The sequence below is a fragment of the Patulibacter minatonensis DSM 18081 genome (assembly GCF_000519325.1).
GTDB lineage: Bacteria > Actinomycetota > Thermoleophilia > Solirubrobacterales > Solirubrobacteraceae > Patulibacter > Patulibacter minatonensis.
Map to the genome: position 1 here is coordinate 4,790,079 of NZ_KI912613.1, position 57,671 is coordinate 4,847,749.

Annotated in this window: 39 protein-coding genes (2 of these 39 cut by a window edge); 10 read left to right on the forward strand and 29 right to left on the reverse strand. The window is 74.7% G+C overall.

Annotation, left to right across the window (positions count from 1 at the left end; translation table 11 throughout):
- The 8 genes from PATMI_RS0122610 to PATMI_RS32585 all read right to left on the reverse strand — a co-directional run.
- Window positions 1-610: the 5' portion of an ABC transporter ATP-binding protein gene (locus PATMI_RS0122610; RefSeq protein WP_026912549.1), read on the reverse strand. It extends 245 nt beyond the left edge of the window; only the first 610 of its 855 coding nucleotides appear in the window; the start codon lies at window positions 608-610; its stop codon lies off the left edge, out of view.
- 58 nt (window positions 611-668) lie between these two features.
- Complete coding sequence (locus PATMI_RS0122615; RefSeq protein ID WP_084270417.1) at window positions 669-1,748, reverse strand: FecCD family ABC transporter permease; 1,080 nt, start codon at window positions 1,746-1,748, stop codon at window positions 669-671.
- A gap of 5 nt (window positions 1,749-1,753) precedes the next feature.
- A complete protein-coding gene (locus PATMI_RS0122620; RefSeq protein WP_026912551.1) occupies window positions 1,754-2,815 on the reverse strand; it encodes an iron chelate uptake ABC transporter family permease subunit in 1,062 nt (353 codons plus the stop codon).
- Window positions 2,816-2,924: 109 nt separating this feature from the next.
- Entirely contained in the window at window positions 2,925-3,587 is a 663-nt protein-coding gene (locus tag PATMI_RS35335; protein ID WP_026912552.1) for a GNAT family N-acetyltransferase, read from the reverse strand.
- A gap of 28 nt (window positions 3,588-3,615) precedes the next feature.
- Complete coding sequence (locus PATMI_RS32575) at window positions 3,616-4,920, reverse strand: lysine N(6)-hydroxylase/L-ornithine N(5)-oxygenase family protein (protein ID WP_036726288.1); 1,305 nt, start codon at window positions 4,918-4,920, stop codon at window positions 3,616-3,618.
- Window positions 4,917-5,165: an MbtH family protein gene (locus PATMI_RS0122635; RefSeq protein WP_026912553.1), complete on the reverse strand. Its 249-nt coding sequence runs from the start codon at window positions 5,163-5,165 to the stop codon at window positions 4,917-4,919. Before PATMI_RS0122635 ends, PATMI_RS32575 begins: the two co-directional genes overlap by 4 nt.
- A 165-nt stretch (window positions 5,166-5,330) precedes the next feature.
- A complete protein-coding gene (locus PATMI_RS32580) occupies window positions 5,331-20,006 on the reverse strand; it encodes a non-ribosomal peptide synthetase (RefSeq protein ID WP_051472173.1) in 14,676 nt (4,891 codons plus the stop codon).
- Between the two features lie 18 nt (window positions 20,007-20,024).
- Entirely contained in the window at window positions 20,025-21,086 is a 1,062-nt protein-coding gene (locus PATMI_RS32585; protein WP_084270179.1) for an iron-siderophore ABC transporter substrate-binding protein, read from the reverse strand.
- A gap of 193 nt (window positions 21,087-21,279) precedes the next feature.
- Between PATMI_RS32585 and PATMI_RS0122650 the strand changes: the two genes are divergently transcribed.
- Window positions 21,280-23,022, forward strand: coding sequence for an ABC transporter transmembrane domain-containing protein (locus PATMI_RS0122650; protein WP_026912554.1), 1,743 nt, complete (start codon window positions 21,280-21,282; stop codon window positions 23,020-23,022).
- Complete coding sequence (locus PATMI_RS32590; RefSeq protein ID WP_036726292.1) at window positions 23,019-24,800, forward strand: ABC transporter ATP-binding protein; 1,782 nt, start codon at window positions 23,019-23,021, stop codon at window positions 24,798-24,800. Before PATMI_RS0122650 ends, PATMI_RS32590 begins: the two co-directional genes overlap by 4 nt.
- A gap of 121 nt (window positions 24,801-24,921) precedes the next feature.
- Here PATMI_RS32590 and PATMI_RS0122660 read toward each other — a convergent pair whose 3' ends face one another.
- Window positions 24,922-25,416, reverse strand: a complete 495-nt coding sequence (locus PATMI_RS0122660) for an SIP domain-containing protein (RefSeq protein ID WP_026912555.1) — start codon at window positions 25,414-25,416, stop codon at window positions 24,922-24,924.
- Window positions 25,413-26,234 carry a siderophore-interacting protein gene (locus PATMI_RS32595; protein ID WP_051472174.1) on the reverse strand — a complete coding sequence of 274 codons (822 nt, stop codon included), beginning with the start codon at window positions 26,232-26,234 and terminating at the stop codon, window positions 25,413-25,415. The genes PATMI_RS0122660 and PATMI_RS32595 overlap by 4 nt, the downstream gene beginning before the upstream one ends.
- An 85-nt stretch (window positions 26,235-26,319) precedes the next feature.
- On the opposite strand from PATMI_RS32595, the gene PATMI_RS38035 reads away from it, so the two are divergent.
- Window positions 26,320-26,652: an AbrB family transcriptional regulator gene (locus tag PATMI_RS38035; RefSeq protein WP_051472175.1), complete on the forward strand. Its 333-nt coding sequence runs from the start codon at window positions 26,320-26,322 to the stop codon at window positions 26,650-26,652.
- Window positions 26,649-27,392: an AbrB family transcriptional regulator gene (locus PATMI_RS32600; protein WP_051472176.1), complete on the forward strand. Its 744-nt coding sequence runs from the start codon at window positions 26,649-26,651 to the stop codon at window positions 27,390-27,392. The genes PATMI_RS38035 and PATMI_RS32600 overlap by 4 nt, the downstream gene beginning before the upstream one ends.
- A gap of 1 nt (window position 27,393) precedes the next feature.
- On the opposite strand, the gene polA is transcribed toward PATMI_RS32600, so the two are convergent.
- Window positions 27,394-30,189: a DNA polymerase I gene (gene polA / locus PATMI_RS0122675; RefSeq protein ID WP_026912556.1), complete on the reverse strand. Its 2,796-nt coding sequence runs from the start codon at window positions 30,187-30,189 to the stop codon at window positions 27,394-27,396.
- A 249-nt stretch (window positions 30,190-30,438) separates the two neighbouring features.
- Here polA and PATMI_RS0122680 point away from each other — a divergent pair, with 249 nt between their 5' ends.
- Entirely contained in the window at window positions 30,439-31,851 is a 1,413-nt protein-coding gene (locus PATMI_RS0122680; protein ID WP_026912557.1) for an NAD-dependent malic enzyme, read from the forward strand.
- Between the two features lie 297 nt (window positions 31,852-32,148).
- A complete protein-coding gene (locus PATMI_RS0122685; RefSeq protein WP_026912558.1) occupies window positions 32,149-33,075 on the forward strand; it encodes a TIGR01777 family oxidoreductase in 927 nt (308 codons plus the stop codon).
- A 325-nt stretch (window positions 33,076-33,400) separates the two neighbouring features.
- Here PATMI_RS0122685 and PATMI_RS0122690 read toward each other — a convergent pair whose 3' ends face one another.
- The 10 genes from PATMI_RS0122690 to PATMI_RS38420 form a co-directional block, all read right to left on the reverse strand.
- Window positions 33,401-34,618 (reverse strand): hypothetical protein, encoded by a 1,218-nt coding sequence (locus tag PATMI_RS0122690; protein WP_026912559.1) that lies wholly within the window; start codon window positions 34,616-34,618, stop codon window positions 33,401-33,403.
- Between the two features lie 4 nt (window positions 34,619-34,622).
- Window positions 34,623-34,805, reverse strand: a complete 183-nt coding sequence (locus PATMI_RS0122695; protein ID WP_026912560.1) for a hypothetical protein — start codon at window positions 34,803-34,805, stop codon at window positions 34,623-34,625.
- Window positions 34,806-34,856: 51 nt separating this feature from the next.
- Window positions 34,857-35,705, reverse strand: coding sequence for a tryptophan synthase subunit alpha (gene trpA / locus PATMI_RS0122700; RefSeq protein ID WP_051472178.1), 849 nt, complete (start codon window positions 35,703-35,705; stop codon window positions 34,857-34,859).
- Entirely contained in the window at window positions 35,702-37,012 is a 1,311-nt protein-coding gene (trpB, locus tag PATMI_RS32605; RefSeq protein ID WP_084270183.1) for a tryptophan synthase subunit beta, read from the reverse strand. The genes trpA and trpB overlap by 4 nt, the downstream gene beginning before the upstream one ends.
- Window positions 37,009-37,800, reverse strand: coding sequence for a phosphoribosylanthranilate isomerase (locus tag PATMI_RS32610; RefSeq protein ID WP_051472179.1), 792 nt, complete (start codon window positions 37,798-37,800; stop codon window positions 37,009-37,011). Before PATMI_RS32610 ends, trpB begins: the two co-directional genes overlap by 4 nt.
- Before the next feature lie 216 nt (window positions 37,801-38,016).
- On the reverse strand, window positions 38,017-38,805 hold the full coding sequence (trpC, locus tag PATMI_RS0122715; protein ID WP_026912562.1) for an indole-3-glycerol phosphate synthase TrpC: 789 nt from the start codon (window positions 38,803-38,805) through the stop codon (window positions 38,017-38,019).
- Window positions 38,802-39,854 carry an anthranilate phosphoribosyltransferase gene (gene trpD / locus PATMI_RS0122720; protein WP_036726294.1) on the reverse strand — a complete coding sequence of 351 codons (1,053 nt, stop codon included), beginning with the start codon at window positions 39,852-39,854 and terminating at the stop codon, window positions 38,802-38,804. The genes trpC and trpD overlap by 4 nt, the downstream gene beginning before the upstream one ends.
- Before the next feature lie 45 nt (window positions 39,855-39,899).
- Entirely contained in the window at window positions 39,900-41,093 is a 1,194-nt protein-coding gene (locus PATMI_RS0122725) for a M20 metallopeptidase family protein (protein ID WP_026912564.1), read from the reverse strand.
- An 876-nt stretch (window positions 41,094-41,969) separates the two neighbouring features.
- The gene (locus PATMI_RS0122730; protein ID WP_026912565.1) at window positions 41,970-42,548 is read right to left on the reverse strand and encodes an anthranilate synthase component II; all 579 of its coding nucleotides are present in this window, start codon (window positions 42,546-42,548) and stop codon (window positions 41,970-41,972) included.
- 1 nt (window position 42,549) lies between these two features.
- Window positions 42,550-44,232 (reverse strand): anthranilate synthase component I family protein, encoded by a 1,683-nt coding sequence (locus tag PATMI_RS38420; RefSeq protein ID WP_026912566.1) that lies wholly within the window; start codon window positions 44,230-44,232, stop codon window positions 42,550-42,552.
- Between the two features lie 237 nt (window positions 44,233-44,469).
- On the opposite strand from PATMI_RS38420, the gene PATMI_RS0122740 reads away from it, so the two are divergent.
- The gene (locus tag PATMI_RS0122740) at window positions 44,470-45,909 is read left to right on the forward strand and encodes a hypothetical protein (RefSeq protein WP_026912567.1); all 1,440 of its coding nucleotides are present in this window, start codon (window positions 44,470-44,472) and stop codon (window positions 45,907-45,909) included.
- A 62-nt stretch (window positions 45,910-45,971) separates the two neighbouring features.
- Here PATMI_RS0122740 and hisIE read toward each other — a convergent pair whose 3' ends face one another.
- A complete protein-coding gene (gene hisIE, locus PATMI_RS0122745) occupies window positions 45,972-46,643 on the reverse strand; it encodes a bifunctional phosphoribosyl-AMP cyclohydrolase/phosphoribosyl-ATP diphosphatase HisIE (protein ID WP_211241776.1) in 672 nt (223 codons plus the stop codon).
- 734 nt (window positions 46,644-47,377) lie between these two features.
- Between hisIE and PATMI_RS0122750 the strand changes: the two genes are divergently transcribed.
- Complete coding sequence (locus tag PATMI_RS0122750) at window positions 47,378-49,513, forward strand: hypothetical protein (RefSeq protein ID WP_026912569.1); 2,136 nt, start codon at window positions 47,378-47,380, stop codon at window positions 49,511-49,513.
- 34 nt (window positions 49,514-49,547) lie between these two features.
- Here PATMI_RS0122750 and PATMI_RS0122755 read toward each other — a convergent pair whose 3' ends face one another.
- From PATMI_RS0122755 to PATMI_RS0122770, 4 genes are read right to left on the reverse strand one after another with little or no spacing between them, the layout of a single operon-like run.
- Complete coding sequence (locus PATMI_RS0122755; protein ID WP_026912570.1) at window positions 49,548-49,982, reverse strand: hypothetical protein; 435 nt, start codon at window positions 49,980-49,982, stop codon at window positions 49,548-49,550.
- 2 nt (window positions 49,983-49,984) lie between these two features.
- Window positions 49,985-50,962, reverse strand: a complete 978-nt coding sequence (era, locus tag PATMI_RS0122760; RefSeq protein WP_051472180.1) for a GTPase Era — start codon at window positions 50,960-50,962, stop codon at window positions 49,985-49,987.
- A complete protein-coding gene (gene ybeY / locus PATMI_RS32615) occupies window positions 50,959-51,549 on the reverse strand; it encodes an rRNA maturation RNase YbeY (RefSeq protein WP_245604257.1) in 591 nt (196 codons plus the stop codon). The genes era and ybeY overlap by 4 nt, the downstream gene beginning before the upstream one ends.
- The gene (locus tag PATMI_RS0122770; protein ID WP_026912572.1) at window positions 51,546-52,526 is read right to left on the reverse strand and encodes a PhoH family protein; all 981 of its coding nucleotides are present in this window, start codon (window positions 52,524-52,526) and stop codon (window positions 51,546-51,548) included. The genes ybeY and PATMI_RS0122770 overlap by 4 nt, the downstream gene beginning before the upstream one ends.
- 318 nt (window positions 52,527-52,844) lie before the next feature.
- Here PATMI_RS0122770 and PATMI_RS0122775 point away from each other — a divergent pair, with 318 nt between their 5' ends.
- The gene (locus PATMI_RS0122775) at window positions 52,845-53,735 is read left to right on the forward strand and encodes an SMP-30/gluconolactonase/LRE family protein (RefSeq protein ID WP_026912573.1); all 891 of its coding nucleotides are present in this window, start codon (window positions 52,845-52,847) and stop codon (window positions 53,733-53,735) included.
- A 485-nt stretch (window positions 53,736-54,220) separates the two neighbouring features.
- Here the strand turns inward: PATMI_RS0122775 and PATMI_RS0122780 are convergent, their stop codons facing one another.
- The 3 genes from PATMI_RS0122780 to hrcA all read right to left on the reverse strand — a co-directional run bounded on the left by PATMI_RS0122780 (window position 54,221) and on the right by hrcA (window position 57,568).
- Window positions 54,221-55,222 carry a 50S ribosomal protein L11 methyltransferase gene (locus tag PATMI_RS0122780; RefSeq protein ID WP_026912574.1) on the reverse strand — a complete coding sequence of 334 codons (1,002 nt, stop codon included), beginning with the start codon at window positions 55,220-55,222 and terminating at the stop codon, window positions 54,221-54,223.
- A gap of 172 nt (window positions 55,223-55,394) precedes the next feature.
- Window positions 55,395-56,546: a molecular chaperone DnaJ gene (gene dnaJ, locus PATMI_RS0122785; RefSeq protein WP_026912575.1), complete on the reverse strand. Its 1,152-nt coding sequence runs from the start codon at window positions 56,544-56,546 to the stop codon at window positions 55,395-55,397.
- On the reverse strand, window positions 56,543-57,568 hold the full coding sequence (gene hrcA, locus PATMI_RS0122790; protein ID WP_026912576.1) for a heat-inducible transcriptional repressor HrcA: 1,026 nt from the start codon (window positions 57,566-57,568) through the stop codon (window positions 56,543-56,545). The genes dnaJ and hrcA overlap by 4 nt, the downstream gene beginning before the upstream one ends.
- An 89-nt stretch (window positions 57,569-57,657) precedes the next feature.
- Between hrcA and PATMI_RS0122795 the strand changes: the two genes are divergently transcribed.
- Window positions 57,658-57,671, forward strand: partial view of a hypothetical protein gene (locus tag PATMI_RS0122795; protein WP_026912577.1) — the 5' portion only. 694 nt of this gene lie beyond the right edge of the window; 14 of the gene's 708 nt are visible here — the first part of the coding sequence; its start codon is at window positions 57,658-57,660; its stop codon lies off the right edge, out of view.

Consider the following 57,671-nt stretch of genomic DNA (forward strand, 5'->3'; position numbering starts at 1 on the left):
CCGCGACGAGCGTGCGGCCCTGGTCCTGGTGGAGCTCCGCGCAGAGGTCGAGGACCTCGATCTGGTGCGCGATGTCGAGGAACGTCGTCGGCTCGTCGAGCAGGACGATCGGGGTCTCCTGCGCGAGCACCATCGCCAGCCACACGCGCTGGCGCTGGCCGCCGGAGAGCTCGTCGACCGCCCGCGACGCGAGCTCCGTCACGTCGGTGGAGGCCATCGCCGCCGCGACGGCGCGCTCGTCCTCGCGGGACCACTGGCGCAGCAGGCCCTGGTGCGGGTAGCGGCCGCGCGCGACGAGGTCGGCGACGGTGATCGCGTCCGGGGCGATCGAGCTCTGCGGCAGCAGCCCGAGCCGGCGCGCGACCTCCTTGCTCGGGAGGCTCTGGATCGGGCCGCCGTCGAGGAGGACGGTGCCGACCGACGGCTTCAGCATCCGTGCCAGCGCGCGCAGGAGCGTCGACTTGCCGCAGGCGTTCGGGCCGACGATGACCGTGAACGACCCGTCCGGGATCTCGACGGTGAGGTCGTGGGAGACCGCACGGGCGTCGTAGCCCAGCGAGAGCTCCTCCCCGCGCAGCCGCACGCCGCCGTCCGTCGCCGTGTCCGTCATGCCGTGTCCCGTCGTCGAAGTCCCATGCCCGTCCACCGTGTCGTCGGTCCGTCGGCGCTCATGCCCTGCCGCCCCGCCACTCGTTCGCCAGCAACCAGATCAGGTAGGCGCCACCGAGGACGCCCGTGACGACGCCGACCGCGAGCTGCTGGTCGGGGAAGAGCCGCTGGGCGGCGAAGTCGGAGACGAGCAGCAGGAGCGCGCCCGTCATCGCGGCGGCCCCCACCCCCGGTCCCGTCGCCGCCGTCAGGCGCCGCGCGATCTGCGGCGCCGAGAGCGCGACGAAGAGCACCGGGCCGGTGGCGGACGTCGCCACCGCGGTGAGGACGACGGCCAACAGCAGGAGCACGTTGCGCGCCCATCCGACCCGCACGCCGAGCGCGACGGCGGCGTCGTCGCCCATCTCGAGCATCCGCAGCTCGCGGGCCATGAGGAAGAAGATCGGCAGGACGACGGCGAGCGCGATCCCGACCGGGACCACCTGCTCCCAGCCGCGGCCGTTCAGCGTGCCGGTGATCCAGACGTTGGCCTGGGCGGCCTCCTCGAGCTTCGCCCGGGTCTGGAGGTAGTCGATGACCGCGATCATCACGAAGCTGACGCCGACGCCGACGAGGATCAGGCGGTAGCCCTGGATCCCCTCTCCCCCGCGGTACGCGAGCAGCCAGATCACCGCGGCGGTCCCGAGGCCGCCGAGGAGCGCCCCGACGGCGACCGCGCCCGATCCGCCGTCGAACACGACGATCTGCAGCACCGCCCCGGCGGAGGCGCCGGACGTGAAGCCGATGATGTCGGGACTGCCGAGCGGGTTGCGCGTGACGCTCTGGAAGACCGCGCCGGCGGCGCCGAGCGCCGCGCCGACGAGGATCGCCGTGATCGCCCGCGGCAGGCGGATCGTCTCGATGATGAAGCGCTGGGCGTCGTCGCCGCCGCCGAAGAGGGCGCTGACGACCTCCCCCGGCGACATCTTGTAGGTGCCGGTCCCGACTGCCAGCACGAAGACCGCGACGGTCAGGACGAGGAGGATCCCGACGACGACGAGGACCCGCGGGGCGACGCGCAGCGTGATCCCGACGCCGGGGACCCGGACGATCTGCCCGAGCCCCGTCCGCACCTGGTCCGGCGCGGGCTTCTTGACCATCGTGCTCACAGCTGGGCGATGCGCCGGCGGCGCACGATCGCGATGAACACGGGGGCGCCGATGACGGCGGTCACGATCGCGACCTGGAGCTCCCCGGGGCGCGTGACGATGCGACCGATGACGTCCGCGACCAGGAGCAGGATCGGGGCCAGGACGACGGAGTACGGCAGCACCCAGCGCTGGTCGGGCCCGGCGATCGCGCGGGCGACGTGCGGGATCGTCAGGCCGATGAACGTGATCGGCCCGACGGCGGCGGTGGCCGCGCCACAGAGCAGCGTGATCGCGACGGCCCCGAGCGCGCGGGTGCGGGCGACGTTGGCGCCGAGGGCGCGGCTCATCTCGTCGCCGAGCGCCAGGGTGTTCAGCGGCCGGGCCAGCGCGAGGGTCATGACGAGCCCGACCACGATGAACGGCGTGATCTGCCGCACGAGCGACGCGTCGTGGCCCGAGAGCGCCCCGACCTGCCAGTAGCGGTACTGGTTGAAGACCTGGGGCTTCAGCGTGGTGATCCCCTGCACGACCGCGTAGAGCGCGAACGTCAGCGCGATCCCGGCGAGCGCCAGGCGGACGGGCGTGGCGCCGCTGCGACCACGGGAGGCGACCCCGTAGACGATCACCGTCGCCAGGCCGGCGCCGAGGAACGCGAACCAGACCTGCACGGCGGGCTCGACGTAGCCGAAGATCGCCACGGCGACCACGACCGCGGTCGCCGCCCCGGCGTTGACGCCGAGGATCCCGGGGTCCGCGAGCGGGTTGCGGGTCAGCGCCTGCATCAGCGCCCCCGCGGCGCCCAGCGCCCCACCGACGAGCAGCGCGAGCAGGGTCCGCGGGATCCGCTGGTCCTGCACGATGATCGCGTCGTACGACCCGTCCGGGCTGAAGACCAGGCTCCAGACGCGGTCCAGCGGCAGCGACCGCGCGCCGACGCTGATGCTGACCGCGACCATCACGAGCAGCAGCGCCACGCAGCCGAGCAGGCCGAGGGTGAGGAGCGAGCCGCGACGGCGGGTGCCCGCCGGGGCGGCGGGCTGGACCGTCGGCGCGCTCGTGGTGACGCTGGCGCTCACGTGCGAAGGGGACCCTAACAGCGTGTCCTTCGCGTGCGCCGTCCGCTCCCGGCCGCGGCCACGGACCGGGTCCCGTCGGCGGCGCGACCCGCGACGGTCGCCGGGTCGATCACCGTGGACGGTGACGCGGCGCCGCCGCGCCCACGGCGGGGAGCCGGCCGCCGGCCGAGCGCTGCAGGGCGTCCCACCGCCGGTGCGCGCCCTCCGCCGCCGCGAGCTCGCGCGGCCAGCGCAGCGCGACGTCGTCCCGGCCCCAGGCCACCAGGGCGGCCCGCTTGCGCCCGCCGAAGTCGAACTCCTCGAGCACCCGCCCGCCGTTGCGGGCGCAGAAGCCCAGCATCCGGCCGTTGCGGACGTCCGGCTCGCAGAGGACCCGCTCGACGCCGGGCTCCGCGAACAGCCCGCAGACCGTGGCGGCGACCAGGCGGTCCGCCGCGCCCGTGCCCTGCCGGCCGCGCTCGCCGATCAGGACGTGCCAGCCGCGGTCGCCCTCGTCGACGCGGACGTGGTCGGCGAGCGCGTCGTCCGCGGCGCGGTACGTCTCGACGTACCCGAACGCGCCCAGGTCGTCGGCGACGAGCCAGGAGCGCTGGTGGTCGGCGGCGAGCGCGCCCTTGAGGTACGGGCCCACCGCCGGCACCGCCCACCACGGGCGCACGTGCTCCGCGCCGAACCAGCCGCCGAGCAGCGGACCGTCGCGGTCGGCGTCGACGGGCACGAACGCGGCGTCCCCCGGCGGGAGCGGCGCGTCGTGCGTGATCGGGGTCTCCACGGGGTCCATGCTCGGCGATCCGCCGGGGTCAGGCCGCGACGCCGACCTTCGCGTCCGCGGTGCGGCGGGCCTTCGTCGCGTCGAAGACCTGCCCCGCGCGGACCGCGACCATCGACAGCAGCGTCGACGTCAGCCCGAACGCGTGCTCGGCGGCGCCCTGCAGGAAGATCGCGGCGTCGGCGTCGTCGTGCAGCGCGAGGCGGTTGTCGCCGAGGACCTCCGTCAACCCGTCGGCGTCGCGCCGGCAGAGCTCGCCGGCGGTCCCGAGGAGCCCGATCGGGTCGATCGGGCGGTAGCCGGTCGCGTAGACGACGGCGTCGCACGTGAGCACCGACCGGTCGCCCGTCGCCAGCGCCACCACCGAGGCATCGACCGCGCCGTCGGCCGGGGTCAGCGTCTCGATCCGCGACGTGCCGAGCATCCGCAGGCGCTCGTTGCCGAGGACGCGCTCGCGGTAGTGCTCGCGGTACAGGCTCTCGATCAGCTCGCCGTCGACCACCGAGTAGTTCGTGCTGCGGTGGTACGCGATCAGGGAGTCCTTGACCTCCGGCGGGGCGCCGTGGAACAGCGCCGCGGCGTCGGGGTCGAAGATCCGGTTGGCGAACGCGGAGTCGTCGGCCGGGGTGTAGCCGAACTTCGAGAACACGCCGCAGACCTCGGCGTCCTCGAACTCGCGGTGCAGGTGCGCGACGGCCTCCGCCGCGCTCTGCCCGGCGCCGACGACGGCGAAGCGCTCCGGGGTCGCCCCGGCGGCCTTCAGCTCGTCGATGCGGTGCAGGAGCTCGCTGGTGTGCCAGACGTGCGGGCCGCACTCGACGCCCTCGGGCACGACGGGCGTGAGGCCGGCGGCGAGCACGACGTTCCGGGCGCGGGTGACGATGCGGTCGCCCGTCCGGTCCTCGGCGACGACGTCGAACGCGACGACGCGGTCGTCCTCCTCGACGGGCACGACGTCGACGACCTCGTGGCCGTACGTGACGAGGTCGTCGACCCGCGCGGCGGCCCACTCGAGGTACGCGTGGAACTCGATCCGCAGCGGATAGAGCGTCTTGTAGTTGATGAAGTCGACGAGCCGGCCCTCTTGGTGGAGGAACGAGACGAAGCTGAAGTCCGACGACGGGTTGCGCATCGTCGCCAGGTCCTTGAGGAACGAGACCTGCATCGTGGCGTCGTCGATCAGCATGCCCCGGTGCCAGGCGAACTCGGGCTTGCGCTCGAAGAACTGCGCGCTGGTGTCGCCGTCCTCGTGGATGGCGATGGCCAGCGCGAGGTTCGAGGGGCCGAACCCGATGCCGGCGGTCTCGACGTCGGGCATGCGCCGGGTGCCGCTCATGCGACCGACCCCTTCAGCGCGCGCCGGTCCTCGTCCGCGGCCTCCATCGCCGTCCGCAGGCTCGCGGGGCGCATGTCGGTCCAGTGCTCCTCGACGTACGCGAGCGCCGCGGCGCGGTCGGCGCCCTCGAGCACCGTCCGCCAGCCCTCCGGCACGGCGGCGAAGGCGGGCCAGATCGAGTGCTGGTCCTCGTGGTTGACGAGCACGTGGAACGTGCCCTGCTCGTCGTCGAACGGATTAGCCATGGAGGGCTCCTTCGGCTTGCTGGGGATGCGGAGGAAGGGCCGTCGGGGACGGTCCCCCCACGGCTCCGGGGACGGGTCCCGCCGCCCGGTGCCGTGAAGATTTGGTAACCCTAATACTACCGGGTCGGGTGGGCGTTCCGGTGACTCGCCCGTGACGCTCGGCTCTCATCGGCGATCGGCCTCCGGGAGCGCGCCCGGGGCCACGCCCGCGGCCCGGACGATGCCGCGGAGCGCCGCGAACCAGAGCGTGCACAGCAGGCCGACCTCGCCGTCGGCGAAGAGCCCGGGCGTCCAGTCCCACGAGGCGTGCAGCACCGCGCCGTCCGGGCCGTCGATCGCCATGGCGTCGAGCACCAGCGGGTACGGGACGGGCATCGCGGGGTCGCTGCCGCCGTCCAGCGGGTTCCGGCCCGGGGCCGTCCGCCAGTCGCCGTCCGCCCCGCCGCCGTACTGCCCGAGGTAGTTGAATTGCAGCTCGGGTGTCGGCGTGCCCGCCAGCCCGGCCCGGTCCTCGGGGTCGAGGTGGCGCAGCACGCCGTACCCGAGGCCGCCGTCGGCGATCGCGCAGAGCCGGTCGCCGGACGCCCGCACGAGGTCCCCCACGGCGCCGGGGTCGCCCGACGCGACGGCGTCGAAGCGGTCGGCCGCCACGTCGAGGTGGAGCGGGAAGACCGACGTGAACCAGCCGACGGTGCGGCCGAGGTCGGCGTCGAAGGCGTGCTCCTCGCGCCCGTGGCCCTCGAGGGCGACCGTGGTGCCGTCGCCGGCGTCCCGGCCGGCGCGCCGGCGCCACTCGGCCGCGGCGACGCCGAGCCCCGCCAGGAGCACGGCGCTGACGGTGGCGCCCAGGGCCGCCGGGGCGGCGCCGAGGAGCGGGGCCGTCCAGTCGGCCTCGAGGTCGTCGGCGTGCTCGCGGACCGTCGCGACGACGTCCCGTGCGGGGTCGGGGTCCTCGCGGACGAACCGGCCGGGTCGCCGGGCGGCGAGCGCCTTCCAGTACGGGGCCTCGGCGCCGTAGCCGTGCGCGGCGCCGGCGCCCGAGAGGGCTTCGGCCCAGCGGCGGAACGACGTGGCGACGGGCTCCAGCGCGATCTCCTCCCCCGCGGCGAGCTGGGCCCACGCGGTCGCGACGTCCTCGCCGAGGATGCGCCACGAGACGCCGTCGACGACGAGGTGGTGCGCGACGAGGACGAGCCGGCCGGGGGCGTCGTCGTCGGGCCGGACCAGCGCGGCCCGCAACATCGTGCCGGCCTCCGGGGCGAGCCCGTCGACGGCGCGCTGCTGCTCGCCGGTGGTGCGGTCCTCGAGCTCGGCCGCCGGGACGGTCGCGGAGCGGAGCACGTCCGCGGCGTCGACCGCGCCGGGCTCCGGGACGTCGAACCGCCAGCCGTCCGGGTCGCGGACGAGCCGGGCGCGGAGGAGGTCGTGGTGGTCGAGGAGGGCCTGCACGATCCGGCGGACCTCCTCCTCGCCGGCGTCGTGCGGCGTCTGCACGATCGTGGACTGGTGGAACGCGTCGACGGGGCCGCCGAGCTCCTCGAGCCAGCGCACGATCGGGGTGGCGGGGACGCTGCCGGTGCCCGGGTCGGAGACGACGGCGCCGGTGGCCGCGGAGGACCGGGCGGCGATCGCCTCGACGGTGCGGCCGAGGACGACGTCGCGCGGCCGGAACAGCACGCCGTTCCGGCGGGCGTGGCTGGTCAGGGCGATCGAGACGATGCTGTCGCCGCCGAGCGCGAAGAAGTCGTCGTCGAGCCCGACCGCGTCCTCGTCGAGTCCGAGCACCGCGGCGAAGGCCTGGAGGACGACCCGCTGGAACGGGGTCTCCGGCGCGCGGCGGGGACCGTCCGACGCGAACGACGGTGCCGGCAGCGCGCGGACGTCGAGCTTGCCGTTGACCGTCAGCGGCAGCGCTTCGACGACCACCAGGGCGGCCGGGATCATGTAGCCGGGGAGCCGGTCCTTCAGGGATTCGGTGATCGCGGCGCGAATCGCGTCGGACGTGTCCGCGTCGGAGGCGGCGCCGGCCGGCACGACGTACCCGACGAGCCGCTTGACCGGACCCGACTGGTCCACGACGACCGCCGCCGCACTGACACCCTCGACGGCCTCGATCGCCGCGACGACCTCGCCCAGCTCGATCCGGTACCCGCGGATCTTGACCTGGTCGTCCGTGCGCCCGAGGAAGTCGATGTTGCCGTCGGCGCGCTCACGGACGAGGTCGCCCGTGCGGTACATCCGGCCGCCCGGCTCGACCGCGAACGGGTCGGCCACGAACCGCTCGGCCGTCAGGTCGAAGCGGTCGTGGTAGCCGCGGGCGAGTCCGGCGCCCGCGATGTACAGCTCCCCCGCGGAGCCCTGCGGCACAGGGCGCAGCGCGGCGTCGAGCACGTACGCGCGGGTGTTGAAGATCGCCCGGCCGACGGTCGGGGTCGCCGAGTCCGCGGTGCCGCCACCGAGGGTGTTGATCGTGTACTCGGTCGGGCCGTAGAGGTTGTAGCCCAGGACGCCGTCCGTCTCGGCGAGGTCCGTCCAGACCGAATCGGAGACCGCCTCGCCGCCCAGCAGCACCAGCGCCGGGCGGTGGCCCGCCGCGCGGCCCGCGGTCGCGTCGTCCGCGGTCTCGAGGACGACGTCGCCGGCCCCCCGGGTGTCGCCCCCGCCCTGCAGCAGGCCCTCGTCGATCAGCGACCGCGCGTACGTCGGCGTCACGTTCACGACGTCGATCCGCTCCCGGTCGCAGTACGCCACCAGCGCCGTCGCATCACGACGCAGCTCCTCGTCGCACACGTGCACCTCGTGCCCCTCGACGAGCCACAGGAGCTCCTCCCACGACATGTCGAAGGAGAACGACACGGTGTGGGCGACGCGCATCCGCCGGTCGCCGGCGTCGCGCACGACCGGGCCGAAGATCTCGTCCCGGTGGTTGAAGTGCATGTTCGTCAGGCCGCGGTACGGCGTCACGACGCCCTTCGGGCGACCCGTCGAACCGGACGTGAAGATGAGGTACGCCGGGTGGTCCAGGCGGGCTGGCGTGCCGACGGTGAAGCCGGGGCGCTCCTCGTCCGCGAGGTCCGTCCCGGCGACCGCGGCGAGCTCGTCGGTCACGTGGTCCGCGTCGAGGCTGACGAGCGCGGCGTCGCCGACGATCGCGGGCGTCGCGGCGACGACGGCGGCGGTCGAGAGCACGCACACGGGCGCGGCCTCCTGCACCATCAGCGCCAGGCGGTCCGCCGGGTGGTCGAGATCGAGCGGCAGGTACGCCGCGCCGGTCTTCAGCACCGCGAACAGCGCGGCGACCATGTCCAGCGACCGCGGCAGCGCCAGCCCGACGACCTTCTCGGGACCGGCGCCCCGCGCCAGCATCACCCGCGCCAGGCGGTTGGTCCGGTCGTTCAGCTCCGCGTACGACCACCGTTCGCCCGACACCGACACCAGGGCGGTCTCGTCCGGGGTCGCCTCGACCTGGAGCTCCAGGAGCTCGGCGACCGTGAGCTCGGACTCGTCGCGTGCCGACGCGTCCCAGCCGGCGCGCAGGGCGTCCAGCTCGTCGGCGTCGGTGATCGAGAGCGCGCCGATCGTCGTGTCCGGGTCCTCCGTCGTCTGCCGCAGCAGCAGCAGGAACGTGTCGAGCAGGCGGCGCGCGCGGGCGGCCGGGATGCGGCGGTCGTCGTACTGCAGGCGCAGCGCGAGCCCGTCGCCGGGGAACACCTGGAGCGAGGCCGCGAAGTGGGTGCGGGCCTCGACCGACTCGCGGACCCCGGCGATGCGCGGGGCGTCGCGGTCGTCGTCCCCGCCGCCGGGCGGGAAGTTCTCGAACACGAACAGCGTGTCGAAGAGCTCGCGCTCGCCGGACAGCGCCTGGATCTCGGTCGACCCGAGCCACTGGTGGCCGAGCAGGTCGGCCTGCTCGGCCTGCAGGCGCGCGAACGCGGCGCCGACGGGCTCGGCGTCGGACCAGCGCACGCGGACGGGGACGGTGTTGATGAAGAGCCCGACCTGCTCCTCGATGCCGGGAACCTCGGCGTCACGGCCGGAGACGACGGCGCCGAAGACGACGTCGCTGCGGCCGGTGGCGACGCCGAGCGCCAACGCCCAGAAGCCCTGGACGACGGGGTTCAGTGTCAGGCCGTGCCGGCGCCCGGCGGCGCGCAGGCGCTCCTCGTCGGCGGCCGCGACCGTGGCCTCGACCACCTCGGGGGCGACGGGCTCCGCGGTCTCCGCGAGCGCCTCGCCGACGAACGTGGGCGACCCGACGTCGGCGAGCGCGTCCGTCCACGCGGCCGTCGTCTCCGCGCGGTCGCGGTCGGCGAGCCAGCCCAGGTAGGTGCGGTACGAGGACACCGGCCGCAGGTCGCGGCCGCTGCCCGCGGCGTCGTAGAGCCCGAGCAGGTCGTCGAAGAGCACCGGGACCGACCAACCGTCGGCGACGAGGTGGTGGAGCGTCAGGACGAGCGCGTGCTGCCGCTCGCCGGTGCGCACGCAGGCGGCGCGGAGCAGCGGCGGGGCGTCGAGCACGAACGCGCTCGCTCGCTCGTCCCGGGCGACGCGATCGACGGCGTCGTCGGCGGTGCCGGTCGCCGGGCCGTTCGCGGGTCCGTCGCCGGACGGCACGTCCTCCCAGCGCAGGGGCACCCGGACGCGCCGGGCGACGGGCTGGACGAGGACGCCGTCGGCGGTCTGCCGGAACCCGGCGCGCAGGGCGGCGTGCCGGGCGGCGAGGGCCTGCAGCGCGTCGTCGAGGCGGTCCCGGGCGACGGCGCCGTCGAGGTCGACGACGTACTGGACGACGTAGCCGTCGGGGTCCTCGGGACGGTGCTCGTGGTAGCGGGAGTGGAAGTACATCCCCTGCTGCAGCGGCGTCAGGGACCAGACGTCGTCGAGGTCGTCGAACGTCGCCCGGAGCTCGTCGACGTCGTCCTGGGTGAGCGTCGCGAGCGGGAAGTCGGACCGAGACCTCCCCCACGCGCCGGCCTCCGGGGCGTGGGCGGCGAGGGCGCGGAGCGCGGCGATCCAGCGCTCGCCGATCGCCGCCGCGTCGGCGTCCGTCAGGACCCCTGCGGGCCAGGTCAGCTCGGCGCTCAGCGCGGGGCCGTCGGCGGTGTCGCTGACCCCGGCGTTGATCTCGAGCGCGTGGCCCGCGGCGGCCGAGGCGCTGGCGCGCTCGCCGAGCTCGGGCGCCTCGGCGGCGAGGTCCCAGTCGCGGGCGGAAGCGTCGTCGGACGCGGCGAAGCGGCCGAGGTAGTTGAAGAGGACCTGCGGGTCCGGGGCGTCCGCGAGCTCGGGGACGACGTCGGGGCGGAGCCACCGGAGGAGCCCGTGGCCGACGCCGCCGTGGGGCACGGCGGCGAGCTGGTCCTTGACCGCCTTGACGGCGGAGCGCATCGCGTCGCCGCCGGCGACGAACGCGTCCCAGGCGTGCGGCCCGGGGTCGACGCGGACCGGGGCGATGCTCGTGAACCAGCCGACGGTGCGGGCGAGGTCGAGGTCGCCGGCGATGCCGGGCTCGCGACCGTGGCCCTCGAGGGCGACGAGCAGCGCGGAGCGGTCGGGGTCGTCGTGGCCGACCGCGACGGCCAGCGCGGTCAGGAGCACGTCGTTGACCGTGCCGTGGAACGCGGCGGGGACGGGGCCGAGGATCCGGGTGGTCTCGGCGCCGCCGAGCGCGACGCGCAGCGACCGGGACGTCCCGACGGTGTCGGTCGTCGGGTCCAGCGCGCGTCCGCCGATGCGGAGCGCGCCGTCCTGGTCGGCGACGGTGGTGCGCCAGCGGTCCTGCTCGGCCTCCGGCACGTCGCCGGTGTCGCGCAGGGCCTCGGCCCAGCGCCGGAACGACGTCCCGACCGGGTCCAGGGCGATCGGCTCGCCCGCCGACAGCTGGTCCCACGCGGTCCGGAGGTCCTCGCCGAGGATGCGCCACGAGACCCCGTCGACGACGAGGTGGTGGGCGACGAGCACGAGCCGGCCGGGGCCCTCGGCGCCGGTCAGGAGGACGGCCTGCAGCATCGTGCCGGCGTCGGGGTCCAGGCGCAGGACGGCGTCGTCGCGGTGCGTGGTGAGCGCCTCGGCGATCCCGTCCGGGGTGCCGGGCAGCGGGGCGACGCGCAGGAGGTCCTCGGCGTCGACCGTCCCGGCCGCGGGGACGTCGAACGACCAGGTCCCGGCGTCGCGGACGAGCCGGGCGCGGAGCAGGTCGTGGTGGTCGACGAGGGCCTGGAGGATCCGGCGGACCTCGGGCTCCCCCGCGCCGGCCGGCGTGCGGACCGCCATCGACTGGAAGAACCCGTCGACGGGGACGTCGTCGGCGGCGAGCGACGCGAGGATCGGGGTCGCGGGGACGACGCCGACGCCGACGTCGGACGTCCGCGTCGCGTCACCGGCGACGGCGATGAGCGCGAGCGCCTCGGGGGTGCGGTGCTCGAAGACCTGTCGCGGCGTCAGCGCCAGGCCGTCCCGGCGCGCACGGCTGGTGAGCGCGATCGAGACGATGCTGTCGCCGCCGAGCGCGAAGAAGTCGTCGTCGATCCCGACCTCGTCGTCCGCGAGCCCGAGGACCGCGGCGAACGCCGCGACGATCGTCGTCTCCGTCGCGGTCCGCGGCGCGCGCCGCGGGCCGTCCGACGCGAACGACGGAGCGGGGAGCGCGCGGACGTCGAGCTTGCCGTTGACCGTCAGCGGCAGCGCGTCGACGACGACCAGGGCCGCGGGGATCATGTAGCCGGGCAGGCGGTCCTTCAGGGCGTCGGCGATCGTGGTGCGGACGGTGTCGTCCGACCCGTCGGCGGCCATGGGCGTCGTGGTCGCGGGCGTCCTGCCCGGTCCGTCTTGGCCGACCGGCTTCCCGTCCGGCACCACGTAGCCCACCAGCCGCTTGACCGGGCCCGAGCGGTCGACGACCACGGCGGCGGCGGTCACGACGTCGACGGCCTCGATCGCGGCGACGACCTCGCCGAGCTCGACCCGGTAGCCGCGGATCTTCACCTGGTCGTCGGTGCGTCCGAGGAAGTCGATGTTGCCGTCGGGGCGCTCGCGCACGAGGTCGCCGGTCCGGTACATCCGGCCCCCGGGCTCGGTCGCGAAGGGGTCGGCGACGAACCGCTCGGCGGTCAGGTCGACGCGGTCGTGGTAGCCGCGGGCGAGGCCCGCGCCGGCGATGTAGAGCTCGCCCGGGGCGCCCTGCGGGACGGGACGCAGCGCGCCGTCGAGCACGTACGCGCGGGTGTTGAAGATCGCGCGCCCGACCGTCGGGGTCGCGGAGTCCGCGGTGCCCCCACCAAGGGTGTTGATCGTGTATTCGGTCGGCCCGTAGAGGTTGTACCCGAGGACGCCGTCGGTCTCCGCCAGGTCGGTCCAGACGGAGTCGGAGACCGCCTCGCCGCCGAGCAGCACGAGCGCCGGGCGGTGCCCGCCGTCGGTGTCGGTCAGCAGCCCCTCGTCGATCAGGGTGCGCGCGTAGGTCGGCGTCACGTTGACGACGTCGATCCGCTGGTCGTCGCAGTACGCCACGAGTGCCGCGGCGTCGCGGCGGAGCTCCTCGTCGCAGACGTGGACCTCGTGGCCCTCGACGAGCCAGAGCAGCTCCTCCCACGACATGTCGAAGGAGAACGACACCGTGTGCGCGACCCGCATCCGCCGGTCGCCGGCGTCGCGCACGACCGGGCCGAAGATCTCGTCCCGGTGGTTGAAGTGCATGTTCGTCAGGCCGCGGTACGGCGTGACGACGCCCTTCGGGCGCCCCGTCGAGCCGGACGTGAAGATCACGTAGGCCGGGTGCTCCAGGCGTCCGGGCGCGTCGACCGCGAACCCGGGGCGCTCGTCGTCGCGGAGCGGTCCCCCGGAGGTCTCCGCCGCCTCGGCGACGACGGCGGGCTCGTCGAGCACGACGGCCGGGGCGAGGGTCGCCACGTCCGGGAGCCCCGCGAGCACGTCCGCGGTCGAGAGCACGCAGACCGGCGAGGCCTCCTCGACCATCAGCGCCAGGCGATCGGCCGGATGGTCGAGATCGAGCGGCAGGTAGGCCGCCCCGGTCTTCAGCACCGCGAACAGCGCCGCGACCATGTCCAGCGACCGCGGCAGCGCCAGCCCGACGACCCGCTCCGGACCGGCACCGCGGTCCAGCATGATGCGCGCCAGGCGGTTGATCCGGTCGTCGAGCTGCGCGTAGGACCAGCGCTCGCCGGTGACGGACACCAGCGCGGTCTCGTCCGGGGTGGCGGCGACCTGGAGCTCGAGCAGCTCGGCGACGGTCAGGTCGGACTGCTCGCGGGACGACGCGTCCCACGTGCGGCGCAGCGCGTCGAGCTCGGCGTCGTCGACGACGCCGATCGCGGCCAGCGGCGCGTCCTGTCGGTCGACCAGGCGCGCGGCGACGAGGGCGACGCGATGCAGGAGCGTCCGCGCGTGGTCGGCGTCGGCGATCCGCTCGTCGTGCTCGAGGGTCAGCTCGAAGGCGTCGCCCGGGGTGGCGATGAGGACGAGCGGGTAGTGCGTGGCGTCGACGTGCGCCTCGTCGAGGACGCCGAGGGCGTCCGCGGCGCCGGCGTCGATGCCGGGGAAGTTCTGGAGCACGAACAGCGTGTCGAACAGGCGGTCGTGCCCTGCGGCGCGCTGGATCTCCCCGAGACCCACGTGGTCGCCGGCCATCAGGCGGACGCGCTCGTCCTGTGCCCGGCGCAGCAGGGCCGCGGCGGGCTCCGCCGCGTCGAGGCGGACGCGGGCGGGGACGGTGTTCAGGAACATGCCGACGGTGCGGTCGGCGTCGGCGAGCTCGGCGGGGCGGCCGGAGACGGTGGTCCCGAAGACGACGTCGTCGCGGCCGGTGAGGGTCCCGAGGACGACGGCCCACGCGACGTTCAGCACGGTGTTGAGCGTCACCCCGGCACCGCGCGCGCCGGCGTCCAGCCGCTCCGCGTCGGCGGGGTCGAGGGTCAGCGTCGTGCGCTCCGGCACGACGGGGCGGTCCCGGGCGGTGGTGCCGGAGCCGACGAGCGTCGGGTCCTCGAGGTCCTGAAGCGCGGCCTGCCAGTCGCGGAGCGCGGCGGGGGCGTCCTGGTCGGCGAGCCAGCGCAGGTACGACGGGAACGATCCGGGCGTGGAAAGGCCGTCGTCGTCGCCGTCCTCCAGGTGCAGGGCGAACAGCTCGCCGAAGACGGTGCCGTGGGACCAGCCGTCCCACGCGAGCAGGTGGTAGGTCGTGACCAGGCGGTCGGTGCCGTCCGGCATCCGCACGACGGTGATCCGGAAGAGCGGGGCGGCGGCGAGGTCGAACCGCTCGACGCGATCCGCCGCGGCCAGGTCGGCCAGCGCAGCGTCGGCGTCGGCGTGGTCGGCGAGGTCCACGACGCGCACGACGTCGGCGTCGACCGCGGTGGCGATCGCCTGGCGGACCGTGCCGGTGCCCGGGTCGACGAACGCCCCGCGGAGCGCGGGGTGCCGGCGGACGAGTGCGGTGACGGCGCGGCGGAGCCGGTCGACGTCCAGGCGCGTCCCGACCGTGAAGGTCGTCTGCCCGGCGTAGACGTCGAGGCCGTCGTCGTCGTAGGTGGCCTGGAAGTACAGGCCCTGCTGCAGCGGGGAGAGCGGCCAGACGTCCTCGACGGGACCGACCTGCCGCTCGATCCCGGCCCGCTCGTCGACCGTGAGCTCCACGAGGGAGAACGGGGCGACGGGCTCCTGCTCGTCCGACGCGACGACGCCGGCGACCCGCGCGAGCGCCTCGGGGGTGCGGTGCTCGAAGACCTGCCGCGGTGTGAGCGCCAGACCGTCCCGGCGCGCACGACTGGTGAGCGCGATCGAGACGATGCTGTCGCCGCCGAGCGCGAAGAAGTCGTCGTCGATCCCGACCTCGTCCTCCACGAGCCCGAGGACGACGGCGAACGCCGCGACGATCGTCGTCTCCGTCCCGGTCCGCGGGGCGCGGCGGGGACCGTCCGATGCGAAGGACGGCGCAGGCAGGGCGCGGACGTCGAGCTTGCCGTTGACCGTCAGCGGCAATGCGTCGACGACCACCAGGGCCGCGGGGATCATGTAGCCCGGGAGCCGGTCCTTCAGGGAATCCGCGATCGCGGAGCGGACGGTGTCGGACGCGTCCGCGCCGGACGCGGCCTCGGAGACGGAGGCCGTGTCGGAGACCGAGGCGGCAGGCACCACGTACCCGACCAGCCGCTTGACGGGCCCGGACCGATCCACCACGACCGCCGCCGCACTGACGCCCTCGACGGCCTCGATCGCCGCGACGACCTCGCCCAGCTCGATCCGGTACCCGCGGATCTTCACCTGGTCGTCCGTGCGCCCGAGGAAGTCGATGGTGCCGTCGGGACGCTCGCGCACGAGATCCCCGGTGCGGTACATCCGCCCGCCCGGCTCCGACGCGAACGGGTCCGCCACGAACCGCTCCGCCGTCAGGTCGAAGCGCCCGTGGTAGCCGCGCGCCAGGCCGGCTCCCGCGACGTACAGCTCGCCCACGGAGCCACGGGGCACCGGGCGCAGCGCGCCGTCCAGCACGTACGCGCGGGTGTTGAAGATCGCCCGGCCCACCGTGGGCGTCGACGAGTCCTCCGTGCCACCGCCCAGCGTGTTGATCGTGTACTCGGTCGGCCCGTAGAGGTTGTACCCGAGGACCCCGTCGGCCTCCGCCAGGTCCGTCCAGACGGAGTCCGAGACGGCCTCGCCGCCGAGCAGCACCAGCGCCGGGCGGTGGCCGGCCCCGGTGTCGGCGAGCAGCCCCTCGTCGATCAGCGACCGCGCGTACGTCGGCGTCACGTTCACGACGTCGATCCGCTCCCGGTCGCAGTACGCCACCAGAGCGCTCGCGTCGCGGCGGAGCTCCTCGTCGCAGACGTGCACCTCGTGCCCCTCGACGAGCCAGAGCAGCTCCTCCCACGACATGTCGAACGCGAACGACACGGTGTGCGCGATCCGCAGCCCCCGGCCGCCGGACGCCGCCACCACGGGCGCGAAGATCGCGTCGCGGTGGTTGAAGTGCATGTTCGTCAGGCCGCGATACGGGGTCACGACGCCCTTCGGCCGCCCCGTCGAGCCGGACGTGAAGATCACGTACGCCGGGTGGTCCAGGCGCCCGGGCGTGCCGACCACGAACCCGGGGCGCTCCTCGTCGGACAGGTCGTCGCCGGAGGCCTCGCCCAGCTCGCGCACGACCGCCGCGTCGTCCAGCGCGACCGCCGGCGCGGCGTCCGCGACGGCGGGCAGCCCGGCGAGCACGCCGGTCGTCGACAGCACGCACACCGGTGCTGCCTCCTCCACCATCAGCGCCAGACGGTCGGCGGGGTGGTCGAGATCGAGCGGCAGGTACGCCGCGCCGGTCTTCAGCACCGCGAACAGCGCCGCGACCATGTCGAGCGACCGCGGCAGCGCCAGCCCGACGATCCGCTCCGGACCGGCGCCCCGGGCGAGCATGAGCCGCGCGAGCCGGTTGGTCCGGTCGTTGAGCTCCGCGTACGACCACCGCTCGCCCGACACCGACACGAGCGCCGCGGCGTCCGGGGTCGCCCGCACCTGCTGCTCGAGCAGCTCGGCGACCGTCAGCACGGACTCCTCGCGCGCCGACGCCTCCCAGGTGCGCTCGAGCGCGGAGCGCTCCGCGGCGGCGGTCACGTCGACGGCGGCCAGCGGCGCGTCGGGGTCCGCGAGGAGGTCCTCCGCGGTGCGCAGCACGCGCCGGACCGTCGCGGCGGCCTCGTCGGCGCCCATGGCGGCGGTGCGGTGCTGCAGCGCCAGGCGCAGCGTCCGGCCGGGCGTCGCGATCAGGACGAGCGGGAAGTGCGTCCGGTCGGCGTAGTCCTCGTACGCGACCCCGGCCGCGTCGAGGACCCCGGCGTCGATGCCCGGGAAGTTCTGCAGCACGAAGAGCGTGTCGAACAGCCGGTCGTGGCCGGTGGCCCGCTGGATCTCGCCGAGCCCGACGTGGTCGGCGGCGGTCTGCGCCGCCCGATCCGCCTGGACCCGCCGCAGCAGCTCGGCGACGGGCTCCGCGGGGTCCGTCCGCACCCGTGCGGGGACGGTGTTGAGGAACATCCCGACGGTGCGGTCGGCGCCGGGCAGCTCTGCCGGGCGGCCCGAGACGGTCGTGCCGAAGACGACGTCCTCGCGGCCGGTGAGCGTCCCGAGGACCACCGCCCACGCGACGGTGAGGACGGAGTTCAGCGTGACCCCGACGCCGCGGGCGGCCTCGCCCAGCGCCGCGAACCGCTCCTCGTCGAGCTCGACGGTCGCGGTCTCCGGGGCCGCGGTGCGGTCGCCGTCGTCGGGCGCCACCAGCGTGGGCTCCTCGAGGCCGGCGAGGGCGTCCTCCCAGAGCCCGAGCGCCCGCTCGTGGTCCTGCCGGGCGAGCCAGCGGGCGTGGTCGACGTGCGTGCCCGGGTCGGGCAGGTCGGCGTCGTCGCCGTGCGCGTAGAGCGCGAAGAGCTGCTCGAAGACCGCGTGCTGCGACCAGCCGTCCCACGCGGCGAGGTGCTGGGTCACGAGGATCTCCGACGGCGCACCGTCCGCCCCGGCGACCACGAGGACCCGGAACAGCGGCGGGGTCGCGAGGTCGAACGGCCGGGCGCGCTCGTCGGCCGCCAGCTCCGCGATCCGCGCCGCGCGCCGGTCCGGCGACCCCGCGTCGGGGGCGGTCGCCGGATCCCGGTCGTCGCGCGACGCGTCGACGCGAGCCTCGCGCACGTCGACCGGCGCGTCCCCGAGGACGACCTGCAGCGGCCGTCCGTCGTCGTCGGCGACGAGCGCCGTGCGGAGGATCGTGGTGCGCCGGACGAGCGCCACCGCGGCGGCGCGGAGGCGCTCGACGTCGACCGCCGCGCTGCTCGTGAACCGGTGCTGCCCGGTGTAGACGTCGGCGTCGCCGCCGTCGTACATGGCCTGGACGTACAGGCCCTCCTGCAGCGCCGACGGCGGCCAGACGGCGGACGGCTCGGCCCCCGTGCGGGCCGCGACCCGCGCGGCGACGTCCGCGGGGACGCTCGAGGGCGCGTCGCCCGGGACGGGGGCGTCGTCGAGCGTCCCGACCTCCGTGGCCAGCGCCGCGGCGGTCCGCAGCGCGAACACGTCGCGCTGCGTCGCGGCGAGGCCTGCCCGGCGGGCGTCCGCGACGACGCGCATCGCGGTGATGCTGTCGCCGCCGAGGGCGAAGAAGTCCTCGTCAGCGGCGACCTCGTCCAGCCGGAGGGCCCCGGCCAGCACGGCGCACCAGGCGCGCTCGGCGTCGGTGCGCGGCGGACGGCCGCCGCCGGCGCGCTCGGGCGCGGGCAGCGCGGCGCGGTCGAGCTTGCCGTTGGTCGTCCGCGGGAGCCCGCCCGGGACCTCGACGAGCACGGCGGGGACCATGTGGTCGGGCAGGACGCCGGCCGCGCCGGCTCGGACCTCGTCGAGGACCGTCGCGTCCGCGCCGCCGCGCAGGACGACGTAGCCGACCAGGCGCCGCAGGCCCGGCCGGTCCTCGCGGACGATCACGGCGGCCTGGGCGACGCGCCGGTCGCGCATCAGGACGGCCTCGATCTCGCCGGGCTCGATCCGGCGGCCCCGGATCTTCACCTGGTCGTCGCCGCGGCCGAGGAAGTCCAGGACGCCGTCGGGTCGCCGGACCACTCGGTCGCCGGTGCGGTACATCCGCGCGCCGGGTCCGCCGTCCGGGTCGGGGACGAAGCGCCCGGCGGTCAGGCCGGGCTGCCCGAGGTACCCGCGGGCCAGCCCGCGACCGCCGACGTACAGCTCGCCGGCGACGCCGTCCGGGACGGGACGGAGGTCCTCGCCGAGGACGTGGGTGCGGGTGTTCGGGTCGGCCACCCCGATCGGGACGGCGGTCTCCCACGCCGGGTCGGCGGTCCACAGCGTCGAGTTGACCGTCGCCTCGGTCAGGCCGTAGGCGGCGACGACCGTCATCGTCGGCGACCAGCGCCGGACGAGCTCGAGCGGCACGGTCTCGGTGCCGACGAGCAGGAACCCGCCGTGCGGCAGGTCGCAGTCGTCCGGCAGCGCCCCGACGAGCGCCGGGGGCAGCGCCATGTGGGTGACGCGGTGGTGCGCGAGGTAGTCGGTGAGCTCCGGGCCCGCGACCCGCCGCGCGCTCGGGACGACCACCACGGTCGCGCCGACGCACAGCGTCATCGTCAGCTCCCAGACCGCGACGTCGAAGCCGATCGACGCGAACTGCGAGACGCGGCTGTCCCGGTCCACGGCGATCCGGTCCAGGGCGGCGGCGACGAGGCTGCCGATGCCGTCGTGGCTGACGACGACGCCCTTCGGCGTACCCGTCGAGCCGGACGTGAAGATCACGTACGCGGCCTGCTCCAGCGTCATCGGGGCGCGCAGCTCGTCGTCCCGGAGGACGTCCGGTGCGTGGTCCGCGAGCTCGCGCTCGGTGGCCGCCGTCCCGAGCGTCAGGCGATCCTCGGTGAGCGTGCCCGGCAGCCGGCCGGCCAGCTCGTCGGTGGTCAGGACCATCCGCGCGCCGGACCGCTCGAGCATCGACGCGAGGCGCTCGGCGGGGTGGTCGAGGTCGAGCGGCAGGTACGCCGCGCCGGCCTTCAGCACGCCGAGCAGCCCGACGACCATCTCGACGGACCGCGGGAGCGCGACGCCGACGACGTCCTCGGTGCCGACACCGCGCGCACGCAGCGCGCGGGCGACGCGGTTGGCCCGCGCGTCGAGCTCCGCGTACGTGCGCTCGTCGTCCTCGCAGACGACGGCGACGGCGTCGGGGGTCTCCGCGACCCGGGCCTCGAAGGCCCGGGTCCACGTGCGCTCGTCGACCGGACGGTCGGGGGCGTGGAGGCTCCCGTCCGGGGTGGAGGAGGACGAGGTGGCGTGGGGGCGCGGAGACGTCATGGGGGACCTCGGGAGGGGCTAGCGGCTCGGCTGCTTCGCAGCGATCAGCTGCGGGAGCACGCGGTCGAGCGCGTACGGGATGCTCAGCACCGTGTTGAACGTCACCGCCGCGCCGGTGAACGGCGCCTTCGTGTAGTCGAGGTACGACACGCGGCCGTCCTTGACGACGTTCAGCGTGTTGTAGAGCTGGTTCTTCCTCAGCTTCCCGACGAGCACCGGGTCCGACGTCCACGCGAGGCGGTCGACGTCCAGGAGGCTGACGTCCTCCGCGCTGATGATCGTCGTGTTCTCGCCGGTCTTGAACTTGCCGTCGAGGAACTTCGGCGTCGTCTTGAAGCCGAGCCCGGCGAAGAAGCGCGTCTTGGCGTCCTGCGGGGAGAAGACGCTGAAGTTGCCATTGACGAGGTCGGCCATCATCACGAGCGTCTCCTTGCTCCACTCGGGGTGGTCGGCGCGGAGCTTCGTGAAGCGGCCCTCGAGGTCGGAGACGAGCTTCCGGGCCTGCGGCTCCCGGCCGACGGCCTTGCCGGTCGTGATCGTCAGGTCCTGCCACGTCGTGCCGAAGCCGTCGTACTTCGGGTCGTTCGCGACGACCGGGGCGATCTTCGACAGCTTCTCGTACGTCGGGCCGTCGATCTCGTCGTAGAGGGCGAGGATCAGGTCCGGCCGGGCGGCGGCGAGCTTCTCGTAGTCGATCTGGTCGGTGGTGGCGACCTTCTCGGCGGGCGTCCCTCCGGCGGCGGCCTTCTCGGCCCACGGGAACACGCCGCCGGGCTCCTCGTTGAACCACTCGGTGTAGCCGACGGGCTTGACGCCGAGCGCCAGCAGCGGGTCCTGGTCGCTCCAGCCCAGCGCGACGACGCGCTTGGGCTCGCTCTTGATCGTCGTGCTCCCCTGCGCGTGCTTGATCGTCACCGGGAAGGCGGCGGTCGTCGACCCCGCGGCGGTGGAGGTCGACGCCGACGCCGACTCGTCGGAGTCGCTGCCGCAGGCGGTGACACCGAGGGCGAGCGCCCCGGCGACGAGCAGCGTGGGGACCAGCCGCAGCACCGGGCGCGGCCGTGCGAGGACTGAGGGCATGTCGATCCGTTCGGTCGTGTGGGAGCGGGCGGTGGGGGCCGCCTCGCCGGAGGGTTCGGGGGATGGAGAGGGTGCCCTACGAAGGACGCCCTAACTCGGCGGAGAGTACACACGACGCGGCACCGGCGGCGTCCGCCCCCGGACGCTGACGGGGCGACGGACGACGGGCTTCGTATGAGTACCCTAACTCGTCGTGCCCGCCCCCCAGGCCACCGCCGTCGCGCCTCCCCCGCGCCCGCTCCGACCGCTCCGCGACGCCGTCCGGGAGGAGCGCCGCCGCATCGCGATCTCCGCCTCGGGGGCCGTCGGGCACCAGACCTGCGAGGCCCTCGTCCCGGTCGTGATCGGGGCCACTGTCGACCGGGCGATCGCCCCCGGCGACACCGGCGCGCTGGTCCTCTGGATCGGGCTCCTGCTGCTGCTCTTCGTCGCCCTGACGCTCGCGTACCGGACCCAGCTGACCGCGGGTGAGCGGGCGATCGAGCACACCCAGCACCGCATGCGGATGCGCCTGACCCGGCGCGCACTGGACCCGGTCGGCCTGGACCCCGCCGGCGCGCCCGACGACGTGGCCGGGTCGACCGGCGCGCTCGTCAGCGTGGCCGGCACCGACGCGCGGACCGCGGCGCTCGGGATCGAGGGCGTCGTGGTCGCGCTCGGGGCCGTCGCGGCGATCGGGGTGTCGGCGATCGTGCTGCTGACCATCTCGCTGCCGCTGGGCCTGCTGGTGCTGCTGGGCGCCCCGCCGGTCGTCCTGCTGCTCCACCGCGTCGCGGTGCCGCTCGAGGCCCGCAGCGAGGAGCAGCAGGCGCGCGCCGCCGACGCCTCGGCCGTCGCGACCGACCTCCTGACCGGGATCCGCGTCCTGAAGGGCCTCGGCGCCGAGGCCGCCGCCGAGCGCCGCTATCGCGACGCCAGCCAGTCCGCCCGGAGGGCGTCGCTGGCCGCGGCGGTCCCGGACAACGTGCTCGCCGGCCTGAACGTCGTGATCGGCGGCGCGTTCCTGACCGTCGTCGCCTACGTGGGCGGCCGCCTCGCGCTCGACGGCACGATCTCGATCGGCGACCTGATCGCCGCGGTCGGCCTGACGCAGTTCCTGCTCGGTCCGCTGCAGCGGATCGGCTGGGCGCTCGGCCTGCTCGCCCAGGCGCGCGGGTCCGCCCGGCGCGTCGCGGCGCTGCTCGAGATCCCCCCGGCGGTGCGCGGCGGGACGACGCCGCTCCCGGAGGACCGTCCCGGGGCACTCCGGATCGAAGGCGTCGGACTGCGTCCCGACGGCACGCCCGCGACGACCGGCCTCTGGATCGACGTCGCCCCCGGCGACCACGTCGGCGTCGTCGTCCCGGACGCCGCGGAGGCCGCGCGGCTGCTCGACGTCCTCGCCCGGCGACGCGCACCGGACTGCGGGTCCGTCCGGGTCGAGGACGTCCCGCTCGACGGCCTCGCCGTCGCCGACGCCCGGCGGCTCCTCCTCGTCTCCGACCACGACGCCGACCTCTTCGACGGCACCGTCGGGGAGAACCTCACCGCCGACGCGGTGCCGCCCTCCGCGGAGGTGCTGGCCGCCAGCGGCGTCGACGAGGTCCTCGCGGTGCTGCCGGCCGGGCTCGAAGCGGCCGTCGGCGAACGCGGGTCCCGGCTCTCCGGCGGCCAGCGCCAGCGGGTCGCCCTGGCGCGGGCGCTGGCCGCCGACCCGCCGGTGCTCGTGCTCCACGACCCGACGACCGCCGTCGACGCCGTGACCGAGCAGCGCATCGCCACCGGCATCTCCCGCGTCCGCCGCGGACGGACGACGGTGCTCGTGACCACCAGCCCGTCGCTCCTGGCCGCGTGCGACCGCGTCGTCCTCGTCGTGGACGGGCGGATCGTCGCCGACGACGTCCACGACCGCCTGGCGGCGGACCACGGGACCTACCGCGAGGCGGTGCTGCGATGAGCGGCCGGCTGCTCCTGCCCACCGCCTCGCCGCGCGAGACCCGCCGGGCGATCGGCCGCCTCGTCCGGCCCCGCCGCGGCCTGGCCGTCGCGGCGCTCGGGCTGCTCGTCGCCGCGGCCGCCGCAGGGCTCCTCGTCCCGCCGCTGCTCGGCCGGCTCGTCGACGTCACGATCGACCGCGGGACGGTCTCGGAGCTGACGGCGCCCGCGGTGCTGCTCGGCGCGGCCGCGGTGACCCAGGGACTGCTCACCGCCGTCGGGGGGCTCCTGCTCGCGCGGCTGGGCGAGGCGCTGCTCGCGGAGCTCCGGGAGCGCGTGGTCGCCCGGTCGCTCGAGCTGCCGCTCGAGGAGCTCGACGGGGCCGGGGCGGGCGACGTCCTCAGCCGCGTCAGCGGCGACGTCGCGGTCGTCTCGCAGGCGATCCGTACCGTGCTGCCCGCCGTGGCGACGGCCGGCTTCACCGTCGCGCTGACGGTCGGCGGGCTCGTGCTGCTCGACTGGCGGCTCGCAGTCGCCGCGCTGGCCGCCGTCCCGATCCAGGTCGTCGGCCTGCGCTGGTACCTGCGGACGGTCGTGCCGATCTACCGCCGCGAGCGGGTCGTCCAGGGCGAGCGGACCCAGCAGCTCGTCGACAGCGTGTCCGGTGCCCGCACGGTCCGGGCGCTCGGCCTCCACGAGGACCGGGAGGCGCGGGTCCGCGCGAGCTCCGAGCGCGGCCGCGACGTGGCGCTCGAGGGCGTCCTGCGCCTGCGCGGCTTCCTGCACGCCGTCAACGGCGCCGAGCTCGTGGGCCTCGCGTCGGTCCTGGTCGTCGGCTTCCTGCTCGTCCGCGCCGACGCCCTGACCGTCGGTGCCGCGACCGCCGGCGCGCTCTACTTCCACCGCGCGTTCGACCCGGTCGGCGAACTCCTGATGGTCTTCGACGACCTCCAGGAGGCGATGACCGCGCTGGCGCGGATGGTCGGCGTGGCGTCGTTGCCGGAGACCGCGCGGGACGGCGCGGAGACCGAGGACGCGCACCGGCATCACGGACCGGTCGACGTCGACGTCCTGGCGCTGCGGCACGACTACGGCGGATCACCGGTCCTCCACGGCGTCGACGTGCGGATCGCCGCGGGCGAGCACGTCGCCCTGATCGGCACCACGGGTGCGGGCAAGACGACGTTCGCGAAGATCGTCGCCGGCGTGCTCGAGCCGTCCGCCGGTGACGTCCGGATCGGTGGCACGGCGCTGGGCGACCTCGGGCCCGGCGAGCTGCGTCGCACGGTCGCGCTCGTCGCGCAGGAGCCGCACGTCTTCGCGGGCACGCTCGCCGACGACCTCCGCCTCGTCGCCCCCGGGGCACCCGACGACGAGCTCTGGGACGCGCTGCGGCACGTCGGCGCCGACGGCTGGGTGCGGGAGCTCCCGGACGGCCTCGGCACGCGGGTCGGCGAGGGCGGCCTGCGCCTCAGCGCCACGCGAGTCCAGCACCTCGCGCTCGCGCGGATCGTCCTGCGCGACGTCCCCGTGGTGCTGCTCGACGAGGCGACCGCCGAGGCCGGCAGCGCCGGTGCCCGGATCCTGGAGGACGCGGCGCTCCGCGCGCTCCGGGGCCGCACGTCCGTCGTCGTCGCCCACCGCCTGACGCAGGCGGCCACGGCCGACCGCGTGCTCGTGATGGACCGCGGCGAGATCGTCGAGGACGGCCACCACGACGAGCTCGTCGCCGCCGGCGGCCGCTACGCCGACCTGTGGCTCGCGTGGACGGGGGCCGGGCGGGACGCCCCGGCCGGCTGATCGCCGGGTCCAGGCCCGGGACGGCGCCGGAGCGGCTCGGACCCCGGAGGGTGCGAGACGGCCCGGGAGCGACGCGCCCGCGCACCGTCGCGGCCCGCCCACGGCGCCGCCACGAGGCGCCTCACGCCGCGGTGTCGTCGTCCCCGCGGTAGAGGACGGCGCGGAGCGGGCCGACCCGGAGGCCGTGGTCGGTCCGCAGGTTCCGGCAGACGCCGCGGTCCACGAGCGACGCGGCGGCGACCCAGACGCTCGGGGATCCGGCAGGCAGGTCCGCGGCGGCGACCGCCGCCTCGAGCGCGCGGTCGTCACCCCGGTCGCCGGACCCGCGGGCGACCCACTCGACCACGAGGCCCGGGCTCGCGAAGCGCTCCGCGGGCCGGCGGTCGTCGTCGACCTCGACGAACACGACCGTCGGGCCGACCGCCCGCCGGCGGTCGAGCAGCGCGTCGATCGAGGACAGGCTCAGGTCGTCCCCGAGGACGAGGGTCCACGTGGGGTCCTCGAACCCGTAGACGTGGACGCGCCGGTCCGCCGACGGGCACGGGGACGCGCTCCCGGCTGACGCGGGCTCCGTGCGGTCGGCGGTCCGGCGCGGGGGCGCGCCGGCGGTCGTCACTCGACGTCGTCGGGCGTGTCGCGGTGCTTCCAGTAGCCGATCGCCTGCTGCGGGCCGATCGGCAGGCCGCGCTCGCCCTTCAGGTGCTCGCGGATGCCGCGGACGGCGAGCGACTCCCCGGCCACCCAGACCTTCGGCGTGCCCGTCGGCAGCGACGCGGCGCGGACGGCCTGCTCCAGCCGGCGCGAGCGACCGGCGGGCTCGCCGTCGCGGGTCACCCACTCGATGACGAGGTCGGCCTCGGTCGAGAGCTCCTGCAGCTCGGCCGCGTCCGCGACCTCGACGAACGCCAGCGTCGGGTGCCCGGACGGGAGGCGCTCGAGCGTGGCGGCGATCGACGGGAGCCCGGTCTCGTCGCCGACGAGCAGCGTCCAGTCAGCGTCGGGCTCGGCGTAGAAGTGGATGCGCGGGCCGGCGAACCCGAGGACGTCGCCCGGTCGGGCGGCGGCCGCCCAGCGCGCGCAGAACCCGTGGTCGCCGTGGAGCACGAAGTCGACGGTCAGGAGCGGGCCGTCGGGACCGTCGGCCACGTGGTCGCGGACCGTGTAGTTCCGCCAGTGCTGGTCCGGGGTGCCGGGCGCGTAGCGCCAGCCGTCGGTGGGCAGCGTCGGGCGGTCGGCGCCGTCGGCGGGCCAGATCAGCGTGATGATCTCGCCGGGCTCCTCGTCCGGGAGCCGGGCGAGGTCGGGGCCGGAGAAGACGATGCGCTGGACGCCGGGCGTGAGGCGCTCGGTCCGGACGACCGTCGCGTGCCCGGTGGTCAGGGGTGACGGTCGGTCCTTCGCCCGGCGCGCTGCGGGGGACAGCGATGCGGTCATGTAGGGCATCCTAACAGTCAGTCCGGTGCGACGCCCCCGGCCCCGGCCCCCGACCCGCGGCGGGCGGGTGCCACACTCGTCGGCGGTGCCCCGTCCCTCCCCCACGGACCCCGCGGTCCGGCGCTGGACCGCCGTCGCGGTGGCGTCGGCGGCCGGCGGGTTCGCCGCGGCGGCCGTCGGCGTGCCGTCCCCCGCGCTGTTCGCAGGGCTCCTCGTGGGCCTCGCGTTCGCGCTCCGGACGACGTGGTCGCTCGACGTGCCGCCGCTCGGGGCCCGGGCGGCCCAGGGCGTCCTCGGCGTGTCGCTGGGGATCCTCGTGCAGAGCTCGACGCTGTCCGAGATCGGGCGGAACGCCGCGCCGATCCTCGGGGTGACCGTCGCGACCCTGGCGGCGACGATCGCCGCCGCCTGGCGATGAGCCGCCTCACCGGCCTCGACCGCGCGACCGCGTCGTTCGGGATGGTGGCCGGCGGGGCGTCGGGCATCGTCGCGATCAGCCGCGAGCTCGGGGCCGACGAGCGGCTCGTGGCCGTCATGCAGTACCTGCGGGTGCTCGTGATCGTCGTCCTGACGCCGCTGGTGGCGGGGTTCGCCGGCGGCGGGGACGGGCGGGCCGCGGGGGCCGGCGGTCCGTCCGGCACGTGGCTCGAGGGGCTGGCGATGCTGGCGCTCTGCCTCGGCGCGGGTGCGGCGCTCGCCCGGGTCACGCGCCTGCCGGCCGGCTCGCTCCTCGGCCCGCTGCTCGTCGCGGCGGGCCTCTCGCTCGGCGGGGTGCAGATCGTCGCGCCCGTCCCGGCGGCGGTCCTGCAGGTCGCCTACGTCGCGATCGGCCTGTCGGTCGGCCTGCGGTTCACGGTCGCGAGCCTGCGCCACGCCGCGCGGATCCTCCCGGCGACGCTGGCCATGGTCGCCGCGCTGATCCTGGTGACCGCGGGCCTCGGGCTGCTGCTCGTCCCGCTCGCCCACGTCGGTGCGCTCGACGCCTACCTCGCGACCACGCCGGACGGCCTGTACGCGGTCCTCGCGGCGGCCTCGACGAGCGACGTCGACGCGACGTTCGTCCTCTCCGTCCAGGTCCTCCGCCTCTTCGCGATGCTCCTGGCGGCCCCGCTCCTGGCGCGCTGGCTGGCGGGGCGGGAACGGGCGGCGCCGACCTGACCTACTTCGCGTCGATCCAGGTCTTCCCGACGCCGCCCTCGACCCGCAGCGGCGGGTCCTGCTTCCAGGGGGCGATCATCTCGCGCTCGACCAGGGCCTTGACGCCGTCGGGGCCCTCCATCTCCGACGCCGGGCCCTCGACGAGCAGTTCGTCGTGGATCGTCAGGACCATGCGGGAGCGGTGGCCCGACTCGTCCAGCGCGCGGCGGACGCCGATCATCGCGAGCTTCATGATGTCCGCGGCGGTGCCCTGGATGATCGTGTTGACCGCGAGCCGCTCGCCGAGGGAGCGCATCTGCGGGTTGCGGGCGCGGAGCTCGGGGATCAGGCGACGGCGGCCGAACATCGTGCGGACCTCGCCGGCCTCCTTCGCCTGCTCGATCGTGGAGTCGATGAACGTCTTGACCCCGGTGAACTCGGCGAAGTAGCGGTCGATGACCTCTCCGGCCTCGCCCCGCGGGATGTTCAGGCGCTCCGCCAGGCCGAAGTCGGTCAGGCCGTAGGCGATGCCGTAGTTGACCATCTTGGCCTTCGACCGCAGGCCGGCGTCGAGCTCGTCCTCCTCCACGCCGAAGACCCGTATCGCGGTCGCGGTGTGGACGTCGCGGTCCTCGCGGAACGCGTCGCGGAGCGTCTCCTCCTCGGCGTAGAAGGCGAGGATCCGGAGCTCGACCTGCGAGTAGTCGCACGACAGGAGCACGAGGTCGTCGGCGGCCTCGAAGCACCCGCGGATGCGGCGGCCGAGCGCCGTGCGGACCGGCACGTTCTGCAGGTTCGGGTCGGTCGAGCTGAGGCGCCCGGTCTGGGCGACGGTCTGCTGGAACGTCGTGTGGATCCGGCTCTCCGGATCCTTCGCGGCGAGCTTCGGCAGGACGTCGAGGTACGTCTTCGTCAGCGTCGAGAGCTCGCGCCAGCGCTCGATCAGCGGGATGATCTCGTGCTCGTCGCGGATCTGCTGGAGCACCCGCGCGTCGGTCGAGAAGCCGGTCTTGCCGCGGCGCTTCGTCGTCAGGCCGAGCTCGGTGAAGAGGACCTCGCCGAGCTGCTTCGGCGACCCGATCGTGAACTCGCGGCCGGCGAGCTCGTGGATCTTGACCTGGAGCTCCGTGATCTCGGTGCGGACCTCGGTGCCGACCTCGTCCAGGCGCGGCACGGAGAGCCGGACGCCCTCGCGCTCGATCTCGCGCAGCACGTCGACGAGCGGCAGCTCGACGTCGCGGACGAGGTCCGTCAGCCCGGCGTCGTGCAGCAGCTTGCGCTGGTGGACCGCGAGCAGCGCCACGCGCCCCGCGGTGGCGGCCGCGACGTCCTTCACGGCGTCGGCGACGGCGACGCCGGCCTCGTCCGCGAGCTCGTCCAGCGGGTAGCCGCGGCGCTGCGGCTCGAGCACGTACTGCGCCAGGAGCGTGTCGAACTCCAGGCGGGGAGCGTGGTACCCGCCGGCCGCGTCGACGTCCCCGTCGGCCGGGTCGGTGGTGCCGCCGTCGGCCCCGGCCCGCGCCGCACCGCCCTCGGCGAGCGCCTTGCCGTCGTGGACGACGAGCGGGCGGTCCTGCAGCGCCCGCAGGACGGCGGCGGGCTCCTCGCAGCCGCCGACGAGGAACTCGACGGGGCGCGAGTCGCCGAGGCGGGCGACGGCGAAGCGCAGCGGGAAGGCGTCGTCCGGCGACCCGTCCTCGCCGTCCGCGGGGGCCTCGGCCGTCGCGTCGGGGTCGAACAGCTGGCCCGACTCCTCCTGCTCCGCGGCGACGGGCTCGACCACCGCGACGGCCACGGCGAGGGGGTCGCCGTCCGCCGGGTCGTGCTCGGCGAGCGCGGCGGCGAGGTCGGCCAGCGCGACCTCGCGCACCGGCGCGTCGACCGTGGAGGCGTCGGGCTTCGCGCCCTTCGCGACGGCGGGCCGGCCGTCGGAGTCGAGCAGCGGCTCCAGCCGGCGCCACGGGTCCCGCAGCTCGAACCGCATGAACGACTCGCGCAGGACGGCGGCGTCGGGCTTGGCGGCCAGGAGCGCGTCGAGGTCGTAGTCGACCGGGACGTCGCAGTTGATGCGCGCGAGCTCCCGGGAGATCCGCGCGTTCTCGGCGTGGTTGGTCAGGTTCTCCTTGCGCTTGGCGCCGGAGATCTGGTCGACGGACTTCAGGACGGTCTCGAGGTCACCGAACTGCTGGAGCAGCTGCGCGGCGGTCTTGTCGCCGATGCCGGGGACGCCCGGGATGTTGTCGGAGGTGTCGCCCTTCAGCCCGTAGAAGTCGGGGATCAACGCGGGCGGCAGGCCGTAGCGATCGATCACGGCCTGGTGGTCGTAGACCTTGACCTCGGTGATGCCGCGGGCGGTCGCCATCACGCCGACGAGGTCGCCCTCGTCGATCAGCTGGAACTGGTCGCGGTCGCCGGTGACGATCACGGTGCGGAGCTTCCGTTCGCGTGCGTGGACCGAGAGCGTGCCGATGACGTCGTCCGCCTCCCAGCCCTCGGAGGAGACGTTGGCGTAGCCGAAGCCCGCGGCGATCTCGGCGAGGAACGGCCACTGCTGGCGCAGGAGGTCCGGCTTGCGCGCGCGCTGGGCCTTGTACTCGGGGTAGACCTCCTTGCGGCCGGACATCCCGGCGTCCCAGACGACGGCCGTCGGGACGGGCCCGAGGTCCTGGTAGAGCTTCACGAGCATCGACGCGAACCCGAAGATCGCGTTGGTCGGCTCGCCCGTCGACGTCGCGATCGACTCCGGCAGCGCGAAGAACGCCCGGTAGGCCAGCGAGTTGCCGTCGATCAGGAGCAGGTCGGGGGTCTTGGGGGCCACGCCGGGACCATAACCCGCGGGACCACGGGCACCCGCCCCGGGAGCGGCCTCCGCGGACCGGACGTGTCCGCGTCGGCACCGCTGTCCATCCCCCGGACGGCTCCCACCCACCCGGCGGGGACGCTGGACGCCGGACGGCGGGCATCTCCTGCACCACCGGACGATCCCCCGGATCCGTCGTCGTGCAGGGCGAACTTGCATACTAGGTCGCACCGAACCCGGTGCTTGGGGCGTACTAGTGTTGCCGCCGTGAACGGAACGCCGTCAGCGCAGTACTCGATCGTGATCCGGGTGGAGATCGACCACAAGCCCGGGGCCCTGGGCGAGGTCGCATCGGCCATCGGGCACGCCGGAGGCGTCATCGGCGACGTCGCGCTCGTATCGGTCGCGGGCGACACCCTCGTCCGCGACATCACGGTGTCCGCCGACGGCCAGGACACCTGGGCGGCGATCTCGACGGCGATCACGGAGCGCGCCGGCGCCCGGGTCCTCGCGATCACGGACCGCACGTTCCAGGTGCACGAGGGCGGCAAGCTCGAGACGACGGCGAAGTACCCGCTCAAGACCCGCGACGATCTCGCCATGGCGTACACGCCGGGCGTGGCCCGGGTCTGCACGGCGATCGCCGAGGATCCGGAGCTCTCGCACGACCTGACGATCCGCAAGAACACCGTCGCGGTCATCACCGACGGCACCGCGGTCCTCGGGCTCGGCGACATCGGCCCCGAGGCCTCGATGCCCGTGATGGAGGGCAAGTGCGTGCTCTTCAAGGAGTTCGCCGACGTCGACGCCTTCCCGCTCGCCCTGCGCACGAAGGACACCGACGAGATCGTCGCGATCTGCAAGGCGGTCGCCCCGACGTTCGGCGGCATCAACCTCGAGGACATCTCGGCGCCCCGCTGCTTCGAGATCGAGGAGCGCCTGAAGGCCGAGCTCGACATCCCGGTCTTCCACGACGACCAGCACGGCACCGCGATCGTCGCGCTCGCCGCGCTGATCAACGCGTGCAAGATCACCGACCGCCGGATCGAGGACCTCAAGGTGCTCGTGACCGGCCTCGGCGCGTCGGGCATCGCGGTGTCGAAGATCCTGCTCGCCGCGGGCGTCACCGACATCATCGGCGCGGACTCCAAGGGCTTGGTCTCGACGACGCGCGCCGACTACCTCGACGGCACGATGAACAGCGTCAAGCGCTGGTACGCCGAGATGAGCAACCCGGAGAACCTGACCGGGCACCCCGGCGACCACCTCGCGGGCCGCGACCTCTTCATCGGCCTGTCCGGCGCGCGGATCTTCCCGGCCGAGAAGCTCGCCGCGATGAACGACGACGCGATGGTCTTCGCGATGGCGAACCCGAATCCGGAGGTCTCCCCCGAGGAGGCCGCCCCGTACGCGCGCATCATCGCCACGGGCCGCTCGGACTACCCGAACCAGATCAACAACGTCCTGGCGTTCCCGGGCATCTTCCGCGGCGCGCTCGACGCCCGCGCGAAGCACATCACCGAGGGCATGAAGATCGCCGCGGCCCACGCGATCGCCGATCTCGTGAAGCCCGAGGACCTGCGCGAGGACAACATCATCCCGTCGGTCTTCGACCGGGACGTCGCGCCGGCCGTCGCGGCCGCGGTGGCCGCCGAGGCGCTGGCGGCGACCGGGGCCTGAGGGCGGAGGCGGGGCCTTCGCCCACGCGCCCCGGCGGGCGGGGCGGCGCCGCGCGGCCGCTGCGGATTCCTGCCGCCCCACCGCACCGATCCGCAGCGGTCCACACGGGCGGCCCGGGCGCTGCGGATTCCTGCCGCCCCACCGCACCGATCCGCAGCGGTCCACACGAGCGGCCCGGGCGCTGCGGATTCCTGTCGCCCCACCGCACCAACCCGCAGCAGGTCCACCGGAACGGGTACCGGGGCCGCCGATCCGTAGCCTTCCTGGCGACAGGATCACCGACCGAGGAGCAGCCAGATGCACGTCACCGTCACCGGAGCGACCGGACTCGTCGGGTCCCGCCTCGTCGCACGGCTTCAGGAGCGCGGCGACCGGGTCACCGTCCTCTCACGCGACGCGGAGAAGGCGAAGCAGGCGCTCGGCGACGTCGAGGCCGTGGCGTGGACCCCGGGCCGCGGTGCCGCCGCGGGGGCCGACCCCGCGTTGATCGCGGCGCTCGAGGGGCGCGACGCCGTCGTCAACCTCGCCGGCGAGCCCGTCTTCCAGCGCTGGACCGCGACGTCGAAGCCGCGGATCAAGGCGTCGCGCGTCGAGACGACGAACCAGCTGGTCGCCGCGATCGGCGCGACGACCGACCGGCCGGCGACGCTCGTCAACGGGTCCGCCACGGGCTACTACGGCGACACCGGTGACGCCGAGGTGACGGAGGACGCCCCGCCGGCGGACGACTTCCTCGGCGACCTGGCGAGCGGCTGGGAGGCCGCCGCGAGGGGGGCCGAGGCCCACGGCCTGCGCGTGGCGGTCGTCCGCACCGGCCTCGTGCTCGCGGACGACGGCGGCGCGCTGCCCGTCATGGCGAGGCCGTTCCGGTTCGGTGCCGGGGGCTGGCTGGGCAACGGGAAGCAGTACGTGCCCTGGATCCACGTCGACGACGAGGTCGGGCTGCTCCTCGCCGCGCTCGACCACCCGACGTTCAGCGGTGCCGTCAACGCCGCGGCGCCGGAGGACGCGACGAACAAGCGGTTCTCGAAGGCCGTCGCCTCCGCCCTGCACCGCCCGGCGCTCTTCCCCGCCCCCGGCTTCGTACTCAAGACCGTGCTCGGTGAGATGTCGGCGCTCGTTCTCGACAGCTCGCGGGCCAAGCCCGGCCGTGCGGACGAGCTCGGCTACCGCTTCCTGCACCCCGGCTTGGTCGGGGCCCTGGACGACGTCTTCGGGTCGTAGGCGGGGCCGCGGCCGGCGTGGTCGGGTGCGGTTCGTCACGCCCCACCGAACGACGGACCATGGCCTCCGGCGGCATCCGTGGTCGGGTGCGGTACGTCACGCCCCACCGAACGACGGACCATGGCCTCCGGCGGCATCCGTGGTCGGGTGCGGTACGTCACGCCCCACCGAACGACGGACCATCGCCTCCGGCGGCATCCGTGGTCGGGTGCGGTACGTCACGCCCCACCGAACGACGGACCATCGCCTCCGGCGACGCGGTCGCCGGGGACCGCCGATCGGGCGCCCTCCGTCCGCGCGGGCGCCCTCGCCCGCACCCCGCCCGTCAACGCGACGTCGAGACGGCGGGCTTCGCCGGGTCCGCCGGATCCAGCGCCTCGACCGCGCGCCAGCCGTAGGGCTCGGCCTTCGCGACGCTCAGCGCGGGGGTGGTGACAGTGCCGTCCGGGTTCTGCCGGCCCTCGGCGGGCGGGCCCGGGATCGCGGCGCGGAGCAGCCCGGCGCGGACGCCGTCGCGGCGGTTGCCCTTCGAGCCGGCGTTCCCGAGCGCGCGGAGCAGGAGCTTCGTGCTGCGCCAGCCGACGAGCACCCCGACGGGAGCCGGCGTGTCGTAGAGCGCCCGGTACAGGCCGTCGATGCGCCGGCCCTCCGCGGTGGCGTCGGGGACGCCGTCGTCGACGACGGCCTCGGCGGTGAGCCCGCGGGTGCGCACGAGGTCGGCGGTGGCCGGCGACGCGGCGCCGCGGGACAGGAAGAGCCGGTGGCCGTCGATGCGCGAGCCGATGCTCTCCAGCAGGTCCGCGGGATCGCCGCCCGACGGGTCGCCGGTCAGGACGACGCAGTCGGCGCGACGGTCGCGCAGGGCGAGCGAGACGGTGGTGCGGAGCTTCGCGTCGTCCCAGCTCGCCGCGGCGGCCTTCGCCACCGGACGCAGGGCGGTCAGGTCGTACGCACGGCCCGTCACGGGGGACCGGGCGTCCGCCACGACCGGGCGTCGGCAGTCGGCGGCGCGGACGCGCGCGATCACGCCGGCGCGGACCGCGGCGTCGGTCGCGGAGAGGTCGACCGAGGACCGGGTGCCCCGCGGCTGCAGGTCGACGCCCGACTCGGTCTGGTCGTCACCGCTGGCCGCGACGAACGCGACGCCGGTCTGCCCGGCGAGCAGCCCGTACTCGCGGACCGAGATCGCGGAGACGCCGGCGATCGCGCCGACGGTGCCGGAGTCGCGCAGCATGACCCCGGCCTCCCGGGCGGCGCCGGCGACGCCGACGGTCACGCCGTCGTCGTCGGTGACGTCGCGCTCCGAGAGGCGGAGGCTGAAGCCACCGGCGCCGCCGCCGGAGTCGGCGAGGGCCAGCTCGGCGCCGGCGGTGACCGCGAGGCCCCGCTCGCCCCAGGGCCCGCGGAGGGGGACGCCGAGGTAGGCGGCGACCTTCGTGGCGCCGGCCTTCTCGCCGGTCGGGTCGTCCCCGCAACCGGCCACGCCGGCGCCGGAGGCGACGAGCGCCAGGCCGAGAGCGGCGCGGCGAGCCGCGCGGCTCATCGGATCAGGCGTCGGGTCCCGAGGAATCGGAACCGCGGCCCGGGAAGTACGAGAGGACCTTCCAGATCGCCGTGGCGAGGACCATCAGGCCGACGGAGATCAGGGTGGCGTCGAACTGCTTCATGCCCAGCGCCCAGAGGACGATGAGGAGCAGGAAGGCCGACGTGACCGCGTAGATGAGACCCATGGGCCGTCCAATCTACCGGGATCGGCCGACGACCGGCGACCCGGTCGGCCCTCAGCGCCCCAGGCCGCGGGAGAGGTCCGCGAGCACGGACGACACCGACGCGACCGGGTCCTCGTCGCCGGCGGCACGGACCAGGCGGGAGCCGACGATCACGCCGTCCGCACCTGCCGCCGCCGCCTGGGCGGCGTTCTCGCCGTTCGAGATCCCGAAGCCGAGCCCGACCGGGACCTCCGACCCGCCACCGGGACCGGCGCCGGCGGTCTTCGCGCGGGTGACGACCTCCGCGAACTGGTCGCCCAGCGAGGCGCGCTCGCCGGTCGTGCCGGTGACCGACACGGCGTACAGGAAGCCGCGGGCGGCCTGCCGGACCTCGGCGACGCGCGCGTCGGCCGTGGTCGGCGCGACGAGCGGGACGAACGCGAGGCCGGCGGCGTCCAGCGCGGCGACGACGCCCTCGGACTCCTCGCCGATCGGGAGGTCCGGGACGATCAGGCCGCTGAGCCCCGAGTCGCGCAGCCGGGCGGCGAACGCCCCGACGCCGGGGCGCAGCACGATGTTCGCGTAGGTCATGAGGACGACGGGGACGTCGGCGGCGAGCTGCTCGCCGAGCGCGAAGACGTCGTCGACCGTGACCCCCGCCTGCAGGGCCGCTGTCCCGGCCGCGTGGACGACGGGTCCGTCGGCGAGCGGGTCGCTGTACGGGACGCCGAGCTCGACGAGGTCCGCGCCGCCGGCGACGTAGGCCTTCGCGATCTCGCGCGACGTCGTCAGGTCCGGGTAGCCGCCCATGATGTACGGCATCAGGGCGGCGTCGCCCTCGTGCTCCGCGAAGGCCGCGGCGAGCCGCTCCTCCCCCGCGCCGCCGCGCAGCGCGCCCGTGGTCGTCTGATCGGTGCTCATCGGACCTCCTCCCCGCCCTGCGGGCCGGCGCCGTCCTCGTCGGCGGCCGGATCGTGCCCCAGCGCGGGGGCGATCGTGCGCTCGCCGTCGAGCTTCAGCGCGTCGGCGCCGTCGATCTCCTCGAGCTTCTGGAGGGCCTCGGCCAGGTCCTTGTCGCCGCGGCCCGACAGGCAGACGAGGTCGACCTCGACCTCCGGCGCCGGGACGTTCAGGACGTGGTGCAGCGCGTGGCTGGACTCCAGCGCGGGGATGATGCCCTCCAGGCGCGCGACGTCGCGGAAGGCGCGGACGGCGTCGTCGTCCTCGACCGGGACGTAGGTCGCGCGGCCGCTGTCGCGGAGCCACGCGTGCTGCGGGCCGACACCGGGGTAGTCGAGGCCGGCGGAGACCGAGTGGGCCTCGAGGATCTGGCCCTGCGCGTCCTGCATCACGGGGCCGTAGGAGCCGTGGAGGACCCCGGCGTCGACACCGGAGGCGAGCACCGCGCCGTGCGAGCCCGAGGCGATGCCGTGGCCGCCGGCCTCGACGCCGACGAGCGCGACGCCCGGGTCGTCCAGGAACGCGGTGAAGATGCCGATCGCGTTGGAGCCCCCGCCGACGCACGCGACGACGCGGTCGGGCAGCCGGCCGGCCTGCTCGAGGATCTGCTCGCGGGCCTCGTCGCCGATGATCCGCTGCAGGTCGCGCACGATCGCGGGGAACGGCGCCGCGCCGGCGGCCGTGCCCATGACGTAGTGCGTGTCGCCGACGCTGGCGACCCAGTCGCGGAAGGCCTGCGAGACGGCCTCCTTCAGCGTGCGGGCGCCGGACTCGACGGGCTGGACCGTCGTGCCGAGCAGCCTCATCCGCTGCACGTTGGGCATCTGGCGACGGATGTCCTCGACGCCCATGTAGATGACGCACTCGAGGTCGAGCAGCGCGGCGGCGGTGGCGGTCGCGACGCCGTGCTGGCCCGCGCCGGTCTCGGCGATCACACGCGGCTTGCCCATGCGCTTGGCGATCAGGCACTGCCCGAGCGCGTTGTTGATCTTGTGCGCGCCGGTGTGGTTGAGGTCCTCGCGCTTGAGCCAGACCTCGCGGCCGGCGCGCTCGCTGAGGCGGCGGGCGAGGTACAGCGGCGACGGCCGGCCGACGTAGTCGCGCAGCAGACCGCGGAACTCGCCCTGGAACGCCGCGTCGTCGCGCAGCTGCGACCAGACGGCCTCGAGCTCGTCGAGGGCGGGCAGCAGCGACTCGGGGACGTAGCGGCCGCCGTAGGGGCCGAAGCGCCGCTCGCTGCCGGTCTCGGGTCCGTGCGTGGTGCTCATGCCTGCTCCGTCGTCTCGAAGGCGTCGCGGACCTCGCGGACGAACGCGGTGACGAGCTCCGGGTCCTTCCTGCCGGGTGCGCTCTCGGTGCCGCTGGCGACGTCGACCGCGTACGGCCGGACGGTGCGCACGGCCTCGGCGACGTTGTCGGGCCGCAGGCCGCCGGAGAGGATCAGCGGCGGCTGCTTCTCGCCCGGCGCGGCGCGGCGGGTGCGGGCCAGCGACCAGTCGAACGTCTCGCCGGTGCCGCCCTGCATGCCCTCGACGTGCGTGTCGAGCAGGTGGAAGTCCGTGTGGAACGGGCGCAGCGCGACGACGTCGGCGCCCGTCCGGACGCGCGCGGCCTTGATGACCTTCGCCCCGGTGCGGCGGGCGACCTCGGCGCAGAACGACGGGCCCTCGTCGCCGTGGAGCTGCACGATCGTCAGCGAGCACTGGTCGACGGCGAGGTCGATCTCGTCGAGCGTCGCGTTGACGAACACCCCTGCGACCTCGGCGCGGCGCTTGACGGCCGCCCCGATCCGCTGGGCCTCCTCGATCCGGCAGCGCCGCTTGCTCTTGCGCCACAGGATCAGCCCGATCGCCCACGCGCCCGCGTCGACCGCCTGCTCGGCGTCCTCGAGGCTCGTGATGCCGCAGACCTTGATCCGGGTCCGCACGACGGCCTTCGGGCCGGGCGCCGGGGCGGCCGACTCCACCGTGTCGCGGACGACCGGGCGTTGCGGGCGGACGGGGCGCGCGCGGGCCGTCACCGGCGACGCGGAGGGATCCTGCTGATCGTCCTGCACCCCTCCATCGTAGGCGGCCACCGTCGCGGCCGCCCTGCGCGCCCGTGAGCCGCCCGGCCGACCGCCGAAGGTTCGTGCCCGGAACACGCCGAGGGTGGATGCCAGGTGTTCGTGGACCGAGCAGGTCGTGGCGCCCGGTGCGAGAGCTGTGCACCCGCACTGCCGAGCTCCGGGCGGCGCGAGATGCGATGCGTCGACGGACGCCTGGCGCCGCCCTCAATCCGTACCGAGCAACTCCCGCACGCCGACCTCGACGTCGGGTTGGCGCATCAGGTGCGAGCCGACGAGGACCGCGTCGACGCCGACGCGCTCGAGCTCCTCGAGCTGGTCGTGGTGCGAGATGCCGGACTCGGAGACGACGACCTTGCCGGCCGGGATCTGGCTGAGGAGCTCGAACGTGGTGTCGAGATCGACCGTCAGGTCCTTGAGGTTCCGGTTGTTGATGCCGATCAGGTCGGCGTCGACGACCTCGAGCGCGCGCTCGAGCTCCTCCTCGTCGTGGACCTCGACCAGGACGTCGAGGTCCAGCTCGTGGGCCTCGCGGTAGAGCTTCGCGAGCTTGTCGTCCTTCAGCGCGGCGACGATCAGGAGGATCGCGTCGGCGCCGGAGACCGCGGTCTCGACCACCTGGTACGGGTGGACGATGAAGTCCTTGCGCAGGATCGGCAGCCGGCTGGCCGTGCGCGCGGCCGTGAGGTCCTCGAGGGCGCCGCCGAAGAACGGGCCGTCGGTCAGGACCGACAGGGCGGTCGCGCCGGCGCGCTCGTAGGCGGAGACGATCTCGGCCAGGTCGCCGCCCTCGCGGAGCGGCTCCGACGCCGACGGGGCGCGGCGCTTGTGCTCGGCGATCACCGAGACGCCCGGCTGCGAGGCGAGGGCCTCGGCGAAGGGCCGGCCCTCCTCACGGCCCTCGAGGCGCTTGCGGAGCTCCTTCTCGGGCGTCTCCTTGCGGCGGCGCTTCACCTCCTCCTTCGTCCGCTCGACGATGTCGTCGATGATGGTCATGCCGGGGACCCCTCGACCAGTTCGGTGGTGCGCTTCACGTAGTGCTCCATCACGGAGTGGGCCGCGCCGGAGGCGATCGCCTCGCGGGCACGCTCCACTCCGTCGGCCAGGGTGTCGGCGCCGCCGCCGACCAGGATGCCCGCGCCCGCGTTCGCGACGACGAGCTCGAGCGCCGCGGACGTGCCGTCCGGCGTGTCGCCGCTCAGCACGCGGCGGGTGACCTCGGCGTTCTCGGCGGGGCTGGCGCCGACGACCTCGTCGAGCGCGTGGACCCGCACGCCGAGCTCCTCGGGCGTCACGGTGAACGAGCGGACGCCGTCGGGCGTGACCTCGAAGACGGTGGTCGGGGCGGCGATCGAGATCTCGTCAAGGCCGTCCTCGGACCGCACGAGCAGCGAGCGGTCGGTGCCGAGACGGTGGACCGCGTCGGCCATCCGCTCGATCATCCCGGGGTAGCCGACGCCGATCACCTGGCGGCGGGCCTGCGCGGGGCTCGTGAGCGGGCCGAGCACGTTGAAGACCGTGCGGACGGCGAGCTCCTTGCGGACCGGGATCACGAACCGCGTGGCGCCGTGATGGCGCGGGGCGAAGAGGAAGCCGAAGCCGAGCTCGTCGATCATCGCGCCGACCTGCTCGGGCTCCAGCTCGATCGACGCGCCGAGGGCCTCGAGGAGGTCGGCGGCGCCGGACTTCGACGTCGCCGAGCGGTTGCCGTGCTTGGCGACCGCGCAGCCCGCGCCGGCGATCACGAACGCCGCGGTCGTCGAGACGTTGAACGTCAGCGCCCCGCCGCCGGTGCCGACGATGTCGACGAGGTCGTCGCGAGAGCTCGAGACCTGCACCGCGCGGGCCCGCATGGCGGCCGCGAGGCCGGCGATCTCGTCGGCGGTCTCGCCCTTCGTGCGGAGCGCGATCAGGAAGCCGGCGATCTCGACGTGCGAGGCGTTGCCGGCCATGATCTCCCCGAGGACCCGTTGGGCCTCCTCGAGCTCGAGATCCTCTCCGGACGCGACCCGTTCGATCGCGGGCGTGAGCACCGGGTGCGGCATAGGGTCAGCGGAGGTTAGTGGATCGTGGCGCGCCTGAGCGGGCGGTCAGCCCCGCGCGATCCGCTCCGCGGCGAGCGCGGCCAGCAGCGCCGCCCCGTCGGACAGGACCGCGTCGTCGAAGACGACCTCGGGCGCGTGGTGGTGCGCGGCGTCCTCGGGGGCGAGCTCCGGGGGCCGGGCGCCGAGGAGGAGGTAGCAGCCGGGGAGCTCCTGGAGGACGCGGGCGAAGTCCTCCGAGGCGGCCAGCGGGGCGGCGAGCTCCTCGACGCGGTCCGGGCCCGCCAGGCCCCGGGCGACGTCCAGGGCGAAGGCGGTCTCCCCCGCGTCGTTGTCGAGCACCGGGTAGCGGACGTCCCAGCCGACCTCGGCGGTGCAGCCGTGCGGGGCGGCGACGTCGGCGCAGAACGCGGGGAGGTCCGCCGCCAGGGTCGCCGCGGCCTCCGGGGAGAAGCTGCGGACGGCGGCGCGGACGGTCGCGACGTCGGGGATGACGTTCTCCGCACCACCGGCCGTGAGGCCCGTGACCGTCGCGACGACCGGGTCGAACGCGCCGAACGTGCGGTCGACCCAGCCCGGGAACGCGGCGACCAGGGCCGCGGCGGCCGGGATCGGGTTGCGCGCCAGGTGCGGCATCGCGGCATGGCCCCCGCCCCCGTGGACGTCGACGGTGAGGACGGCGGAGGCCGCGAAGAGCGGGCCAGGGCGGGTCGCGATGGTCCCGCGGTCGCGCTTGGACTCCACGTGCAGCGCGTAGGCGGCCGCTGGACGGCGGCCGGCGACGTCGACGAGCCCCTCGGCGAGCATGTGGCGCGCGCCGTCGTGGCCCTCCTCGCCCGGCTGGAACATCAGGACGACGGTCCCGGCGAGCTCGTCCCGGCGGTCGCAGAGCAGCCGGGTCGCGCCGACGAGGACGCTCGAATGGAGGTCGTGCCCGCAGGCGTGCATCGCGTCGCCGTCGGCGGCGAAGTCGAGGCCCGTGCGTTCGCTCAGGGGCAACGCGTCCATGTCGGCGCGCAGGAGCACGACCGGACCGTCGTCCGCGTCGGGGGCGGTCCCCCGGAGCACCGCGACGACCGACGTGAGTCCGCTCCCGCGATGGATCTCGAGCGGCAGCCCGTCGAGCGCCTCGAGGATCGCCGCCTGGGTGCGCGGCAGGTGCAGGCCGACCTCGGGGATCCGGTGCAGGCGCCGCCGCAGCGCGACGAGGTCGTCCTGCAGGGCGTCCGCGGTCGTGGCCATGGGGCGATCGTGCCAGGTCGGGGGTCGGGTGGCCGGATCGGGGCGGCTGGGCCAGAGCGGCCGGGTGACGGCGGCCGCGTCGCGGCGGCCGGGCCACGGCGGCCGGGCCAGCGCGAACGGGTCAGGACGGCCGCGTCGCGGCGGCCGGGCCAGGGCGGCCGCTTCGGGGCGGTCGCGACATCCGGCGTCGGCGCGGAGCTGCACGATCCGACGACGAACTCGGCGGGCCGATCGAGTGTCGGATCCTGCAGCGCAGGCATGCACAAGACGACAGTCGATCGGCAGTCCGTGTTCGTTGGCGGATCCTGCAGGTCGCGACCGCGACCCTGCCGGGCGCCGTCCTCTCTCAGCGCGCGAGGTCGTGCTCGAGGAGGCGCCGGCCGGATCGGGCGGGCGGGGGTCCGGGGCGGACTTTCGGCGTCCGGCGGAACCGCGGTCGCCGATGGTCGGATACCGACCATCGGTGACCTTCATCCTGGCCCGCCGGTCGATCACCCGGCCGTCGCGGTCACGGATGGGCGCACACCGACCATCGACGACCTCCACCCCCGGTGGCACGGGGCCCAATGGTCACCTCCGGTCGGGTACCGACCGTCCGGGACCTCTATCCACCCCGTCACCGGATTCCACGACCGCGACGGTCACCCGTGGTCGGATACCGACCATCCACGACATGCACCCTGGATCACCACTCGATCCCCCGACCGCCACGGTCACCGGTGGCTGGATCCCGACCATCGGTGACCCCGAACCGCTCCGCGCATGGGTCCGCACTGGATCAACCGGGTCGACGACGCTCGATCGAGGTCGCGGTCGGGGTCGCGGTCGGGGTCGGGGTCGGGGTCGCCCGGCCCGCGGTCGCAGCCCGCGTCGCGGTCAGCGCGCGACGCCGTGCTCCAGGAACCGCGCGAGCATGCCCATGCCGAGCGGGGTCAGGACCGACTCGGGGTGGAACTGGACGCCCTCGGCCGGGAGGTCCTTGTGGCGGACGCCCTGGATCACGCCGCCGCCGCGGGCGGTGACCTCGAAGCAGTCCGGCAGCGCGGGCTCCTCGAGGACGAGCGAGTGGTAGCGGCCGACCTCGACCTCGTCGGCCAGCCCGGTGTAGATCGAGCGGCCGTCGTGGGTGATCAGGCAGGTCTTGCCGTGGACGGGCTCGTGGCGGACGACGGTGCCGCCGAACGCCTGACCGAGCGCCTGGTGTCCGAGGCAGACGCCCAGCAGCGGGATCCCGGCCTCGGGGAAGCGGCGGACGGCCTCGAGCGAGATGCCGGCGTCGTCGGGCGTGCACGGGCCGGGCGAGACGACGACGCGGTCCGGTGAGCGATCGAGCAGCTCGTCGACGGTCGCCTTGTCGTGGCGGACGACGTCGATCTCCGCGCCCAGCTCGCCGAGCTCCTGCACCAGGTTGTAGGTGAAGGAGTCGTAGTTGTCGATGACGAGGACGGAGGTCATGTCAGGCCCAATCCGGTTGCGCGAGGGCGACCTCGACGGCGCGGCGGATCGCGCGCGACTTGTTGACGGACTCCTCGAACTCGTACGCCGGGAGCGCGTCGGCGACCGTGCCGCCGCCGGCCTGCACGTGCGCGGTGCCGTCCTTGAAGACCGCGGTGCGGATGTGGATGCAGGAGTCGAGGTCGCCGGACCACGAGAGGTAGCCGACGGCTCCGCCGTAGCCCCCGCGCTTGACGGGCTCGAGCTCGTCGATGATCTGCATCGCCCGGACCTTCGGCGCGCCCGACAGCGTCCCGGCGGGCAGGACGGAGCGCAGGGCGTCGGTGGCCGCGACCTCGGGCCGCAGCGTGCCGGAGACCGCGGAGACGATGTGGAGGACGTGCGAGTACGTCTCGACGACCATCAGCTCGTCGACGGTGACGGTGCCGTACTCGCAGACCCTTCCCAGGTCGTTGCGGCTGAGGTCGACGAGCATCACGTGCTCGGCGCGCTCCTTCTCGTCGGCGAGCATGCCCTCGGCCAGCTCTGCGTCCTCCGCCGGCGTCCCGCCGCGCGGGCGGGTGCCGGCGATCGGGCGCATCGAGATCTCGCGCCCGCGGACGGTCACGAGCGGCTCGGGGCTCGCGCCGACGACCTGCCAGTCGCCGAAGTCGAGGTAGTACATGTACGGCGACGGGTTGACGACCCGCAGCCCGCGGTAGACCGAGAACGGGTCGATGCCGAGCTCCGCCGTCCACCGCTGCGAGGGGACGACCTGGAACGCGTCGCCGGCACGGACGTACTCGATGATCCGGGCGACCATCGCCTCGAAGGCCTCGCGCGAGTGGTTCGACACCCATTCGGGGGCCTCGCGGACGGGCAGCGGTCCGTCCTGCGTCGACGTGCGGCCGGGGGGCGTCGGGCGGAGCAGGGCCTCGCGCAGCTCGACGATGCGGGCCGCGGCGGTCGCGTAGCGCTCGGTGAGGACCTCGTCGGAGGCGCGCCCGGCGGGAGTCGCGCCTGCGCCCGCGGCCGGGCCGGAGGTGCCGTCGTCGACGGACGTGCCGGCGGTCGCGGCGCCGGTGGCGGACGACCCCGACACGCCGCTCGGCGCGCCGGCCGTGGCCGGCGCCGGCCCCTCCGCCGTCGCGTCCGCGCCCGTGTGCAGCGGGGCGAGCGCCGTGATCGTGTGCAGCAGGCCGTCGAAGACGACCATCGCGTCGGTGACCTGGAGCGCGAGGTCCGGGGTGCCGAGGACGTCGGGGTTCGGGTCGGCGAGCGGCTCGACGGTGCGGACGAGGTCGAACGCGAAGACGCCGACGGCGCCGCCGACGAACGGCGGGAGCCCGTCGACCTGGGCGACGCGGCGGCGGCCGATCGCGTCGCGGGCCATCGCGTAGGGGTCGCCCGGGTCGCCGAGGGACCACTCGATCGTCCGTGCCGGGCGGACCCCGAGGAACGAGAAGCGGCCGACGCGGCCCTGCTCGGCGCTCTCCAGCAGGAACGACGGCTCGCCCGGGTGGGCGGCACGGAGCTTGAGGTAGGCGGAGACCGGGGTCTCGACGTCGTCGATGGTCTGCGCGAGCACCGGGACGACGTCGTGGTCCACGGCCAGCGCGAGCGCCTCGTCGAGCGTCGGGCGCAGCTGCAGCCCGAGGGCCTCGGCCCGGGCCAGCGAGGCGGCGAGATCTGGCGCGACGGGCACGACCGTGATTCTCCCAGGAGGAGCCGAGGGGCGACGGGACGCCTCCGGGCGGACCCGGGTGGGAGTCGGTCACCGGCTCGCGGCCCCGTCGGAGCGGCCCGGGGCCGCGGGCGGGCGCCCATAGGTCCAGGCGGCCGCCCCGTCGTTCGTCCATCGGAGGACTCGAACCGTGCCACGGGAGCCCCGGCGGCCGAGCTTCTCGTCGAGAGCGCCTGCCCGACCCGGCGCCGCCATCCCATGACGCTCGCCTCCCGACTCCTCCTGCCGATCCTCGTGCTGCTGGCGCTCGCCGGCGCGCCATCCCAGGCGAGCGCGCTCTCGAGCGTGGTGCAGGACGACGCGCTGCTGCTGTCGGGCGACCAGGCGAAGGTCGACGGGGCCCTGTCGAAGGCCGAGGCGATCGGGTTCACGCACGTCCGGCTGACCGCGAACTGGCAGGAGATCGCCCCGGACGCCGCGAGCGACACCCAGCCGATCTTCGACGCGAAGAACTCGGCGTCGTACCCCGCCGGCGTGTGGGACCGTCTCGACCTCGCGGTCCGTGCCGTCCGCGCGCACCACATGGAGCCGATGATCGACATCGGCTTCTGGGCGCCGTACTGGGCGACCACCGAGCCCGTCGGGTCGCAGGGGATCCGGGCCCGCGAGAACGTCGACCCGAGCGCGTTCTCGGACTTCGCGGAGGCCGTCGTCCGGCGCTACCACGGGGACTTCGTGCCGGCGGCCGGCGCGGCACGGTCGAAGGCGGGCGCGACGTCCGCCGCGACCGGGTCGGGCGCTCCGCAGGTGTCCACCCGCGGCCTCTTCGACGCCCTCTTCGGCGGCGGCAAGCAGCCCGCGCCGGCGCCGACGACCACGACTCCCGCGGCGCCCGCCAAGCCGGTCGTCCAGCCCCTGCCCGCGGTGAACACGTACACGCTGTGGAACGAGCCGAACATCAAGGGCTTCCTCACCCCGCAGTGGAAGAAGACGAAGAAGGGCCGCAAGCCGGCCAGCCCGGGCGTCTACCGCCGGATGCTGACCGCCGCGTACCCGCGGGTGAAGGCGATCAGCCCGAACGCCACGTTCCTCATCGGTGCCACGTCGAGCACCGGGTCCTACGCGCTGTCGGGGCTCCACGGCGGCGTCCCGCCGCTCCAGTTCATCCGCGAGCTGGCCTGCGTCGACGCGAAGCTCAAGCCGATCCGGAAGGGCGCGTGCAAGGGCTTCACCCAGCTGCCGGGCGACGGGTGGGCCCACCACCCGTACTCGTTCGAGACCGGCCCGTCGAACACGTCCGCCGACGGACGGCCCGACGACGCGATCCTCGGCGACACCGCGAAGCTGCACAAGCTCCTGACGAAGCTCGCCGCCCGCAAGCGCATCACGTGGGCCGACAGCGACCTCTACCTCACCGAGTACGGCTACTTCACCACCGTGATCGGGACGCACCGCGCGGTCACCGAGCCCGAGCAGGCGAAGCTCGTCGGCGACGCGTTCCGGCTGGCCAGCCAGTTCCCGGGCGTGAAGATGATGAGCCAGTTCCTGCTGCAGGACGTCCAGTGCGACGGCGGCCGGACGACGTCCTGCCTGAACTGGACCACCGGCCTGATGCACACCGACGGCACCCCGAAGCCGCTGCTCGGCGTCCTCACGGACATCCTGCACTCGCTGGTGCCGGAGGACGCGGGGCGGTAGGCGGCGGGCCTGACCGGTCGGCCGCAGCGCGATCGGACTGCGGCGGCGCGACGGCGCCGCGCCTACGCGCGGCGCTGCCGCAGGACCTCGAGGACGTCGTCCAGGGTGCGGTCGCGACCCTGGATCAGCGCGAGGAGGTGGTAGAGGACGTCGGCGGCCTCGTTGTCGACGCGGTCGTCGGTCTCCTCGCGGGCGGCGCGGAAGACCTCCTCGGCCTCCTCCTCGACCTTGCCGCCGGCGAAGGCGCGGTCGTTGAGCAGTTGCGCGGTGTAGGAACCCTCGGGCGCGTTGGCGCGGCGGTCGGCGAGCACGCGGACGAGGTCGGGCAGGACCTCGTGCGGTGCCAGCAGGGCGCCCACGCCCTCGCCCTCGGGGGCCCAGTCGTCGGCCGCGGGGCCCTCGGGCGCGCCGACGGGGTGGAAGCAGGTGCGCGCGCCGGTGTGGCAGGCGGGGCCGGCGGGCTCGACGAGCGCGAGGACGGCGTCCTGGTCGCAGTCGATCCGGAGCGCCCGGACCTTCTGGACGTTCCCGGAGGTCGCGCCCTTGTGCCAGAGCTCGTCGCGGGACCGCGACCACAGGTGCAGCTCGCCGGTCTCGCGGGTCCGCGTCAGCGCCTCGTCGTTGGCGTAGGCCAGGGTCAACACCTCGCCGGTGCTCCAGTCCTGGATCACCACCGGCACGAGGCCGGCGTCGTCGAAGCGCACGGTGGCGGTCAGGTCCGGCAGCACGGGCACGCGGCGATTCTGACAGCGGGGGTCCGGCGGCGGGTCTCCGGGTGGGTCGGCGGTCCGGTGGCAGAGCGGTCGGGTGCTCGGGCGGCCCGGTGGCAGAGCGGTCCGGTGTCGGGTGGCCGGGCGATCGGGTGGCCGGTGCCGGTACTCGGGCGGTCGGGTGGCCGGACGGCCAGGTACTCGGGCGGCCCGGTACTCGGAGGCCAGGTGGCCGGGCGGCGGGGCCGTTCCGGTGCCCGAGCGGCCCGGTGGCCGAGCGGCTCGGCCGTGCGACGATCGCCGCGCTGCCGGGCCGAGCCGACCACGCGGCCGCCGCAGGAACGAACGCCGGCTCCCGCCGGGCGGCGCGGCCGGCGTTCGAACCTGCGCCCCCGGCGCAGGAACGCACGCCGGCATCGCGGAACGAGACGGCCGGCGTTCGAACCTGCGCCCCCAGCGCAGGAATGCACGCCGGCACCGTGTGACGTCCGGCCCCGGCGCGCATTCCTGCGGTCGTCGGCCGCTGGTCCGAGGTCTTCGGGTCGCCGACCCGCATGACCCGGCCGTCCGGCAGCGATCCGTGCCGCCCCGCCGCACAACCCGCTGCCACCCCCCGCCCCACGAGCCGTCCGGCAGCGCTCCGTGCCGCCCCACCCCGCGAACCGCCCGCCCCCGGTCCCACCCCGCGAACGCCGTCCACCACTGGCGACCCGGCGGGTGGGGTGCCTCGGCGGCCGGAATCCATACCATTGCCGCCGATGAAGGCCGCGCCGAAGCACCGGCGGCGAATCGCCGCCGCGGCGCTCGCCGCGCTCCTGGCCGCTCTGCTGGCGTTCGTCGCCTTCGGGAGCGGCGACGGCGGATCGACCCCGACGGGCACGACCCGGGTCGCCGATCCGACGACCGAGGACTCCGTCGACAACGGCAGCGACGCCGACGAGGTGCCCACGGATCCGAAGTTCGACCAGGCCGGCAAGAAGGCCGAGCGCGAACTGTCGGTGTCGGACGACGACGACGCCTGGGCGGTCCCGGACGCCGTCTCGATGCCGCTGAACCGGCTGTGGAACGAGAAGAAGGGCGTGTACGTCTCCCCGGGCGGCAGGGTCAGCACCCGACTGAACGCCGAGCTCCTGCGCCTGCACGCGGCGGCGGCCGTCGCCGGGCACAAGGGCTCCGCGCGGCACGACAACCGGGTGCGCCGGATCGTCGCCTACCTGACCGGCCCCGCGTACATCGACAGCAGCGAGGGCGAGAAGTTCGGCAGCTCCCGCCACAACTCGATCCACGTGCCGGGGTGGCGCCAGTCGTCCTCGGAGGTCGTCAACCAGCACCCGAGCATCGACGCCACCGTCGCCCGCGGCCTGCGGATGGCGTGGCTGGCGCGCGCGAACGTGAAGCTCTCGGGCAAGGCCCGCGACGCGATCCGCAAGGACGTCGTGGCCGTCGCCTCCTCGAAGGCGTTCCGCAACCCGGAGCGCCTGCTGAACCAGATCAACTGGAACGCCGACCTCTACGCGGCCGCCGCGACCGTCTCCAACGACGACACCCTGCTGAAGAACGACTACCGCGCGCAGCTGCAGTGGTTCGTCGACCACGCGCACGAGCCGACGGTCGAGGGCGGCCGGCCGAACCTCAGCAGCGGCAACGGGTTCTTCTACCAGCCCGAGGCCGACTCGCAGACGGTGCTCAACCGCAGCGACACCGTCGAGTACGCGAGCATCGTCATGGGCGCCCTGCGCTACTACGACGAGGCCGTCAGGGCGGGCATGAAGCCGCTCTCCGACGACGACCAGAAGACGCTGACGGCCTGGGTCTCCCACACGCTCGAGGCCGACTGGACGGCGTCGGGCTACCTGAACTGGGAGACCGGGAAGGCCGGCTCCCGCCTGCACCTGCGCCAGTACTGGGCGCTCGCGCTCGACGGCGTCGCCAACGGCCTGCTCGGCAGCGCCGGGATGACGAAGCGCGACCCGACGGAGGGCGACCGCGTCGTCAGCCGCGGCGAGGAGCTCTTCCGCCGCTGGTCCTCCGGCGCCGGGACCGTCCTCCTGCCGGCGACGTCGTTCAACTACCCGTCGCGCTTCGTCGGGGTGCGGAACAACCGCACGACCGCGAGCGTCCGGCTCGGCGCGACGATCGCCGAGTGGGCGGCGGACTGCCGGTGCCGCGGACGCCTCGCCGCCCCCGCGTCCGCCAAGGCGCCGGTCCTGACCCGCTTCGACCCCGAGTTCAAGCGCCTCACCGTCAACGGCCCGCGCTACTCGACCGCGCTGTCCCCGACCGCGATCCCGACCGGCGGCGGCCTCGAGCCCGCCTGGCTCCTGGACGCGAACGCCGACAGCCTGATCGCCCTGGGCGGCGGCGGACAGGGCTCGCTCGGCCTGCGCCTGGTCGGCGACGGCAAGGTCCTGCTCGACACGCAGCCCGGCCCGACCCAGGTCGGCGCGCTCGCCCTGCGCCAGGCGAAGAAGGACCCGAACGCCTACACCGGCCGCGCCGCCCTGGGCGACACCGTCGTCCGCGTCACGCACCGCTTCCTGCCCGACCGGATCATCACGACCTACCTCGTGGACCCGCGCCGCGACGTCGAGGTCCAGCTCCGCCTGCCGTCCGCCGGCCGGAGCGGCACCGTGCGCTGCGGTCCGGGCGTCCTCGGCCTGCCGAAGCGCGGCCGGCTCCCCGGCTGCGGCCGCGGTCAGGACTACGTCGTCCGCTCCGCCGGCGGCGCCTCGATGCACGTGGGCCTCCTCGGCCTCACGCCCGGCGGGATCATCACCCGCAGCCGCCCCGGCGTCCGCTCGACCCTCCCCCGCCCGGGCAGCCAGGCGACCATCCGCATCCGCGTGAACAGCCGGACCCAGATCACCCGCGTGATCCGGCCGGACGCGGACTAGCGCCGTTCGCCCGGCGCACGGGCTGCCCTGCGGGTCACCCGCCGAACGGCCCGTGCCCGCTGCAGACCCCGATCCAGCCGAGGAACGAGAGGCCGCCGATCACGGTCGCCGAGGCCGTGAGCACCATCTCCGCGGCTATCCAGCGGACGCGCTGCTCCGTGCGGACCCAGACGGCCGCCAGGCCCAGGAGGACGAGCAGCCCGAGCGGGACGGCGCCGAGGGCGGAGGTCACCGAGACGTAGGAGAACGTCGCCGTGCCGGGGCCGGTGCAGCGCTCCGCGGCCGGCGTGGCGACGAGCTCGATCAGGACGCCCGCGATGCCCAGCAGCGCGAGGACGAGCTCCAGGGCCAGGAACGCGTGCAGGACGGGACCGCGCCGGACCGCGCCGTCCTCCGGTGCGGACGGACCCGGCAGGTCCATGTGGGCCGGAGGGCCGGTCGGGTCCTTCGGTGCGGGCGGACCCGCCACGGTCAGTCGATCTCGAGCCGGTCCAGCAGCGTGTCGTCGGAGCGCCAGTTGCGGCGGACCTTGACCTGGAGGTCCAGGTGCACGCGGGTGCCGAGCTCGCGCTCGAGCTCCTTGCGGGCGGCGGTGCCGATCGTGCGGACCATCTTGCCGCCGGCGCCGATCAGGATGCCCTTCTGGGACGGCGACTCGACCCAGGCGTTGGCGACGATCACGTGGAGGTCGTCGCCGGGGCGCTCGATCTCCTCGATCTGGACCTCGACGGCGTGCGGGACCTCCTGGAAGGTCCGGCGCAGGATCTGCTCGCGGACGAGCTCGGCCAGCAGGACGTGCTGCGGCTGGTCGGAGCTCTCGTCGACCGGGAAGTAGAACGGCCCCTTCGGCAGCAGGCCGACGAGGTGCTCCAGCAGCGGCTGCACGCCGATCCCGGACTTCGCGGAGATCGGGAAGACGTCCTCGCCGATCTCGAGCTCGGCGGCGGCGACGAGGACGGCCATCGTCTCGCCGCGGCTCAGGCGGTCGACCTTGTTGACCGCGATGACGGTCGGGCCGCGCGTCTCGCGGAGCTGGGAGGCGATGTAGCGGTCGCCCGGGCCGACGCCCTCCTCGCCGTTCAGGACGAGCAGCGTGACGTCGGCCTCGCGCAGCTCGGAGTCCACCCGCCGCTGCATGCGGCCCGTGAGCGAGTCCTTCGGGCGCTGCACGCCGGGAAGGTCGACGAGGACGATCTGGGCGTCCTCGCGCGTCAGGACCCCGCGGATCGCGCGGCGGGTCGTCTGCGGCTTGTCGGACGTGATCGCGACCTTCGCGCCGACCAGGGCGTTGGTGAGCGTCGACTTGCCGGCGTTCGGGCGGCCGGCGAACGCGACGAAGCCGGAGCGCTTGGCGTCCGGGTCGAGATCCGGGTCGGTCAGGGGCTTCTCGTCCGGGTCGAAGACCGGGACGGGCAGCTCGACGCCGTCGTCGGGGCCGTACGTGCTCAAGCCTCGGTCCCAGCGGTCGGGCCGGCGGGCGGGGAGGGGGGCGGGTCGTGGTTCTCGTACCAGGACAGGATCTGTCCCTGCACGGCGAGCATCTCGCCGGAATCGGTCTCGTGATCGAAGCCCACGAGGTGGAGGATGCCGTGTACCACGGCCTCCCGCATGCTGACCGTGTGCTCGGGGCAGACGACGACGTCCCCGATCTCGCGCGGACCGGCCACCGGACCGGCTCCGTCGACAGGGAACGAGAGCACGTCCGTCGGCTTGTCCCTGCCCCGGTGCTCGAGGTTCAGGGCGTGGATCGCCTCGGGCTCGAGGATGGTGATCGCGACGTGGCCGTCGGTCACGCCGGCGGACGCCGCGGCGGTCTCGACGAGCTCGCGGAGGTCCTGGCCGGACGGCATGCCGTCGGGGAGCCGGTCCTCGTCGAAGTCCTCGTGGTCGACCTCGAGCTCGATCTCGAGGGCGGATCCTTCGACATCCGGGCCGAGGTCGTCGGCCGCACCGACGTCGGACGTCGAGGGCCAGCCTCCCGACCCCGAGGCACCCGGGACGGGCGTCCCGAAGGCCTCGGGGTCGGGACCGCTCACGCGGGGCGACGCTCCTTGCGGCGACCGTCTGCCGGCCGGAGCTCGGGAGCGAGGCTCTCGGCGTGGGTCTCGTACGCGGCGACGATCTTCTGGACCAGGTCGTTCCGGACGACGTCACGACGCTCGAAGCGCACGAACTCGACCTTCTCGACGTCCTCCAGCACGTCCGCCACCGCGACCAGGCCCGACCGCTGCTCACGCGGGAGGTCGACCTGCGTGATGTCGCCCGTGATGACCATCTTCGACCGGTAGCCCAGGCGCGTCAGGAACATCTTCATCTGCTCGGGCGTGGTGTTCTGGGCCTCGTCCAGGATGATGAAGGCGTCGTTCAGCGTGCGGCCGCGCATGAAGGCGAGCGGCGCGACCTCGATCACGCCGTTCTCCATGTACGCGGTCACCCGCTCGGGGTCCAGCATGTCGTGCAGGGCGTCGAAGAGCGGCCGCAGGTACGGGTCGATCTTCTGCATGAGGTCGCCGGGGAGGAACCCCAGCTGCTCGCCCGCCTCGACGGCCGGGCGGGTCAGGATGATCCGTTTGATCTCGTGGCGCGCCAGGGCGTCCGCGGCGGCGGCGACCGCCAGGAACGTCTTGCCGGTGCCGGCGGGACCGATGCCGAACGTGACCGTGTTCTCGCGGATCGCGTCGACGTAGCGCTTCTGCAGCGCCGTCTTCGGGGCCACGCGGACGTCGCGCGACGGGTTCTGCCAGACGACGTCCGTGAGGACCTCGGCCGGCTTCTGGGACGCGCCCAGCGCGGACTCGACGGCCGGGATGGTCCCGGCGTCCAGCGTGTGCCCGCGCGAGGACAGCGTGATGAGTTCCCGGACCACGGTGGCGGCCTGCTGGACCGCCTCCGCCTCACCGTCGAGCGTCAGCAGATTTCCGCGCAGGAAGACGTCGCAGTCGACGTGCTCCCCCAGTGCGCGGAGGCCGGCTTCACCGGCATCGCTGAGCTGAACGGCGACCTCATACGGCACTTCGAGCCGTCGCCTCAGAACGTTCTCCCTGGGTTCGTGGTTCCGCGGCGCGCACCACCGGAATCGACGAGGGTGCGCGGCCCATCGGGGCCTGCCGCGGTTGCGTTCATGCAAGGCAGATCATACGCCCCTCCCCCGGACGGATCGAACGGCTCTCACACGGCGTTCACGTGATGGGGCGGGTTCGAGCCCGGGGCGGGCGGAGCGCGGACCGGGCGGTCGGCGCCCGGCGGACCGGCCGGGGCGGACCACCGGTGCATGGACACGGGCGCTCCGGCGCGAGAGGGTGCTCGCGAAGGCATCCCCCGAAGGAGCGACATGAGCAGCGAGCACGTCCTGAGCACCCTCGTCGACGACGGGCACTACTTCGAGTGTCCGCGGTGGCACGACGGGCGGTGGTGGGTCTCGGACTTCTACTCGCACGCCGTCCTCGCGATCGACCCCGACGGCACGACCGAGAGGGTGCTGCGGGTCGACGCCCAGCCGTCCGGCCTCGGGTGGCTGCCCGACGGCGACCTGCTGGTCGTCTCGATGAAGGACCGGAAGCTCCTCCGCCGCGGTGCCGACGGGGCCGTGGCGATCCACGCCGACCTCGACGGGCTCGCGAGCGGCCACCCCAACGACATGCTGGTCCGCGACGGCCACGCCTACGTCGGGAACTTCGGCTTCGACCTGATGGGCGGTGCCGACCCGACGACCGCGGACCTCGTGCACGTCGCCCCGGACGGCACCGCGAGCGTCGCCGCCTCGGACCTGTGGTTCCCGAACGGCATGGTGCTCGCCGACGACACGACGCTCGTGGTCGCCGAGACCTTCGCCGCGCGCCTCACAGCCTTCACCATCGCGCCCGACGGGACGCTGCACGACCGGCGCGTGTGGGCCCAGGTGCAGCCCGCCCCGGAGCCGGCGGACCTCGCGACGATGCTCGCGTCGTTCGCGTTCGCCCCCGACGGGTGCGCCGTCGACGCCGAGGGCCACGTCTGGGCGGCCAACGCGCTCGGCGGCGTCCTGAACCGCATCGCCCCGGGCGGCCGGATCGTCGACGAGGTCGCGATGCCCGAGGGCCTCGGCGTGTTCGCCTGCGGCCTCGGGGGCGACGACGGCCGGACGCTGCTGGCCTGCGCGGCCCCCGACTTCCACGAGGCGGCGCGCGTCGCGGTCCGGGAGGCCGTGCTCCTGACGACGACCGTGGACGTACCGGCGGGGTGAGGCCGGGGCCGCGGGGACGGCCGGCCGGCGGGACGAGGGCGGGGCTGAAATGACTGGCGTCGGGAACGGGTGGGCGGGCCGGCGGAACACGGCCGAGATCCGGTCGACCCGGAGCTGCGGCACCGAGCACGGGTCCGATCGCCCTGCATGATCCGACAACGAGATCGCGACCGCGATCGACTGTCGGGGCGTGCATCCCTGAGCTGCACGACCCGACACTCGATCGGTGGCCCGCACTCGTTGTCGGGTCGTGCAGCTCGCTCAGCGACACGGGGTCCTCGAGGGTCGCGGAGCCGGCGCGGACCGACCTGCGCGGAGGCGGGAAACCCGACAGCGAAGCGCGACGGTCCGTCGACCGTCGCGTCTCCCGCTCCTCCGGCGGGACTCCCGACAGTGAGATGCGGCGAGTCGTCGACTGTCGTCTTCCCCGCCGTCCGTACCGCCCGCCCGGCGTCCGCCGGGGCGCGCCGGCCCGCCGGGCTCCGTCAGCCGCGCCGCAGCAGCAGCGCGGCCCAGTCGCCCTGGGTCCGGCGTTCGGCCTCGACCAGGCCGGTCCGGGCGAAGGCGGCGGCGACGCCGTCGAGCTCGTGGACCAGGAGGCCTGACGCGATCAGGTGGTGCGGGGGCTCGCCCTGGAAGCCGTCGGCTGCGACGCGGAGGAGGAGCGGGCGGAGGAGGTTCGCGAGGACCAGCGGTGCGGAGTCGGTCCCGACGGCTCCGTCGGCGGGCGCGGCGTGGTCGGCGCCCGCTCCCGGACCGGCGGCGTGGCCGCCCGGCCCGTGGGCCCCGGGCATCGCCGTCGCGCCGTCGCGGAGCAGATCGAAGCGGTCGGCCGTCATCGGCTCGCCGTTGACGCGGGCGTTCTCCAGCGTGGCCTCGACGGAGGCGACCTCGTGGTCGACGCCGTGGACCGGGCCCCAGCCCAGACGGGAGGCCGCGATGCCGAGGACTCCCGACCCGCAGCCGAGGTCGAGGACCGGGCCCAGCGGCTCGCCGGACGCGACGCGGGCGTCCGTCAGCTCGACGAGGAACTCCAGGCACAGCCGGGTCGTGGCGTGCGCGCCCGTGCCGAACGCCTGGCCGGGGTCGACGATCAGGTCGGAGGCCGCGGCCGCCGCCCCACCCGACGCCCCGCGTCCTCCGGGACCGGTCGGCGTGGAGTCGGCGCCCGCTCCCCCACCCTCGTACGCCGGCGACCACGGCGGGCGGACGTAGAGGCGGTCCTTGATCAGGATCGGCTCGTGGAAGGCGCGCCAGCGGTCGGCCCAGTCGTCGGCGACCTCGGTGGAGACGACCTCGACCAGGGCGTCGCCGACCACGGCACGGACCGCGGGGAGCGCCGGGAGCTCGCCCTCGGCGCCGTAGACCGCGTACTCGATCGTGTCGCCGAGGTCGGTCTCCTCGACGCCGCCCGGCGCGAGGTCCATGAGCTCGGCGAGGACGACCTCGGCGTCGGCCGGGCGGACCCGGAAGGCCAGGCGGATCACGCGGTCGGACTGGTCGGGCGGACGGTGGACGACCGCGTCGGGCCGGCCGGTCGATCCCGCGCGACGGGTGCTCCCGCACGAACCCGCATCACGACGGCTCCCACGAGGACCGCGGGACCCGCGTCGTGGACGCCCCGGGCAGCACGCGGGCCCGCCGACGCCACTCCGGCGCTCACGACTTGCGCCACAGGCGGCGCAGGCGGCCGACGACGGACTCGTCGGCGTCGTCCAGCTGGCTGTCGTCGAGGGAGTCGGCGAGCTCGCGCAGGAGCTCGCGCTGCCGGTCGTTCAGGCGGCGCGGGATCGAGATGTCGACCACGACGTGGAGGTCGCCGCGACGACCGCCGCCGATGCGGGGCATGCCGCGACCGCGCAGGGTGATCGTCTTGCCGGGCTGGGTGCCGGCGGGGATCTCGACCTCGAGCGGCTCGTCCAGGGCCTCGACGGTGATCGTCTCGCCCAGCGCCGCGCGCGGGGCGGGGACCGGCACGACGGTGATGAGGTCGTCGCCCTCGCGCACGAAGCGCTTGTCGGGCATGACCGTGACGACGACGTAGAGGTCGCCGTCAGGGGCCCCGGGCTCGCCCTGGTGGCCGCGGCCGCTCAGGCGGATCCGCTGCCCGTCGGCGATGCCGGCCGGGACGTCGACCTCGAGGGTGCGCGTCGTCGGCTTGAGGCCCTCGCCCCGGCAGTCGGTGCACGGGTCCTCGGGGACCCGGCCGCGGCCGCTGCAGGCGTCGCAGGCCACGCGGCGGACCATCTCGCCGAACGGGGTGCGGTTGACGCGGTCGACGACGCCGTGGCCGCCGCACTGACCGCAGGTCTTCGTGCCCGAGCCGGGCTTCGCGCCGCTGCCGGTGCACGTGTCGCAGCGCGCCACGACCTCGTACTCGACGCTCACGCGGTCGCCGGTCAGCGACTGCTTCAGCGTCATCTCGGTCTCGACGGCGAGGTCGCCGCCGGGCCGCGGGCCGCCCGGGCCCGCGCCGCCGCCCCCGCCGAACGCCTGCCCGAAGACGGCGCCGAAGAGGTCCTGCATCGACCCGAAGCCCTCGAAGCCCTGGCCGCCACCGCCGCCCATGCCGCGCTGCCGGAGGCCGTCGTGGCCGTAGCGGTCGAACGTGGCGCGGCGCTCGGCGTCGGAGAGGATCTCGTACGCCTCGGCGCACTCGCGGAAGCGCTCCTGCGCGTCCGGGTCGTCCGGGTTGACGTCGGGATGCAGCGTCCGTGCCTTCTTGCGGAAGGCCTTCTTGATCTCGGCCTCGTCCGCATCACGGGAGACACCGAGCACCTCGTAGGGATCACGCGGCACGGTCTGACTCATGCTTGTTCGTACAGCTCCTCGACGTAACGCGACAGCTGGAAGGCGACGTCCCGCACTGCGCGGATGGCCTGCGGGTAGTCCATCCGGACGGGGCCGATCACCGACACGCTGCCCAACTTCCGCTGCGGGGGTCCGTATCCCGCGGCGACGACCGTCAATGATCGCAGAGCCGGGATCGGGTTCTCCGCGCCGATGCGCACGACGACGTCCGGGCCCCCCAGCGCGTGCCGCAGGATGCCGAGCAGCGTGGCCCGCCGCTCGAGCTCGTCGACCAGCGCGTCGAGGTGCGCGACCTCGGACGAGCGGGAGCTCTGCATCAGCCGCGCGGCGCCGGAGACGTAGACCCCGCCGCCCGGTCCGGCGTCGGACGCACCGAGCCCCTCGAAGGCGGGACGCAGGGCCTGCAGGAACCGGAGCTCCGTCGGCCCCAGGCCGGGATCGTCGAGCCGGGCGCCGAGCATCCGCGCACCGAGGCCGATGCCGGCGAGCCGCTCGTTGAGGTACTCCTTCGCCCACGCGGCCAGGCCCGGGTCGACGGCTCCCGGGAACGTCACGACGCGCTTGGCGACGTCGCCCGCGGAGGTGATCACGACGACCATCACCGCGTTCGGCTGGAGCAGCAGCACCTCGACGTGGCGGATCGTCGCGGTCGAGACCGGCGGCGCGGTGACGACGGCGAGCAGGTCGGTGACGGCGGACAGGGTCTCGCTCGTCACGCGCATCGCCTCGTCGACCTCGCGCTGGACGAGCTCGAGCTCCACCGACGGCCCGCCGACGGTCGCGGGCAGCAGGTGGTCGACGAAGTAGCGGTGCCCCTGGTCGGTCGGGACGCGGCCCGCCGAGGTGTGCGGGTGGTCCAGCAGCCCGAGCTCCTCGAGCTGCGACAGCTCCGCCCGGATCGTCGAGGGCCCGAAGGTGACGTCCTCGTCCGACGACAGGATCTTGCTGCCGACCGGGAGTCCGGTCTCGCGGAAGCGCGCCACGACCTTGCCGAGGACGAGCTCCTGACGGGGCGTCAGCATCTCCCTCCCCAGGGTACCGGGCGACCCGGAGGCGGCCGCGCCGGGGTCCTGGGCGAATCCTCAGGGAGGGCTGCCATCGTCCCCGGCCGATGGTCGTCCTCGC

What these genes read in the sequence shown, in the direction of transcription:
- PATMI_RS0122690 (WP_026912559.1), bottom strand. Translation starts at nt 34,618, where the DNA reads ATGAGCCGCGCGGCTCGCCGCGCCGCTCTCGGCCTGGCGCTCGTCGCC.
- PATMI_RS32595 (WP_051472174.1), bottom strand. Translation starts at nt 26,234, where the DNA reads ATGACCGCATCGCTGTCCCCCGCAGCGCGCCGGGCGAAGGACCGACCG.
- PATMI_RS0122635 (WP_026912553.1), bottom strand. Translation starts at nt 5,165, where the DNA reads ATGGCTAATCCGTTCGACGACGAGCAGGGCACGTTCCACGTGCTCGTC.
- PATMI_RS0122685 (WP_026912558.1), top strand. Translation starts at nt 32,149, where the DNA reads ATGCACGTCACCGTCACCGGAGCGACCGGACTCGTCGGGTCCCGCCTC.
- trpB (WP_084270183.1), bottom strand. Translation starts at nt 37,012, where the DNA reads ATGAGCACCACGCACGGACCCGAGACCGGCAGCGAGCGGCGCTTCGGC.
- PATMI_RS0122725 (WP_026912564.1), bottom strand. Translation starts at nt 41,093, where the DNA reads ATGGCCACGACCGCGGACGCCCTGCAGGACGACCTCGTCGCGCTGCGG.
- PATMI_RS0122740 (WP_026912567.1), top strand. Translation starts at nt 44,470, where the DNA reads ATGACGCTCGCCTCCCGACTCCTCCTGCCGATCCTCGTGCTGCTGGCG.
- PATMI_RS32600 (WP_051472176.1), top strand. Translation starts at nt 26,649, where the DNA reads ATGAGCCGCCTCACCGGCCTCGACCGCGCGACCGCGTCGTTCGGGATG.
- PATMI_RS0122750 (WP_026912569.1), top strand. Translation starts at nt 47,378, where the DNA reads ATGAAGGCCGCGCCGAAGCACCGGCGGCGAATCGCCGCCGCGGCGCTC.
- PATMI_RS32590 (WP_036726292.1), top strand. Translation starts at nt 23,019, where the DNA reads ATGAGCGGCCGGCTGCTCCTGCCCACCGCCTCGCCGCGCGAGACCCGC.
- dnaJ (WP_026912575.1), bottom strand. Translation starts at nt 56,546, where the DNA reads ATGAGTCAGACCGTGCCGCGTGATCCCTACGAGGTGCTCGGTGTCTCC.
- PATMI_RS0122730 (WP_026912565.1), bottom strand. Translation starts at nt 42,548, where the DNA reads ATGACCTCCGTCCTCGTCATCGACAACTACGACTCCTTCACCTACAAC.
- trpC (WP_026912562.1), bottom strand. Translation starts at nt 38,805, where the DNA reads ATGACCATCATCGACGACATCGTCGAGCGGACGAAGGAGGAGGTGAAG.
- trpD (WP_036726294.1), bottom strand. Translation starts at nt 39,854, where the DNA reads ATGCCGCACCCGGTGCTCACGCCCGCGATCGAACGGGTCGCGTCCGGA.
- PATMI_RS0122615 (WP_084270417.1), bottom strand. Translation starts at nt 1,748, where the DNA reads ATGGTCAAGAAGCCCGCGCCGGACCAGGTGCGGACGGGGCTCGGGCAG.
- PATMI_RS0122695 (WP_026912560.1), bottom strand. Translation starts at nt 34,805, where the DNA reads ATGGGTCTCATCTACGCGGTCACGTCGGCCTTCCTGCTCCTCATCGTC.
- hrcA (WP_026912576.1), bottom strand. Translation starts at nt 57,568, where the DNA reads ATGCTGACGCCCCGTCAGGAGCTCGTCCTCGGCAAGGTCGTGGCGCGC.
- PATMI_RS0122775 (WP_026912573.1), top strand. Translation starts at nt 52,845, where the DNA reads ATGAGCAGCGAGCACGTCCTGAGCACCCTCGTCGACGACGGGCACTAC.
- PATMI_RS32580 (WP_051472173.1), bottom strand. Translation starts at nt 20,006, where the DNA reads ATGACGTCTCCGCGCCCCCACGCCACCTCGTCCTCCTCCACCCCGGAC.
- PATMI_RS32585 (WP_084270179.1), bottom strand. Translation starts at nt 21,086, where the DNA reads ATGCCCTCAGTCCTCGCACGGCCGCGCCCGGTGCTGCGGCTGGTCCCC.
- trpA (WP_051472178.1), bottom strand. Translation starts at nt 35,705, where the DNA reads ATGAGCACCGATCAGACGACCACGGGCGCGCTGCGCGGCGGCGCGGGG.
- PATMI_RS32575 (WP_036726288.1), bottom strand. Translation starts at nt 4,920, where the DNA reads ATGAGCGGCACCCGGCGCATGCCCGACGTCGAGACCGCCGGCATCGGG.